Annotated in this window: 52 protein-coding genes, 1 tRNA gene and 2 pseudogenes (2 of these 55 cut by a window edge); 27 read left to right on the forward strand and 28 right to left on the reverse strand. The window is 68.2% G+C overall.

Going from position 1 to position 56,686, the window contains the following annotated elements:
* On the forward strand, positions 1–953 hold the 3' portion of the coding sequence (locus ACYQ5L_RS08335) for an acyl-CoA dehydrogenase (protein WP_459956819.1). It extends 244 nt beyond the left edge of the window; 953 of the gene's 1,197 nt are visible here — the last part of the coding sequence; the start codon falls outside the window, past its left edge; its stop codon occupies positions 951–953.
* A 43-nt stretch (positions 954–996) separates the two neighbouring features.
* Positions 997–2,466 (forward strand): carboxylesterase/lipase family protein, encoded by a 1,470-nt coding sequence (locus ACYQ5L_RS08340; RefSeq protein ID WP_459956820.1) that lies wholly within the window; start codon positions 997–999, stop codon positions 2,464–2,466.
* Positions 2,467–2,498: 32 nt separating this feature from the next.
* Here ACYQ5L_RS08340 and ACYQ5L_RS08345 read toward each other — a convergent pair whose 3' ends face one another.
* The gene (locus ACYQ5L_RS08345; protein WP_459956821.1) at positions 2,499–3,395 is read right to left on the reverse strand and encodes a LysR substrate-binding domain-containing protein; all 897 of its coding nucleotides are present in this window, start codon (positions 3,393–3,395) and stop codon (positions 2,499–2,501) included.
* Positions 3,396–3,476: 81 nt separating this feature from the next.
* Here ACYQ5L_RS08345 and ACYQ5L_RS08350 point away from each other — a divergent pair, with 81 nt between their 5' ends.
* On the forward strand, positions 3,477–4,427 hold the full coding sequence (locus ACYQ5L_RS08350; RefSeq protein WP_459956822.1) for a DMT family transporter: 951 nt from the start codon (positions 3,477–3,479) through the stop codon (positions 4,425–4,427).
* 16 nt (positions 4,428–4,443) lie between these two features.
* Here the strand turns inward: ACYQ5L_RS08350 and ACYQ5L_RS08355 are convergent, their stop codons facing one another.
* From ACYQ5L_RS08355 to ACYQ5L_RS08370, 4 genes are all read right to left on the reverse strand, one after another.
* Positions 4,444–5,658 carry an MFS transporter gene (locus ACYQ5L_RS08355; protein WP_459956823.1) on the reverse strand — a complete coding sequence of 405 codons (1,215 nt, stop codon included), beginning with the start codon at positions 5,656–5,658 and terminating at the stop codon, positions 4,444–4,446.
* Positions 5,659–5,668: 10 nt separating this feature from the next.
* Positions 5,669–6,523, reverse strand: coding sequence for an NAD(P)-dependent oxidoreductase (locus ACYQ5L_RS08360; RefSeq protein ID WP_459956824.1), 855 nt, complete (start codon positions 6,521–6,523; stop codon positions 5,669–5,671).
* Positions 6,524–6,623: 100 nt separating this feature from the next.
* Entirely contained in the window at positions 6,624–7,202 is a 579-nt protein-coding gene (locus ACYQ5L_RS08365) for a TetR/AcrR family transcriptional regulator (RefSeq protein WP_459956825.1), read from the reverse strand.
* 53 nt (positions 7,203–7,255) lie between these two features.
* Positions 7,256–8,089, reverse strand: a complete 834-nt coding sequence (locus ACYQ5L_RS08370; protein WP_459956826.1) for a carbonic anhydrase — start codon at positions 8,087–8,089, stop codon at positions 7,256–7,258.
* A gap of 210 nt (positions 8,090–8,299) precedes the next feature.
* On the opposite strand from ACYQ5L_RS08370, the gene ACYQ5L_RS08375 reads away from it, so the two are divergent.
* The 4 genes from ACYQ5L_RS08375 to ACYQ5L_RS08390 all read left to right on the forward strand — a co-directional run bounded on the left by ACYQ5L_RS08375 (position 8,300) and on the right by ACYQ5L_RS08390 (position 11,918).
* Complete coding sequence (locus ACYQ5L_RS08375; protein ID WP_459956827.1) at positions 8,300–9,061, forward strand: response regulator; 762 nt, start codon at positions 8,300–8,302, stop codon at positions 9,059–9,061.
* The gene (locus tag ACYQ5L_RS08380) at positions 9,058–10,125 is read left to right on the forward strand and encodes a sensor histidine kinase (protein WP_459956828.1); all 1,068 of its coding nucleotides are present in this window, start codon (positions 9,058–9,060) and stop codon (positions 10,123–10,125) included. The genes ACYQ5L_RS08375 and ACYQ5L_RS08380 overlap by 4 nt, the downstream gene beginning before the upstream one ends.
* A gap of 399 nt (positions 10,126–10,524) precedes the next feature.
* Positions 10,525–11,193, forward strand: a complete 669-nt coding sequence (locus ACYQ5L_RS08385) for an MspA family porin (protein ID WP_459956829.1) — start codon at positions 10,525–10,527, stop codon at positions 11,191–11,193.
* A gap of 59 nt (positions 11,194–11,252) precedes the next feature.
* A complete protein-coding gene (locus tag ACYQ5L_RS08390) occupies positions 11,253–11,918 on the forward strand; it encodes an MspA family porin (RefSeq protein ID WP_459956830.1) in 666 nt (221 codons plus the stop codon).
* Here the strand turns inward: ACYQ5L_RS08390 and ACYQ5L_RS08395 are convergent.
* A complete protein-coding gene (locus tag ACYQ5L_RS08395) occupies positions 11,905–12,471 on the reverse strand; it encodes a TetR/AcrR family transcriptional regulator (protein ID WP_459956831.1) in 567 nt (188 codons plus the stop codon). The two genes, ACYQ5L_RS08390 and ACYQ5L_RS08395, sit on opposite strands and share 14 nt — an antisense overlap.
* A gap of 53 nt (positions 12,472–12,524) precedes the next feature.
* Between ACYQ5L_RS08395 and ACYQ5L_RS08400 the strand changes: the two genes are divergently transcribed.
* Together ACYQ5L_RS08400 and ACYQ5L_RS08405 are read left to right on the forward strand one after the other, a co-directional pair.
* Positions 12,525–14,306: an ABC transporter ATP-binding protein gene (locus ACYQ5L_RS08400; protein ID WP_459956832.1), complete on the forward strand. Its 1,782-nt coding sequence runs from the start codon at positions 12,525–12,527 to the stop codon at positions 14,304–14,306.
* 190 nt (positions 14,307–14,496) lie between these two features.
* A pseudogene (locus ACYQ5L_RS08405) lies at positions 14,497–15,444 on the forward strand (RNA polymerase sigma factor); the annotation flags it as partial.
* Positions 15,445–15,465: 21 nt separating this feature from the next.
* Here ACYQ5L_RS08405 and ACYQ5L_RS08410 read toward each other — a convergent pair.
* Positions 15,466–16,671 carry a glycoside hydrolase family 76 protein gene (locus tag ACYQ5L_RS08410; protein ID WP_459963358.1) on the reverse strand — a complete coding sequence of 402 codons (1,206 nt, stop codon included), beginning with the start codon at positions 16,669–16,671 and terminating at the stop codon, positions 15,466–15,468.
* A 273-nt stretch (positions 16,672–16,944) separates the two neighbouring features.
* On the opposite strand from ACYQ5L_RS08410, the gene ACYQ5L_RS08415 reads away from it, so the two are divergent.
* The gene (locus ACYQ5L_RS08415) at positions 16,945–18,045 is read left to right on the forward strand and encodes an Lrp/AsnC family transcriptional regulator (protein WP_459956833.1); all 1,101 of its coding nucleotides are present in this window, start codon (positions 16,945–16,947) and stop codon (positions 18,043–18,045) included.
* On the opposite strand, the gene ACYQ5L_RS08420 is transcribed toward ACYQ5L_RS08415, so the two are convergent.
* From ACYQ5L_RS08420 to ACYQ5L_RS08430, 3 genes are all read right to left on the reverse strand, one after another.
* The gene (locus tag ACYQ5L_RS08420; RefSeq protein WP_459956834.1) at positions 18,042–19,304 is read right to left on the reverse strand and encodes an amidohydrolase; all 1,263 of its coding nucleotides are present in this window, start codon (positions 19,302–19,304) and stop codon (positions 18,042–18,044) included. The two genes, ACYQ5L_RS08415 and ACYQ5L_RS08420, sit on opposite strands and share 4 nt — an antisense overlap.
* Entirely contained in the window at positions 19,301–20,536 is a 1,236-nt protein-coding gene (locus ACYQ5L_RS08425; protein WP_459956835.1) for an MFS transporter, read from the reverse strand. Before ACYQ5L_RS08425 ends, ACYQ5L_RS08420 begins: the two co-directional genes overlap by 4 nt.
* A 480-nt stretch (positions 20,537–21,016) precedes the next feature.
* Positions 21,017–22,212 (reverse strand): IS3 family transposase gene (locus ACYQ5L_RS08430; protein WP_459963359.1). Its coding sequence is split into 2 segments (ribosomal slippage): positions 21,017–21,939 and positions 21,939–22,212, totalling 1,197 coding nucleotides; the frame shifts between segments, so codons are not numbered across the junction.
* Between the two features lie 81 nt (positions 22,213–22,293).
* Between ACYQ5L_RS08430 and ACYQ5L_RS08435 the strand changes: the two genes are divergently transcribed.
* Positions 22,294–23,082: a hypothetical protein gene (locus ACYQ5L_RS08435; protein WP_459956836.1), complete on the forward strand. Its 789-nt coding sequence runs from the start codon at positions 22,294–22,296 to the stop codon at positions 23,080–23,082.
* An 84-nt stretch (positions 23,083–23,166) separates the two neighbouring features.
* Positions 23,167–23,337: a hypothetical protein gene (locus ACYQ5L_RS08440; protein WP_459956837.1), complete on the forward strand. Its 171-nt coding sequence runs from the start codon at positions 23,167–23,169 to the stop codon at positions 23,335–23,337.
* A gap of 160 nt (positions 23,338–23,497) precedes the next feature.
* Here the strand turns inward: ACYQ5L_RS08440 and ACYQ5L_RS08445 are convergent, their stop codons facing one another.
* Positions 23,498–25,261: an acyl-CoA dehydrogenase family protein gene (locus tag ACYQ5L_RS08445; RefSeq protein WP_459956838.1), complete on the reverse strand. Its 1,764-nt coding sequence runs from the start codon at positions 25,259–25,261 to the stop codon at positions 23,498–23,500.
* Positions 25,262–25,745: 484 nt separating this feature from the next.
* Positions 25,746–26,999, reverse strand: coding sequence for a cytochrome P450 family protein (locus ACYQ5L_RS08450; RefSeq protein WP_459956839.1), 1,254 nt, complete (start codon positions 26,997–26,999; stop codon positions 25,746–25,748).
* A gap of 314 nt (positions 27,000–27,313) precedes the next feature.
* Here ACYQ5L_RS08450 and ACYQ5L_RS08455 point away from each other — a divergent pair.
* The 4 genes and pseudogenes from ACYQ5L_RS08455 to ACYQ5L_RS08470 form a co-directional block, all read left to right on the forward strand.
* Positions 27,314–28,273 (forward strand): annotated as a pseudogene (locus tag ACYQ5L_RS08455) (DUF4158 domain-containing protein); the annotation flags it as partial.
* 96 nt (positions 28,274–28,369) lie between these two features.
* A complete protein-coding gene (locus ACYQ5L_RS08460; RefSeq protein ID WP_459963360.1) occupies positions 28,370–28,669 on the forward strand; it encodes a recombinase family protein in 300 nt (99 codons plus the stop codon).
* A 255-nt stretch (positions 28,670–28,924) separates the two neighbouring features.
* Positions 28,925–29,140 carry a hypothetical protein gene (locus ACYQ5L_RS08465; protein ID WP_459956840.1) on the forward strand — a complete coding sequence of 72 codons (216 nt, stop codon included), beginning with the start codon at positions 28,925–28,927 and terminating at the stop codon, positions 29,138–29,140.
* 249 nt (positions 29,141–29,389) lie between these two features.
* On the forward strand, positions 29,390–29,875 hold the full coding sequence (locus tag ACYQ5L_RS08470; protein WP_459956841.1) for a TSUP family transporter: 486 nt from the start codon (positions 29,390–29,392) through the stop codon (positions 29,873–29,875).
* A 121-nt stretch (positions 29,876–29,996) separates the two neighbouring features.
* Here ACYQ5L_RS08470 and ACYQ5L_RS08475 read toward each other — a convergent pair whose 3' ends face one another.
* Entirely contained in the window at positions 29,997–30,572 is a 576-nt protein-coding gene (locus ACYQ5L_RS08475; RefSeq protein WP_459963361.1) for a DUF3558 family protein, read from the reverse strand.
* Here ACYQ5L_RS08475 and ACYQ5L_RS08480 point away from each other — a divergent pair, their 5' ends adjacent.
* A complete protein-coding gene (locus tag ACYQ5L_RS08480) occupies positions 30,573–30,821 on the forward strand; it encodes a hypothetical protein (RefSeq protein WP_459956842.1) in 249 nt (82 codons plus the stop codon).
* Between the two features lie 387 nt (positions 30,822–31,208).
* Here the strand turns inward: ACYQ5L_RS08480 and ACYQ5L_RS08485 are convergent, their stop codons facing one another.
* From ACYQ5L_RS08485 to ACYQ5L_RS08495, 3 genes are read right to left on the reverse strand one after another with little or no spacing between them, the layout of a single operon-like run.
* Positions 31,209–31,715, reverse strand: coding sequence for a hypothetical protein (locus tag ACYQ5L_RS08485; protein ID WP_459956843.1), 507 nt, complete (start codon positions 31,713–31,715; stop codon positions 31,209–31,211).
* Positions 31,716–31,726: 11 nt separating this feature from the next.
* A complete protein-coding gene (locus ACYQ5L_RS08490) occupies positions 31,727–32,953 on the reverse strand; it encodes a DUF6973 domain-containing protein (protein WP_459956844.1) in 1,227 nt (408 codons plus the stop codon).
* Positions 32,950–33,243 carry a hypothetical protein gene (locus ACYQ5L_RS08495; protein ID WP_459956845.1) on the reverse strand — a complete coding sequence of 98 codons (294 nt, stop codon included), beginning with the start codon at positions 33,241–33,243 and terminating at the stop codon, positions 32,950–32,952. Before ACYQ5L_RS08495 ends, ACYQ5L_RS08490 begins: the two co-directional genes overlap by 4 nt.
* Before the next feature lie 182 nt (positions 33,244–33,425).
* On the opposite strand from ACYQ5L_RS08495, the gene ACYQ5L_RS08500 reads away from it, so the two are divergent.
* Positions 33,426–33,773, forward strand: coding sequence for a YbaB/EbfC family nucleoid-associated protein (locus tag ACYQ5L_RS08500; protein ID WP_459956846.1), 348 nt, complete (start codon positions 33,426–33,428; stop codon positions 33,771–33,773).
* Positions 33,774–34,202: 429 nt separating this feature from the next.
* On the opposite strand, the gene ACYQ5L_RS08505 is transcribed toward ACYQ5L_RS08500, so the two are convergent.
* Entirely contained in the window at positions 34,203–34,412 is a 210-nt protein-coding gene (locus ACYQ5L_RS08505) for a DUF397 domain-containing protein (RefSeq protein ID WP_459956847.1), read from the reverse strand.
* On the reverse strand, positions 34,409–35,269 hold the full coding sequence (locus tag ACYQ5L_RS08510) for a helix-turn-helix domain-containing protein (RefSeq protein WP_459956848.1): 861 nt from the start codon (positions 35,267–35,269) through the stop codon (positions 34,409–34,411). The genes ACYQ5L_RS08505 and ACYQ5L_RS08510 overlap by 4 nt, the downstream gene beginning before the upstream one ends.
* A gap of 183 nt (positions 35,270–35,452) precedes the next feature.
* On the opposite strand from ACYQ5L_RS08510, the gene ACYQ5L_RS08515 reads away from it, so the two are divergent.
* Positions 35,453–35,752, forward strand: coding sequence for a hypothetical protein (locus tag ACYQ5L_RS08515; protein ID WP_459956849.1), 300 nt, complete (start codon positions 35,453–35,455; stop codon positions 35,750–35,752).
* 267 nt (positions 35,753–36,019) lie between these two features.
* On the opposite strand, the gene ACYQ5L_RS08520 is transcribed toward ACYQ5L_RS08515, so the two are convergent.
* Positions 36,020–36,101, reverse strand: a tRNA-Leu gene (locus ACYQ5L_RS08520).
* Positions 36,102–36,490: 389 nt separating this feature from the next.
* On the opposite strand from ACYQ5L_RS08520, the gene ACYQ5L_RS08525 reads away from it, so the two are divergent.
* The gene (locus ACYQ5L_RS08525; RefSeq protein ID WP_459956850.1) at positions 36,491–45,838 is read left to right on the forward strand and encodes a fatty acid synthase subunit beta domain-containing protein; all 9,348 of its coding nucleotides are present in this window, start codon (positions 36,491–36,493) and stop codon (positions 45,836–45,838) included.
* 133 nt (positions 45,839–45,971) lie between these two features.
* Positions 45,972–46,394, forward strand: coding sequence for a holo-ACP synthase AcpS (gene acpS, locus ACYQ5L_RS08530; RefSeq protein WP_459956851.1), 423 nt, complete (start codon positions 45,972–45,974; stop codon positions 46,392–46,394).
* Positions 46,395–46,412: 18 nt separating this feature from the next.
* Here acpS and ACYQ5L_RS08535 read toward each other — a convergent pair whose 3' ends face one another.
* On the reverse strand, positions 46,413–47,057 hold the full coding sequence (locus ACYQ5L_RS08535; RefSeq protein ID WP_379201550.1) for a TetR/AcrR family transcriptional regulator: 645 nt from the start codon (positions 47,055–47,057) through the stop codon (positions 46,413–46,415).
* Positions 47,058–47,364: 307 nt separating this feature from the next.
* Between ACYQ5L_RS08535 and ACYQ5L_RS08540 the strand changes: the two genes are divergently transcribed.
* Positions 47,365–48,648: a DUF7159 family protein gene (locus ACYQ5L_RS08540; RefSeq protein WP_459956852.1), complete on the forward strand. Its 1,284-nt coding sequence runs from the start codon at positions 47,365–47,367 to the stop codon at positions 48,646–48,648.
* Positions 48,649–48,780: 132 nt separating this feature from the next.
* Here ACYQ5L_RS08540 and bcp read toward each other — a convergent pair whose 3' ends face one another.
* Complete coding sequence (bcp, locus tag ACYQ5L_RS08545) at positions 48,781–49,254, reverse strand: thioredoxin-dependent thiol peroxidase (protein WP_459956853.1); 474 nt, start codon at positions 49,252–49,254, stop codon at positions 48,781–48,783.
* A 134-nt stretch (positions 49,255–49,388) separates the two neighbouring features.
* On the opposite strand from bcp, the gene ACYQ5L_RS08550 reads away from it, so the two are divergent.
* The gene (locus tag ACYQ5L_RS08550) at positions 49,389–49,613 is read left to right on the forward strand and encodes a DUF3618 domain-containing protein (protein WP_067539893.1); all 225 of its coding nucleotides are present in this window, start codon (positions 49,389–49,391) and stop codon (positions 49,611–49,613) included.
* 86 nt (positions 49,614–49,699) lie between these two features.
* On the opposite strand, the gene ACYQ5L_RS08555 is transcribed toward ACYQ5L_RS08550, so the two are convergent.
* Positions 49,700–50,002: an excalibur calcium-binding domain-containing protein gene (locus ACYQ5L_RS08555; protein ID WP_379201400.1), complete on the reverse strand. Its 303-nt coding sequence runs from the start codon at positions 50,000–50,002 to the stop codon at positions 49,700–49,702.
* Positions 50,003–50,298: 296 nt separating this feature from the next.
* On the opposite strand from ACYQ5L_RS08555, the gene ACYQ5L_RS08560 reads away from it, so the two are divergent.
* The gene (locus ACYQ5L_RS08560) at positions 50,299–50,763 is read left to right on the forward strand and encodes a MarR family winged helix-turn-helix transcriptional regulator (RefSeq protein ID WP_459956854.1); all 465 of its coding nucleotides are present in this window, start codon (positions 50,299–50,301) and stop codon (positions 50,761–50,763) included.
* Between the two features lie 18 nt (positions 50,764–50,781).
* Here the strand turns inward: ACYQ5L_RS08560 and ACYQ5L_RS08565 are convergent, their stop codons facing one another.
* Positions 50,782–51,423: a TetR/AcrR family transcriptional regulator gene (locus ACYQ5L_RS08565; protein WP_459956855.1), complete on the reverse strand. Its 642-nt coding sequence runs from the start codon at positions 51,421–51,423 to the stop codon at positions 50,782–50,784.
* Between the two features lie 130 nt (positions 51,424–51,553).
* On the opposite strand from ACYQ5L_RS08565, the gene ACYQ5L_RS08570 reads away from it, so the two are divergent.
* Positions 51,554–52,219: a hypothetical protein gene (locus tag ACYQ5L_RS08570; RefSeq protein WP_459956856.1), complete on the forward strand. Its 666-nt coding sequence runs from the start codon at positions 51,554–51,556 to the stop codon at positions 52,217–52,219.
* A 1-nt stretch (position 52,220) separates the two neighbouring features.
* Here the strand turns inward: ACYQ5L_RS08570 and ACYQ5L_RS08575 are convergent, their stop codons facing one another.
* From ACYQ5L_RS08575 to ACYQ5L_RS08585, 3 genes are all read right to left on the reverse strand, one after another.
* Positions 52,221–53,252: a crotonase/enoyl-CoA hydratase family protein gene (locus ACYQ5L_RS08575; protein WP_459956857.1), complete on the reverse strand. Its 1,032-nt coding sequence runs from the start codon at positions 53,250–53,252 to the stop codon at positions 52,221–52,223.
* A 60-nt stretch (positions 53,253–53,312) separates the two neighbouring features.
* Complete coding sequence (locus tag ACYQ5L_RS08580; RefSeq protein ID WP_459956858.1) at positions 53,313–53,627, reverse strand: hypothetical protein; 315 nt, start codon at positions 53,625–53,627, stop codon at positions 53,313–53,315.
* 89 nt (positions 53,628–53,716) lie between these two features.
* The gene (locus ACYQ5L_RS08585) at positions 53,717–54,277 is read right to left on the reverse strand and encodes a TetR/AcrR family transcriptional regulator (RefSeq protein ID WP_459956859.1); all 561 of its coding nucleotides are present in this window, start codon (positions 54,275–54,277) and stop codon (positions 53,717–53,719) included.
* A 66-nt stretch (positions 54,278–54,343) separates the two neighbouring features.
* Here ACYQ5L_RS08585 and ACYQ5L_RS08590 point away from each other — a divergent pair, with 66 nt between their 5' ends.
* The gene (locus ACYQ5L_RS08590) at positions 54,344–54,856 is read left to right on the forward strand and encodes a DUF3995 domain-containing protein (protein ID WP_459956860.1); all 513 of its coding nucleotides are present in this window, start codon (positions 54,344–54,346) and stop codon (positions 54,854–54,856) included.
* Between the two features lie 122 nt (positions 54,857–54,978).
* On the forward strand, positions 54,979–55,830 hold the full coding sequence (locus tag ACYQ5L_RS08595; RefSeq protein WP_459956861.1) for a GNAT family N-acetyltransferase: 852 nt from the start codon (positions 54,979–54,981) through the stop codon (positions 55,828–55,830).
* Between the two features lie 3 nt (positions 55,831–55,833).
* Here the strand turns inward: ACYQ5L_RS08595 and ACYQ5L_RS08600 are convergent, their stop codons facing one another.
* Together ACYQ5L_RS08600 and ACYQ5L_RS08605 are read right to left on the reverse strand one after the other, a co-directional pair.
* Complete coding sequence (locus ACYQ5L_RS08600; protein ID WP_459956862.1) at positions 55,834–56,430, reverse strand: APA family fibronectin-binding glycoprotein; 597 nt, start codon at positions 56,428–56,430, stop codon at positions 55,834–55,836.
* A gap of 136 nt (positions 56,431–56,566) precedes the next feature.
* Positions 56,567–56,686: the end of a MarR family winged helix-turn-helix transcriptional regulator gene (locus ACYQ5L_RS08605; RefSeq protein ID WP_459956863.1), read on the reverse strand. 327 nt of this gene lie beyond the right edge of the window; the window shows 120 of its 447 coding nt (coding positions 328–447); its start codon lies beyond the right edge, outside the window; it ends in the stop codon at positions 56,567–56,569.

A 56,686-nucleotide genomic window follows, 5' to 3' on the forward strand; every position in this document is an offset into this window, starting at 1 on the left:
CTGGCCTGGGCTGTGTCGCCTACGGCCTGATCGCGCGCGAGGTGGAGCGCGTCGACTCCGGGTACCGGTCCATGATGAGCGTGCAATCCTCGCTGGTCATGGTGCCGATCAATGAGTTCGGCACCGCGGATCAGAAGCGGAACTACCTGCCGCGCTTGGCATCCGGTGAGTCGATCGGCTGCTTCGGGCTGACCGAGCCCGATCACGGCAGCGATCCGGGCGCCCTGGCGACCCGCGCGCGATCGGTGCCCGGCGGGTACGCGCTGACCGGCACCAAGACCTGGATCACCAATGCGCCCATTGCCGATGTGTTCGTGGTCTGGGCCCGCGACGACGCGGGCGCCATCCGCGGGTTCATCCTGGATCGGGGCACAGCGGGGCTGTCCACACCGGAGATCACCGGCAAGGTCGGCCTGCGCGCCTCGGTGACCGGCCAGATCGTCATGGACGAGGTCTTCGTCCCGGAGGCGAACGCCTTCCCCGAGATCCGCGGGCTGCGTGGGCCTTTCACCTGTCTCGACAGCGCGCGCTACGGCATTGCCTGGGGTGCGCTGGGCGCGGCCGAGGACTGCTACCACCGGGCCCGTGACTACGTGCTCGCGCGCAGTCAGTTCGGCCGCCCGCTCGCGGCCAATCAACTGGTGCAGCGCAAATTGGCCGATATGCTCACCGAGATCACCCTCGGGCTGCAGGGCTGCCTGCGGCTGGGCCGCCTGCGCGACGAGCGCCAGGCGACGGTGGAGCTCACCTCGATCCTGAAACGCAACTCCTGCGGCAAGGCCCTCGACATCGCCCGTGTGGCGCGAGACATGCTGGGCGGCAATGGGATCAGCGACGAGTACGGCATCGCCCGGCATCTGGTGAATCTGGAGGTGGTCAACACCTACGAGGGCACCCACGACATTCACGCGCTGATCCTGGGACGCGCCATCACCGGTATCGCCGCCTTCTGAATCCCCTGCGCTGGACCACGATACAACGAAATGCGAGAACACCATGAGCGCACAACCCATCGCCGAGACGAAGTCCGGAATGCTGCGGGGCCGGAACGAGGACGGCGTCACCGCCTTTCTCGGCGTCCCCTACGCCGCACCGCCCACCGGCCCGAACCGCTGGCGGGCCGCCCGCCCGCATCCCGGATGGGCCGGGGTGCGCGACGCCACGGCCTACGGGCCGTCCGCCCCGCAACCGCGCCCGCCGCAGCCGCATCCGCTGATCGGCTTCCACGGTGAGCCTCCTTTCGACGAGGACTGCCTGACGCTGAACATCTGGACGCCCGCCGCGGACGATGCCCGCCGCCCGGTGGTGGTGTGGCTGCACGGCGGCGGATTCCTCACCGGCTCAGGCAATCTCGACCGCTACGCCACCGATACCTTCGCCCGCAACGGCGATATCGTCGCGGTCTCCATCAACTACCGCCTGGGTCCGCTGGGATTCCTGTCCGGGCTCGGCGACCCCAATGCCTGGCTCACCGACCAGATCGCCGCGGTACAGTGGATCGCCGAGAATATCGCCGCCTTCGGGGGCGATCCGGAGCGCATCACCCTCGCCGGCCAATCCGGTGGCGCGTTCGCCATTGCCGCACTCGCCCAGCATCCCTCGACGCGCGGACTGTTCCAGCGCGTCATCCTGCAGAGCATGCCGTTCGCGTGGGAGCTGATCGGCGCCGATATCGCGGTCGAACGCACCCGGGCCCTGGCGCGCCACCTCGGGCACGGCGAGCATATCGACGCGCTGCGCGAGGAGCCCTGGGAGCGGCTGATTCTCGGTACGCAGGCGGTCATGGCCGAATACGCCGCCTTCGGCGTGTGGTCGCTGGCCTACACGCCGGTTCTCGATCCGGAGACCATTCCCCGGCATCCGATGGAAACGCTGGCAAGCGCCGATGTCGACATGATTCTCGGCTGGACCCGCGACGAGGCGGCCTTCGCCTTCGGCGTCGATCCGCGCTACGGCACCGCCACCCGTGACCAGGTGATCGACTGGGCGGCAACACGATACAGCGATATCGACGCCGCGGCGGTGCTCGCCGGCGGACTGTCGCCCGGCGAGGCGGTGGTACGCATTGTCGGCGATGTGATGTTCCGTGCCCCCGGACTGCGAATGGCCCAGGAGCGTGCCGACGCCGCGCGACCGGCGTACGTCTACCAGTTCGACGTGAGCTCGCCCATGGGCCCGGCCGTCGGCGCCGCCCACTGTCTCGAATTGCCCTTCACCTTCGGCAATCTCGACCGTTGGTCCGCGGCCCCGTTCGCGCGGGGGTTCGAACCCGAGTCGGCCGAGCGGATCACCGACACACTGCATCGAGCCTGGATCGGGTTCATCCGCGACGGCGATCCCACCCATGCCGGACTGCCGTCGTGGCCCGCCTACCGTTCGGGGGCCCCGGCCGTCCTCACCGTCGGCGACGAGACGCGGATCGATCCCGCGCCCACTGTGCCGATCATCGGCGCGGATCGGTCCTGACGGATACGGCTCCCGTTGTCCGGCACCAGGAGTCAGCTGTCCGCTCGTCGCTCGGACCGCTGCGCGAGGGAGGTGAACAATCCGACCGTGCGGCGGACCGCCGGATTGCCCGCGATCGACGCGCGGACGGCCATGCTCACCTGGCGGACCGGCGTCGGTTCGGTCAGGGGGCGCGTCGTCACCCCGGCGGGTAGATCCACGGCGGCGAGGCGGGGGAGCGCGGTGATCCCGATACCCGTTGTCACCATGGGCAATGCGGTCCGGTAGTCCGGGGTCTGCACCTGGAATCGAGGTGTGATGCCGGCTCGGACGCAGGCGTCCAGCAGGATTCGGCGGCACGGCCCCTCGGTGGGTTCGTTGTCGATCCAGGACCGGTCCGCCAGCTCGGCCAGGCGCACGGCCGGCCGCGCGGCGAGCGGATCATCGGAGCGCATGGCCACCACATACGGATCGGTGATCAGCGGCCGCACCTGTACCCCCGGCGGCGGAGCCATGCTCGCGTCCTCGATGAAGATCTCGACATCGCAATGCCCGTCATTGGTCTCGCTCATGCGCAATTCCAGCCGCAGATCCGGGAATTCGGTGCGCAGCACCTCCACGATGGGCGGCAGCCAGGTCGCGCCGACGGAGGCCACGTACCCGATCGACAGGCTGCCCACCCGCCCGGCGCGCAGATCGCCGACCACGCCGTCGAGCCGGCTCAGCTCCTCGAACACCCGGTTCGCCTCGGCCGCCAGCACCCGTCCGGCCGCCGTGGGCGCGATACCGCGGCCCACCCGTTCGACCAGCCGCAAACCGGTCTGGCGCTGCAGCGCCGCCAATTGCTGACTGGCCGCCGACGCGGTGTAGCCCAGGGTCGACGCGCTCGCCCGCAGGGAACCGGTGGCGATGACGGTCCGGAGCAGTTGGAGCCGGGTGAGGTCGAGCATGTCTCGATAGTACAGCTGTGCTTAATGGACGTTCTTGATTGTTCGCTTGTCCTGTTCAATTGTCCGGGTCACGATGACCGGGTGACCCAGGAAACTCGTGTGCCCGACCGCGCCGATCAGCCGGTACCGGCGGCCTCCCGCCACTTCGGACCCGGCGCCGCCAGCGCGCTCGCGGCGCTAACGGCGGTCGTGCTGTGGGCCTCGGCCTTCGTCGCGATTCGCGATGCGGGCCCGCATCTCTCACCCGCCCCGATGGCCCTGCTGCGCCTGGCGGTCGCCGCGCTGGCGCTGAGCATCCCCATGCTGGCCCGTCGCGGCGCCCTGCGCCGCATTCCCCGCTCGCCCCGGGCGCTCCTGCTGGTGGCGACCTATGCGGTGCTCTGGCTCGCCGGCTACACCGTCGCCCTCAATACGGCCGAACTGCACGTGGACGCCGGAACCGCGGCGCTGCTGGTGAATCTGGCCCCGCTGCTGGTGGCCTTCGGCGCCGCCGCCCTGTTCCGCGAACACCTGACCCGGACGCTGCTCCTGGGCGCGGCCGTCTCGCTGGCCGGCGTCGGCATCATCGCGCTGTCCAGCGGCGGCGGGCACCGCGACGGTCTCGGCGTCCTGCTGTGCATCCTCGCCGCCGTGCTCTACGCCGCGGGCGTGCTGGTTCAGAAACCCGCACTGCGCTACGTGGATCCGCTCACCGCCATCTGGCTCGGCTGCCTCCTCGGCGCCGTCGTCCTGCTCCCGTGGGCGCCGCAGTTGCTCACCGAGCTCGCCACCGCCCCCGCCCGAGTCGTCGCCGATGGCATCTACCTCGGATTGTTCCCCACCGCACTGGGTTTCACGGCCTGGTCCTACGCCCTGCACCGCACCGACGCCGGCCGCCTGGCCGCCAGCACCTACGCCGTCCCCGCCATCTCCATCCTGCTCTCCTGGCTGCTGCTGGGCGAAGTCCCCACGGCCTGGGCCCTGCTCGGCGGCACGATCTGCCTGATCGGCGTCGCCATCTCCCGTCGCACCGCCGGCAGGGCGGGCCGGTGACCCGCTGCGCGCAGCCCTACTCCGCTGCGCCGCCGCGAGATCCGGGACGGAAGCCGTGTGCGGCGGCGGCCGCGGCGACCGCCAGGGCAATGAGCGCCGTCACCGCGGCCGCGGCGGGGAGCGATCGGCTTCCGATGGCGTTCAACAGGAATCCGCCGAGGAGACCGCCTCCGGCGACGGCCAGGTTGAAGACCGTCACCAGCATGGACTGGGCCACGTCGGCCTCGCTGCCGGCGGCGTCGGCGATGGCGGTCTGCAGGAGGGTGGGCGCTCCGCCGAAGGCCAGTCCCCAGGCGACGGTGCCGGCGACGACGAAGGCGGGTGATTCGCCGGCGGCGGCCAAGATCGTTGTCGCGGCGGCGAATACGGCGAGGGAGACCAGCGTGGTGGTGCGTAGCCGCCGGTCCACCAGGGTGCCGGTGATCCAGATGCCGGTGATGGCGGCCGCGCCGAATATCAGCAGTACGACATCGGTGCGCTGCTCCAGGCCGGAATGCGTGAGGAACGGGGCCACATAGGTGTAGAGGACATTGTGGGCCAGGATCCAGCACAGCACGACCGCGAGGACCGGGCGCACGCCGGGAATGGCGAACACCTGTCGCAGCGGCCGGCGGGCGTCCGCGGCCTGTCCCGGTAGATCCGGCACCAGGGCCCGGATCCACACCAGCAAGGCGGCGGCGAGGGCCGACATGATCCAGAACGCGGCGCGCCAGTCCAGCAGGGAGCCGAGCCACGTGCCCAGTGGCACACCGAGAGTCAGGGCGATGGGCTGGCCGACGCCGACGACGGCCAGGGCCCGGCCCTGAATGTGCTCGGGCACCAATCGGCGGGCGTATCCGGCGAGCAGGCCCCAGATGACGCCCGCCGACATGCCCGCCGCGAATCGCGCCGCCAGCGTGAAGGGATAGCTGGACGACAGCGCCGTCACGGTATTGAACACCAGCAGACCGGTCACGGCGGCCAGCAGCAGCGGGCGGCGGCGCAGGCCGCGGGTGGCGGTGATCACCGGAATGGCCGCGGCCACCGAGCCGAGCGCGTAGAGGGTGACCAGCTGCCCGGCCCGGGATTCGGATATATGCAGTCCCGCAGCGATTTTCGGCAGCAGCCCGGCGGGCATGGTCTCGGTGACGATGGCCAGGAATCCGGCCGTGGTGAAGGCCAGCAGCGTGCCGATGGGCGGCTTCGCCCGGGACGGTGCGCCGCCGCGGGCGGAGGTGTCGAGACTCGTCATCGGTGCGCTCCTAGCGGGCCAGGTAGGAGGCGGCCATATCGGCCGCGCCGTGCCCGGCCCGGGCCGCGCGCTGGAACCGGCCCAGTCCGGCCGCCGTGACATCGACGGTGATCCCGGCCCGCTCCGCTGCCTCGGTGATGAGCCGGGAGTCCTTGACCGCGTTGTCGATCGAGAAGGCCGCCGCGAGCTCGCCGGTCAAAGCCGCACGCGCTTTGGCCTGGAAGAAGCCGCTGTCCAGCGGGCCGCCGGTGACCGCCTCCACCACCAGATTCGGATCCACGCCCAAGGCCTCTGCCAGGGACAGGCTTTCGGCGATGCCGTGGGTGAGCGCGAAGACCAGGCTGTTCAGGGCCAGTTTGAGCCGGGTCGCCGCGCCGGGCTCCGCCGCGACCCACAGCGTGCGACTGCCGATCGCATCGAAAACGGCTGTCGCGGTGGCGCGTTCCCTTTCCGGCCCCGCGGCCAGCACCACCAGGCGGCCCAGTTCGGCGGGCTGCTTGGTGCCCTGGACGGGCGCGTCGTAGAACACCAGGCCGCGCTCGGCCGCGAAACCGGCCAGCTCGGCGGTGTCGGCATCGCCGACGGTGCTCAGTTGAATCCACACCGTGCCCGGCGCGGGCGCGGCCGATTCCATCACCTCCCGCACCGCCGCCGCATCGGTGAGCACCGTGACCACGACGTGCGCGCCCGCCACCGCCTCCGCCGCCGTCCGTGCGACCTCGATTCCCTCGGCCGCCAATGGCTCCGCCGCGGCCGGGGTGCGATTCCAGGCGCGCACGGTGAATGCCGTGCGCAGATTCCGCGCCACCGGCGCACCGATGATGCCGGTGCCGAGCACGGTCGCGATCGGGGACTGTTCGGTCATGAAGACAGCTCCTCATTGATTTTGACTGATCATTACAATATGAGGGCAGCGCATAGCCGCCCGGTCGAAAGGTCTTGTTGCAGAGTGGGGTTCGCTGCCGCTACAGCATTCGCATGGTGGTCTCGACAATGTCGGTCAAGGTGTCGCGGTCCGCCGTCCGGCCGAGCACCCGCAATCCGTACATGGCATTGAGAAGATAGGCCGCCAGCGCCGCCGGCTTGCGATCCGCGTCGATCTCGCCATCGCGGCGCGCCCGCTCGAGCGCCTCCTGAAAGGCATCCTGCATCCGGTTGAAGGTGTGCCGCACCAGCGCCGTCGCCTCGGCGTCACTGCCGCCGAGCTCGATGGCCGCATTCACCGCCAGGCAGCCGCGATTCGCGGGCACCGCCCCGGTTTCCTCGTCGACCACCGTCATCAGCACCGCGCGCACGCGATCCCGGACCGGACCGCCACCCCGGAGCACCTCGACCTGGGTTGTCGCCCATTCGCTTTCGTATCGTCGCAGGCATTCCAGGAACAACTGGTGCTTCCCGCTGAAGGCGTTGTAGAGGCTGCCCCGGCCCAGACCGGTGGTATCCACCAGATCCTGGGCGGAGGTCGCCGCATACCCCTTGTTCCAGAACGCCGTCATCGCGGCATCCACGACACGATCCGGATCGAAGGCTTTGGGGCGAGGCATGGCAGCACTCTAACACGTATTTTAACGAACGTTACAAAACCGGGAGGTCGCCGCTAGCCGCCCGCGATGATGACGGTGCGGCCGTTGAGCGGCTGGGTCGGGCGGTTGGAGTGCGGGAAGAGGGCGTGATAACGGTCGGCGACCTCGCGGGAGACCGGTACCGGATTGCGCAGCACCGTCCACGAAACGCCTTCGCTGCACGGCGGAGTTGTCAGCGAGCCCTCGTAGCGGAATTGGCCGAGGTCCGCGGGCAAGAGCGTGCGCAGATCGATCGGCCCGGTCAGCACCGACTCGCCCGGCCGCTGCGGCACGGTGGCGAGCAGCGGGTCGAATCCGGAGGCGCCCGCCGTCTCCTGCATGAGGATGCCGAGCACGGCCAGGCCGCCGCTGTCGTCGCGATGCACCAGGTGCAGCTCCATGGTGGAGTTCACCCCGTCCACGGTGTGCTCGCTGGGCATGTGGAAATGGAACTGCGTGAGCTGGAAGGTCCGGTCGCCCAGCAGGATCCGGCTCGAATCGGCCGCGGCCGGGCGCACCAGCAGCGTGTGCCCGTCGTGCAGGATGCCGAAAGCGGGCACGACGCCGTACTCGATGGTGATGTGATCGTCCGGATGCAGCTGAGTGTGGCTGGACAGGTCGACCGGCGACTGCGCGTGCCCGGTCCCGCACGTCAGATATCGGCTGTCCAGCTCGGCCCAGTGCTCGGGCCCCTCCGCCTCGTAATCCCAGTGCGGGGCAGCCTCCGCGGTGGCGGCCGTGGGTTTGCGGGAAGGGCCGGCGCAGCCGGTTATCGCCAGCAGGGCCAGGCCCGCCAGGATCTGCCGGCGTCCGAGCGGACGCCCCGCCCGCTCCGCCTCACCAGAATATGCCTCTTGATCAGATTGCACCGAATGTCCAATTAGTACAAGGGATTTCGTGGTATCGCCGATTCAGGCTATGCCTGTGCCGGACGGCGCACCAGGGTCCCGGAGTGCGAGGCGCGTCACACCGGGGCACCGATCCACGTGGTGAGCGCCGCGTGGATCGGCGACCGCCGTCCGGAGTGTCCGACTTCTGGCGGATGGCCCGGTGCTCGGTGGATTCTCTACGCTCGTCCGATGAACGACGAGAGTGCGGCGAAGGCCCCGGCGCTGCCGGATCCGCGGGCGCGGGGCGGCGCGGGGCAGTGCGGGATCCGGGTGGCCGTCGTGGATGACGAGGCGTTGGTGCGGACGGGGTTCGAGCTGATTCTGGATGCCGCGGACGGGATCGACGTGGTGGGGACGAGTTCGGGTGGCGCGGCCGTGGAGTTGATCGGGTCGGTGCGCCCGGATGTGGTGCTGCTGGATATCCGGATGCCCGATGTCGATGGGCTCACCGTGCTGCGGCGGCTGCGGGAGCTGCCGGAACCGCCCGTGGTGGCGATGCTGACGACCTTCGACACCGATGAGTACATCGTCACGGCATTGCGCAGTGGCGCGGCCGGATTCCTGTTGAAGGACACCGAGCCCGAGCAGCTGGCGCAATCGGTGCGCACCCTGCACGCCGGGGGAGTGGTGATGTCGCCGAAGGCGGCGGTGACGCTGTTGCACGGGGATACCGAGCTCGGGCGGATGGCGGCCAGTGATGTCGAGGTGGCGCGGATCGACGCCCTGACCGAGCGCGAGCGGGATGTGCTGGTGCTCTTGGCCGAAGGGCTGTCCAATGCCGAGATCGGGCAGCGGATCTTCGTCAGCGTGGGCACGGTCAAGGATCATGTCAGCGCGATACTGACCAAGCTGCGCGTCAACAGCCGCGTACAGGCCGCGCTGGTGGCGCAGCGAGCCGGGCTGCTCTGGAAGGACCACGGATCATTCGAGAACAGTTGCGGTGGCCGGTGATCGATGCGGCGGTGGTGCTGCTCGCGCTGGGCGATGCCTGGTACGGCAGCCTGTGGCTCGAATCCGACGGTATCGCGGCGGCGCTGATCGCCTGTGCCGCACTGGTGTTCCGGCGCCGCTGGCCATTGCCGGCCTTCCTGGCCACGCTGCCGGCCACCTATCTGACCGGCATCGTGGTCGCGCCGGCGGTCGCCTTGTACACCCTGGCCGTGCACACCCGCCGCCGGTGGCCGCTCGTCGCGTGCGTGATGGCGGAGGTAGTGCTGGCGACCGCCTCGGACCCGCCGATCGTGGAGAACGGCGGACGCGCCGACGCACTGATCGGCCTGGTGTACCTGACGGCCTTGGCGGCCGCGCCGGTGCTGTTCGGCCGGCTGGTGCGCACCCGTGACGAACTGGCCCGGCGGCTGGTCGAGATCGAGGAGGTGCGCGATCACGAACGGCATCTGCACGCCCAGGCGGTGCTGGCGCGCGAACGCGCCCAGATCGGCCGGGAGATGCACGATGTGGTGTCCCATCAGGTCAGCCTGATCGCGGTGCGCGCCGGAGCCCTCATGGTCGCGGCGCCCGATACCGGTATTCGCGAGGCCGCCAATACGATTCGCAAACTGAGCGTCGATACCCTCGACGAGCTGCGCCACCTGGTGACGCTGCTGCGCGCGGCCGGCGGTCGCGGCACCGAGCTGACCCCGCAGCCGACCCTGGCGGATCTGCGCACCCTGATCGACGGCAGCGCGATCACGGTCGAGCTCGAGGGCGCGCTGCCCGCGGAGATCACCGGCGCCGCGCAGCGGGCCGTGTACCGCACGGTCCAGGAAGCGCTGACCAATGTGCGCAAGCACGCTCCGGGCGCCACCGCCAGCGTCCGATTGTGGTCCGGCGCCGACCATTTCGGTGTGACGATCACCAATACCGCACCCACCCGGGTCGCGATTCCCCTGCCCGGCGCGGGATACGGCCTGCTCGGCCTGTCCGAACGCGCGGAACTGCTGCACGGGCAGCTGAGCGCGGGCCCCACCGCGGACGGCGGCTTCCGCGTCGAATTGCGGCTCGATCACAGCTGATTCCCTCTCATGGCGTGCCGAATCCCCCAGGGGACCGGGAACATTCAGCCACTCGGCGGGTTCCCGCGGGCATCTCGGTTCGGAAAACTGGTGCCTGCGCTTGACCACCGGGCGCGATAGGCGGCGAAAGCCCGCGGATTTGTTCCCCTCTCCGCGGGCATTCGCCGCCCTTGTGCGTTCTACCGGGTTCTTGTGCGCGCCGCGGGGAAATCCCCCCGCCCGGCTGTGAATATTCCAGCCGAAAGGGGGGTGTGCTCCTGACTTTCGGCGGGTATCGATCGCGCGCGGCGGATACCTACGCTTCGTCCGGTTGCCGGATTTCCACCGTTGTATCGGGCGGAACCGCAACACATTTCGCGGCGCCCGACGCCGCAACGCAGCAACATGATGAGGGTAAAAATGAACAACTTTCGCGACACCGGTCGCGCGGCGCGGGTTGCCGGACTCGGCGCGGCGGCCGCGGTGGCCATGGGCCTGTTCTCCACCGGCGCGGCGAACGCGGATACTTTCGTGCCCCTGCCGGACGGACAGCGGGTCGGCCCGGGTGTGACGATCACCCGCACGCAGGAGAGCGCGAAGATCTCTCCGTCGCTGGCCGCCAATGGCGCCGGGCGCGTGGCCTGGCTTTCGGGCATCGTGACCGCCGATGTCACCCAGACGCCGGAGGGCAAGCCGGGGCCCTGGAACGGTGCGGCGAACGCTCCCGGCACCAATAACTCCTCCACTCACGGGTCCTCGCGCATGACCACCGGCTACCTCGTCGGCTGTCAGATCAGCATCGGCGACGAGGCGATCGCCGCGGGTGTGGGCGGCGGAATCACCACCACCGGCTTCAGTGCCAGCGGCTCCATCGGCCTGTCACTCGGACCGGGCGAAGTCGCCTTCGTGGGCGTCGAGGGCAAGGACATCCTGAAGGCGGGGGTCTACTCGGTCGAGTACCAGGACGTCGAACTCGAGATCCAGGGCTGCGCCGGCTATGCCCAGGCGCGCTCGTACACCGTGGTCGAGATCATCGGCGACCACTACTCCAAGACCTCCCTCTACGGGATGCCGTTCAGCATCGGCTGACCCGGTCCATTGCCATATCAACCCTTGCTCAAGCTTTTTCGATCCCAGAGGGAAGCTCGATGATCAACCGTGAGAACGCGGCGCGCCTGGCCTGCGCCGCCGCTGCCACCGTGGCCCTGGGCCTGTGCTCCGCCGGGGCGGCCAATGCCGATACCTTCGTGCCGCTGCCGGGCGGCGAGATCACCCGCACCCTGACCGACGGCACCGTGGTGACCGTCCGCCTGGTCGGCGAGTCCGCGAATATCAATCCGTCCATGGGCGCGACCCCGGTGCACCGCAACGCGTGGGTGTCGGGCAGCGCGCAGGTCGAGGTGTCCGGCCCGAATGCCAAGGGCGGCAAGATCTATCCCGGCTACGTGGTGGCCTGTCAGGTCAATATCGGCGGCGGCGGCGTCACCGGCGGCGTCAGCGGCGAGAGCGACTGGGAGGGCAAGAAGCCCTCGGTCGGCGGCAAGGGCGGCGCCACCCTCTCGCTGGGCCCGGGTCAGGCCGAGGCCATGTACCTGCTCGATCTGGAGGAGGCCGACGACTTCGGCGAGGAAACGCATTCCACCCGCAACAAGTTCAAGGGCGCCAACGGCAGCGTCACCTGGGCCGACTCCACCGTCGGCGTCACCGGCTGCGCCGGCTACGCCCAGGCCCGCGCCTTCGTCAAGGTGAAGGTCGAGACCACCAATGTCAATTCCGTTGTGACGCTGTGGGGTCAGCCGTTCAGCATCGGCTGACGGCTTTGCGGAAGGTCAGCAGGCACAGGCTCAGCGCCTCGTGCCTGGCTGTTCCCTCCTTGATGTGCTCCCACGCGGCGAACAGCAGGGCCCACAGCACCTGCTGAACCCAGGCCGGGCCGAGCCGTGCGTCGATGACGCCCTCGGCCCGGCCGCGTTCGATCAACTCCAGGAATTCGCGTTCCTCCGGGGTGTGCTGTTCCCATTCGGGACCGGACAGCAGTTGCGGCTCGGCGTAGGACAGCATGAACAGGTCGCCGAATTCGAAGTACTCCTGGCACAGCCGATCCAGTGCATCCAGGACCGGACCGTCCTGCAGCCGGGCGCGCGCCACCGCCGCATTGACCTTCTCGATGGCATCGGCGCCGAGGGCCGCGATGAGGTCGGACCGCTCGGGGAAGTAGCGGTGCATGGTGGTGCGGCCGACGCCGGCCCGGCTCGCGATCGCCGCCATGGACGCGCCGGGTTCGCGGGAGAGCACGGCGACCGCGGCGTCCAGGATGGCTCGCCGGGTGCGCGCCCGGGTGCCGGACTCCGCGATGGTCTCACTCATAGGTCATACGATAATCCTTTGACCAAACTGGAACAGGATGTTCCAATTCAGGAATGAGTGTTCCGAAAACCAATCGTTTGCCTCGGCTGCGCGTGCTGTGGTCCTTCGCCCGCCCGCACCTGCGCACGATCGGCCTCGGGATGGTGCTGGCGCTGGCCGTCTCGGCCATGGGGCTGGCGACGCCGATGGTCACCAAATGGGTGCTCGACTCCCTGGGGACCTCCACCTCGCTGCTCTACCCGATCCTCGTCCTGCTGGGACTGTTCCTGGTCGGCGTAGTGGTCCAGGCGTGGGAGTGGATCCTGCTCGGCTCGCTGGGCGAGCGGGTGGTGCTGGAAGCCCGGGAATCCATGGTGCGCAGGTTCTTCCGCGCCACCCTGCCGGCCGTGACCAGCCGCCCGGTCGGCGAGCTGGTCACCCGGGTCACCTCCGATACGGTGTTGCTGCGCGAGGCGGTCTCCTCCAGTGTGATCGGCCTGATCAACGGCGCGATCATGCTGATCGGCACGCTGATCCTGATGGCCGTGCTGGATCCGGTCCTGCTCGGCGTCACGGTCGCCGCGGTGCTGGTGTGCGTCGTGCTGTTCGCGACGCTCATGCCGGGCATCGCCAAGGCGCAGGAGCAGGCCCAGGAGCATGTGGGCCGACTCGGCGGCATGCTCGAGGGCGCGCTCGGGGCCATCCGGACGGTCAAGGCGAGCCGCGCCGAGAACAGCCAGACCGAGCGGATCCTGCACGACGCCCGCGAATCGGCCGGCCACGGCATTCGCGCGGTCCGCCGCGAGGCGATCGCGTGGAGCGTCGGCATGAGCGGCGTCCAGCTGGCGATCCTGCTGATCCTGGGCATCGGCGCCTGGCGCGTGAGCGAGGGCCTGCTGCAGGTCTCCACGCTCATCGCATTCCTGCTCTATGCCATCGGCCTGCTGGATCCGATCACCATGCTGAGCCAGCACCTGACGACCCTGCAGGCCGGTGTCGCCGCCGCCGGGCGCATTCGCGATATGGACGCGCTGGAGCTGGAAGCCGACGCCGTCGCTGAGGGCTCAACTGCCGCCCGCCCGGGCACCGACCATCCGGTGCTCGAATTGCGCGGCGTGACAGCGGCATTCGGCCCGAATGCCGAACCCGCCCTGCACAATGTCGACCTGTCCGTCGCGCGCCGCGGTCATACGGCGATCGTCGGACCGTCGGGCGCGGGCAAGACCACGACGCTCTCACTGATCCTGCGGTTCCTCGAAACCCGAACGGGTGAACTACTTCTCGACGGCCGCCCGTACCGCGAGCTCACCCATGACGAAGTGCGGTCCCGCCTGGCCTACGTGGAACAGGACACCCCCTTGGTGCCCGGCACGATTCGCGAGAACCTCCTGCTCTCGCGCCCCGACGCCACCGAGGAGGACCTGCGCCGCGTGCTCGCGGAGGTGCGACTGACCGATAAGGTCGACGCCCTGGAGAACGGCCTGGACACCCCGCTGAGCTCGACCGCGATCTCCGGCGGCCAGCGGCAGCGAATCGCCCTGGCCCGCGCCATCCTCCGCACCCCCGACGTGCTGCTCCTCGACGAGGCGACCGCCCAGCTCGACGGCCTCACCGAGGCCGCCATCCACGACTGCATCCGCCGCCGCGCCGCCCACGCGGCCGTGGTCACCGTCGCCCACCGGCTGTCCACGGTGATCGACGCGGACACCATTGTCGTCATGGAAGCGGGCCGCATCCGCGCCACCGGCACCCACGAGGAACTGCTCGCCACCGACGAGCTGTACCGGCAATTGGTTCGGGCCCTGCGGATCTCGTCCGCGGAGGAAACCGATCACGCCGTGCCCTCCCGCATGTGAACGCGCTGGCCGACGCGGCGGGACGGCCGCCCGTTGTCGCAGGCCAGGTACACTGGCCAGTGGCTTCGGTGACAGCCGAAGACCATCGGGCCTCTCGGGTCGTGTTCTCGTCGCGATGCCGCCCAAAGCTCCGGAGAGGGCGAATGTGGCAATTACCGCAAGCGATACGACCGGTCATCGGTCATCGGATCAGCAGCGGAAGGCCGCCGAGCTGGCCGCCGGCGGGGATTCGACGCGGGCCTATCTGAAACAGATCGGCCGCGTTCCGCTGCTGTCCGCGGCGCAAGAGGTGGATCTGGCGATCCGGATCGAGGTCGGGCTCTACGCGGCGGAGAAGCTGCGCGAGGAAGTCGCGGCGACGGCCGGCATTTCCGCCGGGCGCCGGCGCGACCTGGCCTGGCTCGCCCGGGACGGCGTCAAGGCCAGGGATCATCTGCTGGAGGCGAATCTGCGCCTGGTGGTGTCGATCGCCAAGCGCTACACCGGGCGCGGCATGCCCTTTCTCGACCTGATCCAGGAAGGCAATCTGGGTCTCGTCCGCGCGGTCGAGAAATTCGACTACAGCAAGGGATTCAAGTTCTCGACCTATGCCACGTGGTGGATCCGGCAGGCGATCACCCGCGCCATGGCCGATCAGGCCCGCACCATCCGGATCCCGGTGCACATGGTGGAGATCATCAACAAGCTCGGGCGCGTGCAGCGGGACCTGCTGCAGGAACTGGGCCGCGAGCCCACCCCCGAGGAACTGGCCGAGGAACTGGACATCACGCCCGCGAAGGTGCTGGAGATCCGGCAGCTCGCGCGTGAGCCGATCTCGCTGGATCGCACGATCGGCGACGCGAGCGAGAGCCAATTCGGCGATCTCATCGAGGATTCCGAGGCGGTCGTCGCGGTCGACGCGGTGGCCTTCGTCCTGCTGCAGGACCAGCTGGACCGGGTGCTCGATTCGCTCACCGAGCGCGAGGCCGGCATCGTGCGCATGCGTTTCGGCCTGAGCGACGGCCAGTGCCGCACCCTGGACGACATCGGCAAGGTCTACGGCGTCACCCGGGAGCGGATCCGCCAGATCGAGTCCAAAACCATGTCGAAGCTGCGCCATCCGTCCCGCTCGCAGGCGCTGCAGGGCTACCTCGACTGACCCGCCCCGCTCCCGGCGGGCTCAGTGTCCCGCGGCGGTGACCCGGTGGTCGGCTTCGAGGAGCATCCACCCGCTCACCTGGACGGACAGGTCACGGCTCAGGTTCGCCGACCAGGCGGTGGACGAATCCGGCAGCCGGAGCAGGGTTCCCGGGCGGTCCGGCACTTCGACCCGGCGGCGCCAGTCCGCGCCGAACAGCGGCAGGCCGTCCACCTCGGCGCGGTTCCGCCAGGCCGCGCGCGCGGAGGCGTGCACTATGCCCGCGGCGGTGGAATCGCCCAGGGCCACAGCGGCTTCGGCGAGATATCGGGCGAGAATGCCCATGAACAGCCCGGAGTCGTCCCCGCCCGCCGCGGCGATCACCCCCGCGTCCGTGAGTCGCTCGCCGGTCGCGGCCACCAGCGCCGCGGCCCGGTCGCGATAGCTGGATTGCCCTGTGCGCATTGCCAGTTCGGTATCCAGCCCGATGGCCACGCCCTGGCAGTAGGTGAGAACGGTCCGATCCACCCGCCCGCCGGGCTCGTGTACCCCGTCGAGAATCAAGCCAGTGTCGTTGTCGCGCAACCGATTGTGCAGGAAATCGGCAAGTTGTCCGGCTCGCGAGAGTTCGCCCAGCCGCGCCAGCGCGATTCCGGTCGGGCCGATGGCCGGGGTGTTGTAGTACTGGTCCCCGGCCCGCCAGGGTACCGCGCCGACAGCCGGATTCCAGCCGTCCAGCAGGGCTTCCCGCAGATCCCCGACGGCACCGCCGAACCGCACGCCGAGCAGCCGATCGGCCCGTTCCAGCGTGATCGCCAGCCACCCCATATCGTCGTAGTACCGGTTCGTCCACCCGGTGAGGTTCCGCGCCCGGATCCCGCGCGCCAGCGCCACCACCCGATCGATCCGCTCGGGCGTGCGCGCCCGCTGCGCGGCATCCACCGCACAGTCCAAGAGATGGGCCTGCCACCAGTAGCACCACCGCACGAACGACTGCTGCATCAAGGTCGCCGGCCACACCAACGTTCCCAGCCGCAGCCCCGGATGACCCCACAGCGCCCGCACATGCCGCTGCACCACCGCCCGCTCCGCCAACTCCGCCCGCACCCGGGAATCCTCCGGACCGGCGGCCCACTGCCGTGCGATCGTCCCCGCCCGCGTCGGCTGCGCCAGCGCGGTCAGCGCGACCGCGGCCCCGGCCGCCCGCAGCACACTCCGCCGGCTGATCTCCCTGTCCCGGCGATCCATCCCCTCGGACTCCTCGACCTGATCAGCGATCACCGCAGCGGGAACCCCCCGCCCCCAGGATCGCGTGCCGCGATGGCCGAACACTGAACTGCTCCCGTTCGCCACAAGAACATCTGGCGGAGCCGCCGATCTCGACGGTGTCAGGTCATTGCATCAGCTCGTCGACCGGGAGGAAAGAGCCGCGCGGGCCCCACCGGGTGAACCGCGAGGTGCGCGGCGGGCGGCTGAGCGGTCGCTTACGATTCGCGGGGGCGTGCTGGAAGGGATGCGTTGGTGGAGTCGACTGGATTGGATGAGCTGGACTTCCGATTGGTCACCGCCCTGCAGGTCGCGCCGCGGGCGCAATGGCAGCAGCTCGGCCGGGTGCTCGGCATCGACGGATCGACGGCGTCGCGGCGGTGGTCGCGGCTGGTCGAGCAGGGGCTGGCCTGGCTCACGTGCTATCCGCTCGCCATCGACGGGGTCCCGCCGCTGGTCGCGCACATCGAGGTGGACTGTGCGCCGGGCCGGGTGCACGAGGTCTCGGGCGAACTGGCGCTGGATTCGAATGTGCTCACCCTCGAACACGCCACCGGTGCGCGGGACCTGCTGGTGACGGCGGTGTTCTTCAGTCAGGAGTCGGCGGCGCGGTACATCGGCTTCCGGCTGGGCGGACTGGACGGGGTGGTGGCGACCCGGTCGCAGCTGGCGACCAATCAGTTCGTCGAGGCCAGCCGCTGGCGGCTGGATCGAGCGAGCCGGTCCTACGCCGACCAGCTGGGCGTACCGCGCCGCACACCGGGTTTCGGCTCCATTCGCGCCGAGGATCTGAGCCTGGTGACGGCGCTCGCCGAGGATTGCCGGCAATCGGTGACCGCGCTGGCCGAACGTCTCGGCACGAGTCCGGCCACGGTGCATCGGCGGCTCGCCCGGCTGGAGGCCGATCACGCCATCGCCTACCGCTGCGAGGTGGCGCGCTTCGCCTCGGGCTGGCCGTTGACGGTGACCTTCTGGGGTGCGGCGCCGTTGCCGCGAATCCCCGAGATCGGTTCCCGCATAGCCGGATTGCGGGAGACCCGGATGTGCTGCTCGCTCACCGGGCCGCGCAATCTGGTCTTCACCGTATGGCTGCGGGCCATGGCCGAGGTGAGCGAGTTCGAGATGCGGTTGCAGGACCTCGTGCCCGAGCTGGAGATCGCCGATCGGGCCATCACGCTGTGGGTCATGAAGATCGGCGGGCATCTGCTCGACCCGGCCGGCCGCCATCTCGGCGGGGTGCCGCTCGGTGAATGGCACGGCGAGACCGCGGCGGCCGATGAGACCGCACTCGTCGACCGGCTGCGCGCCGCGGTCGCGACCGGTGCGGGTCACCGGCCGCGACCGATCCGAACCTAGTGGCCCACACCGAGTTCCGCGCGGGCGGCCGTCACCAGGGCGGTGGCGGCGGGCGGCAGCGCCCGGTCCGGGTCGGGTGCGAAGCGCGGGGAGTGGTTGGCCGGGAAGCGCGGCGGGAGGGTGTGCTCGGTCAGCATGAGCTCGATGTCCTCCGGCGTGAACCGCGCCGGATCCACGCCGCCGATGTGCCAGAACACCGAGGGGCAACCCGCCGCCGTGCCGAACAGGCCGAAATCCTCACTGCCATTGAACGGATTGGCCAGCGGCATGGTCGGCACCCCGCCCGCGTTCAGCTCCGCCATGACCCGCTCGGTGTCCCCGGCGGTATTGACGGTGACCGGGAAGCTGTCGTACACATCGATTTTCGGATCCACCGGCGCTCCCGCCGCAGCGGCCTCGGCGACGGTGATCCGCTCGATGGCATCCAGCATGCGCCGCCGTGTTCCGGACGAGAACGTGCGCAGCGTCAGCAGCAGCTCCGCGGTTTCGGCGATGATGTTCGGGCGCGTGCCGGCGTGCAGCGAACCGGGTGTGAGGATCGGATTGGCCGCAACCGAAGACTCCTGTGCGGCAAGGGTTTGCAACCGCAGCACCAGTGAAGCCGCCATGACGAGCGGATTGACCGCGGCATGGGGCATGGAGCCGTGCCCGCCGGAACCGGTGAGCAGCACGCGAATCGAGTCCGAGGCCGCCATGAGCGGACCGGCCTTGGTGACCGCCATACCCGCGGGCATGGGCCCCACATGCTGGCCGAGCACGATGCGCGGTGTGGGAAACCGTTCCAGCAGACCGTCGTCGAGCATGCCGCGCGCACCCGCGCCGGTCTCCTCGGCGGGCTGGAAGACCGCCACCACCGTGCCGGGGAGGGCGGTGTCCGCGGCCAGCCGGGCACAGGCGGCGAGCAGAGCGGTGACGTGGACGTCGTGACCGCAGGCGTGCATGACTCCGGAATTGCGTGAGGCGTACTCCAGATCGGTCTGCTCGTCCACCGGCAGCCCGTCCATATCGGCGCGCAACCAGATCACCGGCCCCGGGCCCGCGTGCAGCACGCCGACCACGCCGGTGCCGCCCACGCCCTCGGTCACCTCCCAGCCCGGCATGGCGCGCAGTTCCTCGGCCACCAGGCGGGCGGTGTCGAATTCCCGGCCGGACAGTTCGGGGTGCGCGTGCAACTGCCGGTACACCGACAGCCAGTGCGGATCGAGCGGGAGCGCCGCGGGGGTGGGCGCCGCCGCGTTCGAGGCGGGATCGGGATTCATACCGTTGGCTCCTTCGTGACGATCGGGGACTTGTGTGCGGACACCGCGATCCGGAAGGCTTCGGCGGACTGCGGTACGAGCGCCGCGGCGAGGATGGCCAGTACGGGGCCGACGGCCATCACCTCGAACGCGGTCGTATAGGAGACGTGATCGGTGATCACGCCGAAGAGCAGCGGACTGAGCACCCCGGCCAGCTGGCTGCCGAGAACGATCACGCCCGCCGCGACGCCCATGAACGCACTGGGCAAGGCGCGCAAGGGAATCGCGAACGCGGGCATATAACACAGCGATGCCACGAAGCCCAGCACCGCGGACAGCGTCATGAACACTGCGAACGAATCCACCCGGGGCAGCAGGAACAACGCCCCCGCGACCACGGTCATGGCGGGCACCACGATCAGGCGCGGCCGTCCGCCCAGCCGGTCCGACAGCCGCGCTCCGGTGACCACGCCGACCGCCGCCGCCACCGTGCCCGGCATGGAAGCCACTGCGATCGAACTCATCTCGATGCCGCGTACCTCGTGCAGATAGGTCGGCGTCCACGCGGTCACGCCCCACACCAGCACCCCGTACCCGAAGAACATCAGCGCGTGGCCCAGCAGTGCGGGCGAGCGCAGCACCGCCCGGCGCGCCGCCGCATCCACCGTATCGCCCGACGGAATATCCTGCTGCGCAATCGGTTCGGGCATCCACCGCCGCCACGCCAGGATCACCGCGAGGCCGAGCACCGAGATCACCGCGAACATCACCCGCCAGCCCACCGCCGGCAGCAGCGCCCCGGCGATCGCCGAAGCCAGCAGAATGCCCACCGCATTCGAGGAATTGACCCAGCCGCCGGCCGTGGTGCGCTGTTCGGGCCGACTGCGCTCGGCCAGCGCCTTGAGCGCCGCCGCCGGAAACACGCCCTGCACCAGGCCGAACAGGAACCGCAATGCCAGCAGCGCCGTGAACGACCACGCCAGCGCCGTCAGCCCCGTGAACACCGACCAGGCCGCCATCCCGGCGACCGCGATGGTCAACGCCCCGAATCGATCCGCGAGCAGCCCACCCGGCACCTGCATCCCCGCATAGGCGAGAAAGAACGCCGACACCAGCATCCCCTGCTGCGTATGGTCGAGCCCCAGATCGTCGCCGATATAAGGCAATGCGAAATTGATGACCGCACGGTCGATGTAATCGACGACCCACGCCGCGAACAGCAGCACGACAGTCGTCCGGGTGGTGCGCAGCATCGACTGTCGAACCCTTTCCTCAGCGAACCTCGATGACCGCCACCCTGACCGCGATACCCGCAAGGCCGGTCAACTTGCCGAAGATTCCTCATGCTGCCGCCGGAAACGCAGAAATCCTGCACAGGAGCGCCGCAGACGCCGATTGTCATCGCAGCGGCACGGCAACCCGCCCCGGGCATCGAGACCGCCATTCGCGGGCCTGATCGTGGCGGCCGCGCCGATTGCGCACGCCCGGTGCGCGAATGCACTGTGGCGTTTGCTGGATAGTTACGACGATGTGATTCCGGCGGACGGTCGCCAGGGGAACCGGACGAATCCGGTGCTCGGCGGCATTGGCCGCCGAGATGTGAAACGTCGTGCGCGAGGGGGGACTTGAACCCCTGACCACGGCATCTGTGCTGCAACGGAGTGTTCGAGTAGATCGAATTCGCTCGACCAAATCGAATACTAGTGGTTCCCGTCCGCCATCGGAAGGCGCAGCTATGGATGGGACTGCCCCGAGTTCGGTTGACTCGCGGGGTGTGGTGGTTCAGGCCGCGAGTGTGCGGGCTGATTGATTGTCTCAAATTCGATCGGTGTCAGGCGGCCGAGGCGGCGTTGCCGTCGACGGCGGTGGTAGGTCCGTTCGATCCAGATGACGATGGCCAGGCGCAGCTCCTCGCGGGTCGACCAGTGCCGGCGGTCGAGGACGTTACGTTGCAACAGCGCGAAGAACGACTCCATCGCGGCGTTGTCACCACACGCTCCGACTCGCCCCATCGATCCTCGTAATCCGTTGGCCGACAACGCATGCACGAATCGGCGAGATCGAAATTGACTGCCTCTGTCGGAGTGGACCACGGTGCCGACCGGTGAACGAATCGCGACTGCGTTGCGCAGCGCCGCGACCGCCAGGGCGGCGGTCATGCGCTCGTCGATCGAATAGCCGACGATCCGGTTGGAAAAGCAGTCCTTGATCGCGCAAAGATAGAGCTTCCCTTCTCCGGTTCGGTGTTCAGTGATGTCCGTGAGCCACAACCGATTTGGGGTTGCTGCGGTGAACTCGCGAGCGACGAGATCGTCATGGACGGGTGGACCCGCGCGTCTGCTGAGGCCGCGTTTGCGGGCGAACACCGACCAGATCCGTTGCTGCGAGCACAGGCGCTGCACCCGATTCTCACCCGCATGGATGCCGCGGTCGCCGAGCTCGTCGGCGATGAAGCGGTAGCCGAACGCGGGGTCGTCGGCATGGATGTCGAGAGCTGCGTCGATCAGGTGGGCATCGTCCCAATCGCGCTGCGAGACAGGGGTTTTCTTCCACTTGTAGAACGCCTGTGGAGTGAATCCGAGCACCCGGCGGATCACCGCGACAGGAAATCCGTCGGCGGCCAGTTCGAGGACCAGCGGGAACCTCATTTTGGGGGCAGTTCGCGGGCGAAGAACGCTGCGGCCCGGCGCAGGATCTCGTTCTCCTGTTCCAGCTGCTTGGTGCGTTTACGCAGCTCACGCAGCTCCGCGGACTCTTCCCGTGTCAGGCCGGGCTTGTTCCCGTCCTCGACGTCGGCTTGTTTGAGCCAGTTGTGCAGGCACGCTTCGGAGATCCCGAAATCCTTGGCGACCTGCTTGATCGGTGCGTTGCCCTTGCGGGCGACCGCGACGACATCGCGGCGGAACTCCTCCGGATACGGCTTCGGCATGGTGGACATCGCTCTCAGCGAGGAGCAAGTCCGCACAGATCAGGAATCAACCGAACCGGGGGCAGTCCCGTCATTGACGGAGTGCACAGGGTACGGGCTGCACAATCCAGTGGTGCAACTGTCATTGATGCGGTCTACTTCGACGGCGACGAATCTCAAGCCTTCCTGCTGTCAGTGCGATTGAACAGCGCTCACGGGCTACCACTGTCGCTGTCCGACAAGAAGGCTGCTGCACTGCGGATACTCTCTGACTACCCGGAGTGGTCGGACCGCAGACTGGCTGAGGTCGTGAATCTTTCCGATAAGACGATCGCGGCGATTCGACGAAGGGCAGGTGCGGAACTTCCGCACCATCCCGACCAACGAATCGGTCGGGATGGTGTGGCATACCCGGCAGCGCGAAAGGGTGAGGGCCGACAATGGGCACTGGAGCTCGTTCAAGCCAATCCTGCAGCATCGGCCCGCGAGGTCGCTTCGATTGCGGGAGTTTCACTCACAACGGCCAAGAACGTTCTTCGAGGCGTACGGGACGCAGGTTCCGGACCCACGTGCAAAGAGCGAGATATGGTGCCGGCCGAGAAGACCCGTGTGATCAGAATCGAGGGAACACTGCCGGCAGTGGCACCCGATACCCTGATCCAGCGACTGCGCTCGGATCCGTCGTTACGACTAACCGAGCTTGGTCGGGTTCTGCTCCGAACTATGGACGGGGCGCCGGCAGATCCCGTGACCTGGAAGGCCGTGGCTGAGAGCCTTCCGGCGCATTGCTTGCCCATCGTCGCCGAGCTCGCCAACCACTTCGCCCACAACTGGGGGAATTTCGCCGTGTCGATCAAAGGGCGCCTTGAAGGTCTTGAGCACTCCTCGTGACACCGCCGAGCCGCTGTTCAAGGGCGACACCGAGTCCGGCTCGGTGGAGGGAGTGCGATTGCGCCGCCACGGCGGTGGCTGGTGGTGACCAATTGTTCGGGCGCGCTCATGCGCACCGGCACCGACGGCCCGCTGTTGCTCATCGCGCAGATTCACGTTCTCGGGTATTCCGACGAGCCGGATCCGGTGGCGGCCTCCGACACCGGGCATCCGGGTCTCGACGATCCGGCATACCCTCGTCATCCCGTGAAGTGACGCACTAGCCACGACGCTCGCTCGCATACAGCTTCGTGAGAGCGGTGCCTGCCGCGACAAATACGGCGTGCCGCCCGGCAAACTGCGACAACGGGGGTACGTACAGCTGAGACGCCACCGGACAGGGCACAGGGGCCGGGTTGTCCGGTGGCGGTGGGATTCAGCCTCGTTGCGGATCGTGGCAGCGGGCGTCCCAGGCGGCGGGCAGATCCTCGGAAAGCACGGGCGCGGCGAGTGTTTCATCGTCGAAGCCGAAGGCGTCGAGCAGGGCGGGTAGGTGCTGGGCGAGGGTGTCGATGGCGCGGTGCAGGTGCTGCTTGGTGGCGTTCACCGCGGCGAGGTCGAGCAGGCCGTGGGTGAGGTACCACGTCATGTGCTGGTCGAGGTAGGCCAATGCGAATACCTCACGCACGGCGGCTATCTCGGGGTGATCGGTGTACCGGTTCAGGACCTGCAGGGCTGCTTCGGCGGAGTAGGCCTCGGCGAGGGCGAGCGCTTCGGGGATGACTGCCAGGCGGCCGGGGAGTCCGGGTGTCGTCAGGTATTGCTGGGTTTCGTCGACGATCGTCAGGGTGCGTGCGGTGAACAGGTTCAGCTGGTCGTCCAGGTCGGCGGGGTCGTGGTCCCGGCCTTCGGGTGGCTGTTTGCCGGCGAGGTGTTTGGCCAAGACGCGTCCGGCGTAGGAGCCCAGGACGTGGCAGTCGCCTTCGCCGGTGATCCCGCCGTGGCAGACTCCGAGGTAGTCGGCGACGCGGTTGGCGCTGAACATTCCTTGCGCGCCCATCCGAATGCGGCAGTGGGTCACCGTGTCCAGGGCGTGCAGCTGGATGTAGTGCTTGGCCAGCATCACCGCTACGACGGTGTCGTGGCTGGTGAGGTCGCTGCCCGCGAGCAGTGTTTTCACCGAGTTGCCGTAGAGGGTGCGGGCGATGGTGCCGGCCAGGTCGGTGAGCAGGGTGTCGCGCACGTGGGGCAGCTCAGTCATGAACGGAGTGTCCGAGCGGGTCAGTGGCACCACTCGTTTGGCGGCGTAGCGCAGTGCGATGTAGAGCGAGGCGCGGGCGGTGGAGTTGAGGGCGGAGGCGAGCGCGAGCCGCCCGACCGTGAGCTGGCTGGTCGCCGAGGCGAACCCCCTTCGTCGGCTGTCCTCGTCGCGCCAGGTCAATACGCCGTGGTCGTCGATGGTGGCGAGGTCGTTGCTCAACCAGGCGCTGCGGTCGAGTTCGAGGTTGTCGAAGCTGATGACGGAGTTGTCCATGATGACCAGCGGTTGATGGTCGAGTTGTGTGATCGTCACGCCGGGCGCGGGTGCACCGTCGGGGCCGCGTAGCCGGGCCGCGAACAGGTGCACCCCCTGATCGATGCCCGCGGCGTCGATCAGGCGGGCGCCGACCACGCAGACCCGTGCCACGGGGATTCCGAGGCTGGGCATGAATTTGCGGGCCCGCGGGTTCGGGGTGTCGATGGTGAATCCGTCGCCGTTCCAGGTCGCGCGGGTCTGCATGTACTGGATGTTGGAGCCGCATCCGTATTCGGTCAGCAGCATGACCCCGATGCTGGAGCCGTCGTCGAGGTCGTCCAGATACGGTGCGGCCGACTCGGAATCGGTGAGGGTGGACAGGCTGCCGGAGGCCAGGTTGTAGTGCCCGGAAATCAGCGGCACCAGGTCTGTGGCAAGCACCGCCGACCAGTCGAACACTGCGAACAGCCGGGGCAGGTCGGTGGCGATGTCGCGGGTGCTGCCGACTTCGGCGAGCAGGTTGCCCAGCTGGTCGTAGGCGTTCTGGCGGCGTTGTTGCTGGCTGTGGGTCTCGGTGACGGCGTAGGCCGGGTTGATCAGGATCTTCTGTAAATGCTGGTCGAACTCGAGGCTGCCGTGGCGGAGAACACCGGCCAATGAGCTGTGGTCCTGGTGCTGTTGCATGATCCATCTCCTACTCATGTGATCGGCCCTACCGGCAAAGAGGTCCGCCGTGGGCATAGGAGGCCATCGCCGTGCCTGGACGCGTCGAGGTCCGACGGGTGCCACGTGGTTACGCGGACACCGCGACGGGACCGGAACAAAGAGCCGGGCGATTACCTATCAGAAGTTCGACGCACCACTCACCTTCACTCGACATCCGGCCACGAGAGCCGGGACGCCGCGCGCGACCGAATCGCGGTGGTGGGCAGGGTGATCGGGTCGCATGAGCAGGCCCGAAACGAGAGGCCGCTGTGCGATCACGGTCGCATTTACGCCCGTGATGCGCTGCCGCCTTGTCGAGTTCGGTCCGCAAGTCACGAATTGTAGTGTTACACAATTTGTGTGGGTGTGCGTGAGGATCCTGCACAGTGTATGCCGAGGGTGTGCCAGGGCTATATTGTCCGACCGGGCCTTATTCTCGGGGCGGTGCTGGTATGGGGCGAGGTTACGGCGTGGGAAAGCGGTGGCGCGGAGGCGGAAAGGTCACGGGCAACGCGGTCAGCGCGCGGTGGAATCCGCCGGGCCGCCACACCAGGTCCTGTTGCGGGACCGCGAGGGTGAGGTCGGGCAGGTAGTCGAACAGCTGGTCGATTACCTCCTGCGCGAGCACCCGCACGTAGGGGCGGACGTGCGCGGGGCAGGCGTGTTCGCCTGAGCTAAAGGCGAGGTTCCATCCGTTGTCGACGCTGATGCCCACGCCGCTGGTCAGTGCGGGGTCGGTGTTGCAGGCGGTCATGCTGATGATGACAGGCTCGTGCGGGGGCAGCCATTCGCCGTCGACCACCACCGGTCGCGGGGGGTAGGTGATGCAGAAGTTGGCCATGGGCGGGTCTGTCGCCAGCCGCTCGTCGATGGCGGTGCCGGTCGAGAGGGGCAGTTCGTCGGTGGCGCTGAGGAAGCGGCTGTCGGTCAGAAGCAGCAGCAGGGTGTTGGCGATGAGGTTCACCGAAGGTTCGATGCCGCCGGCGAAGAGCAACACCAGTTGATGGATCATCTCCTCGTCGGTCAGCGCGGCACTGTGCTGGACCAGTCGTGTGGTGACGTCCTCGCCCGGGTGGGCGCGTTTGAGCGCAGTCAGATCGAGCAGGGCCGCACCCATTTGGGCGTTGACCGTCGCGGTGTCCACCCCGTCGAACATGGCGGCTTGAGCGGCCGCGACCCGCTCGCCGATATCGGGTGGGCAGCCCAAGGTTTCGCAGAAGACCGTGAAGACCATCGGCAGGGCGTATTGGCTGAGGATGTCGGCGTGGCCTTTGGGGGCGAATTCGTTGATGATGGGGGCCGCGCAGCGTTCGATGGTGGACCGCACCGTGTACAGGTCGACGCCGAGCAGAGCATCCGACACAACTTGGCGGTACCGCGCGTGCTCGTGTCCGCTGGTGCGCAGGGCGTTGGGCCGGTACTCGAGCATGGGCATGATGGGGATGTCGGCGGGCACGGTCTTTTGCCACTGTCGCGGGTCTGCCGGGAAATGGCTGGGGTCGTTGAGGATTCGCACCGCGGTCGCGTAGTTGATGACCAGCGTCGCGGGTACTCCCGGCCACATCTCGACGGGTACCAGCGATCTGTACTCGCTGCGCATCCGCTGGTAGTGGCCGTGCGGGTCAGCGGCGAATTCGGGACTGTAGATCGGAACTCGCGCGTTTTGGGGCGGCCTCGCGCCGAGGGGTGCACCCTGATGCGCGTGCTGCAGATCCACGTGACTCTCCTCGTGTATGCCGTGAAAGTGGTTGCGGCAAAATATAACCCAGACCTCCGATGTTGTAGGTCGGGAAGAGATCGGCGTGCACATCGGAGGCCGTGGGGCTCAGGACCCGAGGTACACCGGCAGACTGTCGTGGCCGTTGGAGATGAACGAGCTGGTGGGGGTTTCCGGTAGTAACCGTGCGAAAAACAACGTCAATGGCTTGACCGGCGTCGATGTCGGGCTTGCGGTTCGTGCTGCGGTGCATGGCGATTGGTGCTTGGCCTGGCTGCGGATGAGGTTGGTCGGTGTGCTGGAGGTCGGGTTTCGTGGCGATTCAGGTGTTCGCGGACGAGGAGTTGGCGCGTCTGCGAGGGTTTCCGGATATCAGCCGCGAGGTGTTGTTTCGGTACTTCACGCTTACCCCGGCCGATATCGCGTTCCTCACTCCGGGCCGCGGCCGTGGCCCGGCCGAGCAGCTGGGCATGTCGGTGGCGCTGTGTGTGCTGCCGTGGTTGGGGTTCGTTCCGGACAAGGTGGCCGCCGCGCCGCCGGTGGCGGTAGCTCGTCTGGCCGAACAGCTGAATGTCGATGCGTCGCTGATCCGTTCGTACGGGAAGCGGGCGCAGACGCGTACCGAGCATCTGCGGTTGGTGGCGCAGTATCTGGGCTGGTGGTCGGCGAGCGCGATGGAGCTGAAGTAGCTGGACGAGTTCCTGTTGGCGCGGGCGATGGAGCATGATTCGCCGACGCTGTTGTTCCGGCCGGGATGTGAATACTTGCTCTCGGTGCGGGTGATCCGGCCCAGCCCCGACACTGTCGTTCGTCGCGTGGTGCATGCCCGTGAACAGGCACAACGCGAGACATATGACCGGCTCGCCCACGAGTTGACTCCTGCGCGGTGTGCGGAGTTGGACGGGCTGCTGGTCACCGATGCGTCGGTCCGGCTGTCGAGGTTGCGGTGGTTGTCGACCAGCCCGGTGGAGGCGTCGGCGGCTGCGGTGCGCAACGAGGTCGAGAGGCTGGGGTTTGTGCGTGGCCTGGGGGCGGACACTCTGGATCTGTCGGTGCTTCCGGCCGAGCGCCGCCGGTTTCTGGCGACGCTCGGTCGCTGTCTGACCGGTCAGGCGCTGGAGCGGCGGGATCCGGAGCGCCGGTATCCGATCTTGTTGACGATGCTGGCGCAATCGGCCGCCGATGTGCTCGATGAGGTGGTGGCATTGTTCGACCAGTCGCTGTCGGCGAAGCTCAGCGCCGCTGAGAACCGGATGCTCGCCCAACTGGTCGAAATCCAGACCGAGTAACTGCTGGCCCTCGGAGTCCCACGCCAGCCGATCTTCATCGACAAAGGGTTCTCCGGCACCACGCGCAAGAATCGCACCGGCCTGGACAACGCGCTCACCGCGGCCACCTCCGCAGCTGCCGCGGTCACGAACCGCCAAGTCGTGCTGGCCACAACGAAGTTCGACCGGTTCGCCCGCAACATGGCCGAGGTCGGCGAAATCCTCACCGGCCTGCGCGAGCGCGACGTGCTGTTTGGGCTCGGCAGCCAGGTCTACGACTGGGCCGACCCGTTCGGCAAGCTGATCCTGCAAACCCTCGCGATGGTCGCCGAATTCGAGGCCAACCTAGGCCATCTGCGCGCCCGTGAAGGCATGGCCAAGGCCCGCGCGAAGGCCGACTGAAGGGCAAACAGCCGAAACTTCCACTGGCAGAACGGAAAACGATCCACCGCCGCTACCGCGACCCGGACGACGATGCGAGCCTTGCCGACTTCGCCGAGGAATACAGCGTCGGCCGCTCCACCATTCACCGCATCATCAGTGGACCCGCACCGCGGACGTAGCCCTCCATCAATCCGGAACCGGCAACGCGCCATCACTGCTGGTCAAGCGATTGACGTTGTTCTCTTCACGATTACTACCGGTACCCCCCGTCTGGTGTGGCCGGTGTCGATGGTGGAGAAGATCGAGGCAGAGGTGCTCGCCCCAGCCGCCGCCGTGGTGCTGCGCGCGTTCAGCAACTGGGACTACGTAAGGGATATCGGGCAGACCCGCTGGTGGATCGACGCGCAATTCGAGTGGCCGCTCACCCCCGAAGGTCGTGCCGCCGTCGAGGATCGCGTGCCACGACGGTCCACGCAGTCCCGAAGCTAGTCGCACCCTGGACGCTGCCGGAACTGCCCGAGCTCCCAGCTCGAGCGGTCTACGACGACGCCACTTGACTAACGAATCGGTCCCCGGTCCTCTGCGCTGGGGAATGGGGCCGATCGGTGATTGCGCATTTCCAGTTCTTGTTGGCGCTCGTCGCGTCTGTGGATGTGGGTTCGGCTGGCGAGCCCATTTGCGGTTCTGCGGATGAAGAGAGATCCGAGGTCAGCAATTCCATCGCGGAAACAACTGGCCTTGAACAAGACTGGGCTTGCAGGTGTCCAGGTTGCGCACTCGTTCGTTGTTGGCACTGAGAGTTTCCCGGAGTTCTTTAGTCGCAGCGTCGTCGACGGTCGACATCTCGTAACTGACGACGGCCCGCAGCTGATTCCGACGATCGTGCTGTTGTTCGCGGTGGACATCAAAATCGCTGGCAGCCCGTCGCTTCTGGTGTCGCTGCCGACCATGCTGGTCGCGTTCGCCCGCTACAGCCGCGACCAAAGCTCCCAGGTCGTGCGCGCCAACACGCGCTTCGTGTTCACGATGGCGGCGGGTTCGATCGTCGGCACTGTGCTCGGCGGGCTGCTGCTCGGAATCGTGCCCGGTTTCGCGCTGATCCCGGCTCTCGCCGTCCTGCTCCTGATCTCCGCGGTCAAGGTCTGGCGTCATCAGTTGGCGGTGACCGACGCCCGCATTCGCGAACAACTGGACGCCCGCCCCGTGCCGGTGGGCAGATGTTGATCGCGCCGATTTGGGCGGAGGCATCATGCCGAAATTCACGCCGATCGACGACGCCGACATGCCCACCGCGCCGAGATTCGCGCCGAAACCGCGCTGCGCGCTCAGAGCCAGAGACTCGCACCTATCGGCCGGGTAAATGCGGGACGAGCGGGCTTGCCAGCCGGGTGAGCTCGGCGCAGAGCGCATGTCGGCGGCCGATCTCGTTCGTCGTCGCCTCGAGCAGGATCACACCGACTGTGCGACCGTTGCCGTTGACGGCTTGTGGGGCGTCGAGGGCGAGGTCGCAGAAGTGCTCGCTGCCGCTGGCCCAGTGCAGCAGCACGGCGCGGCGGCCGTTCACGGTGACCGGCTCGGGGTTCGTGTACTGCTCAGGGTCGTAGAAGGCGCTGTCGAACGCAGCGGCCCTGGACACGATCGAGACCGAGTACCAGTCGCCGCGCCAGGAACAGCTGCGTTCGTGATCTGCGGTGGCGTAACGGTTCTCGGTTGCCGGATCCAGTCCGGCATCGGCGATGGCGGATTCAGGGAGGACACACGGATCCCAGACCGACACAGTCGGAGCGGTTGTGGGCGCGCCGGTGGTGGGCGATGTGAACCGCGTGAATTCGTCGAATGTGTTCTGCGGCAGCGTTGCTGGAAGATCTCGGGCGAGAACGGCGGTGATCGATTCGACGCCCGACCTAAGGTCCTCGCGCAGGTGATCGCGTCGTCGCCGACTCCGGTCAGCGGCGCCGGCGCGCTGTCACCGCTGGTCGGGGTGAACCGGTCGGCCAAGGATGTGGTGGTCGCGCCGGTTCCGGCGATCGGTGCGTTGATCGTGAGAGAGATCAGCGCCACGCGGGACATGGGCCCGGTGGCAGGCATGGCGGGGCCTGCTGGCACCGGGTCGTCGAAGGTGATGATGCACGTCAGTCCGGCCGTGACCTCGCTGCCGGAGGCATACTAGGTATGCAGCCGCGCATCCGAGGTGGGCAGGGTACCTGCGAATCGGCGCAGCACGTCCCTGGTCGACGGCTCCAGTTCGGCGCACGAGGAAGGCAACGCCGAGAACGCGACATCGGGTTCGGGTCCGATGTATTCGGACCCACGAGCGCAGCCCGCCCCGAAGACGGCCAGGCACACGAGCAACAAGGACAGTGACACCCGACCGAACACGATCAACAACTACCACACTGGGTCCGGAACTCTCTGATCGCAGAGCCTGCCCGCGACCCGGCCAACGGCACGTCCGGCTGTAATTTATGGGGCGGCAGAAGCAATCGGCGGCCTCGGTCGAAATCCCGTGATGGACAACCGATGGACCGAGGTGATTTCGATGTCTGGTGTCCGCGCCTCAGTACGTTCTGAGTCCTCCGCCTTTAGGGTTCAGCATCGACTCGTGGGTCAGTCGTTCAACGGAACCGAATTCCAGGACTCTGTGCCCGGTATACCACACCACGGACTGCACCACCTGCCGGTCTTTGAGGAAGACGTAGTATCCGTAAGGCGCCGGATCGGAATTGTTCTGGGGTGGTAATCCCCTCCAACAGGTACCCGGTGGAGTCTGGGCGCTCTTGTTCATCCGGTCATCCTCCCTGGCCGTAGAAGCGTCGATCACCGTGTCCCAGTCATCGGACCATCCGGCCGCGCGTGTGACCTCGCCGAGGCTGATGGCTTGCTCCCCGTTCCCAGCCGTTTTGAGCGCCGCCGTCAGCGCCTCGCTCGAGCCGAGCGGCTGCGGTTCCCTGTCGAGGCGGATTTCGGATTGACACGTTTTCGCGGCGGTTTTTTCCGGTTTGGCAGCACATCCCGCCAACAGCGGAACCATCAGGATGCCGACGACGATCGTGGCTGATCTCATTTACCTCGTACTCACTTTCCCGGGAGTGGGATATCGACGGCCGGAGGACTTGTGATCTGGTCCCAGGCAACGGTATTGCTGAAGGCGATCTGGGCTGGCGCGTCGGGTCCGTTGGGGCTGTGGATGACGATGGCATCGCCCCTGTCGATCGCAGCGATGACTGCTGATTGCAGGTCCTCCGGCGATGCGTTCATGTTCGCCAGACCGATCTGACGGCCGACTTCATTGTTCTTGAGGTCCATCGCCTCACGTTGCGGACCGTTTCCACCGACCGTTTCATGGGCACTGGCGTACCGCTCCGCCCACTCGGGACCAAACTCCTGTGTCATACGCGCATTCCAAAAGGCGTGCCGAGCCGCGTCCGCGTGACCGTCATTCTTCGAGTCTTCATATACCGCGGTGTACTTGTTGTCCTTCCCGAACGCCTCCGCTTCCTCCTTGATGTTGTTGAACTTCTGGTAGTTGAGTGGATTGCCGCCGTGGAGTGGGTTGCAGAGATCGTCCATCGCAGCCTTTTCCTCGACTGTCATCTCCACCGGCTGCATGTCGGGAAACTTCAACCTGAGCAGTTCCAGCAGGGCCGAGTCGGGCCAGACCACGATCTCGGACTTCGTCGTATCCACCTGGTAGTTCAGGAGAATATCCTTGAGCGCGGCGTTGTCCGGTATGCCGGCCAGCACCAGCTTGACATTCTCGGGCACGTGCTCGAGTTGCGTGGCCAGGTTGCGCGCGCCGACCTTGTCGGTTTCCTGCACATCCCAGAACGCCTGCTTGAGATCCGCACTCAATCGGAGACAGTCGGCGGTCTTCCACCCAACGGAAGCCGGGTTTCCCCAGTTCTTTTTGATCGTCTCCCAGTTCGAATCGTATGACTGCACGTCACCGGTCTCGTCATCGTAGAAGAGGTTCCACTCCGATTCCTTGATCTCGTCGACAACCGACTGCAAACTCTTGATATCGGATTGCAATTCGGTGGCCGTGGCGTCGATCTGCCGATGAATGGCGTCGAGGACGTCACCAGACGCAACCGCCTCGTTCTTCAACTTGATCGACATGGTGCGGGCCGCAGCACCGGCGGCCTCACCGAAGTAGGATTCGGACCCCTGAATAGCCTTGTCGGCATTAATGGATTCAGCCTCAAGGGTAATGCCGGCATTCATCGCCTGCGCACCCGCGAAGCGCGCCGAATCGAGCTTCCACCCGAGCACCGTGGAGATCGTGATCTTCTCACCACTCACTTTATCCCCTGGAATCCGGCCACGTTTGTCTCTTCCATCGTATCGACAGCGCCTGCCGCAGCATCTGTCTGATCCGCGAACTGGGTAAGCCGGCCTTGATGGAGGGTTACCACGCGGTCCATTGCCTCGAGTACCGTTCTGATGTTGGTGGCGAAGGCTGAGAATGGCATCGCGGGACCAGCCGCGTTGCGGTCGTTTTCACCGATCGGGGCCAGCTTGCCGATCGCACTGCAGCGGGTGCGCGTATCGGTCGCGAGCGCGCGCATCTTTTCCGGATCAAAGGCAACCATGTCTACACCCCACCAACAGCTTTCGCTTCACGAGTCCCCCATCACCGGTCACAACGCTGCCGAATAGTAGCGGTCGCCATGAACGGCGGACAAGCCGATGCACGTTGCCGGGGTACAGTGCTGAGCAGTCGGGGGGAAGACGTCCCGGCATGGACGATCCGGGATGAAGGGGTGCGAAGCACGTGGACCAGCGTCGCGCACGGGCCGAACAGATCGACAAGGCCATCGGGGAAGTGCGAGCCCAGGCTCGCGCCACGGACCGCACCATGGCGATCGAGGTGGACGCCTACGGGCAGATCACCCAGATCAGGCTGTCGCCGCACGCCGTTGCAGAGGGAACAGAACGGCTCGAGCGGACCATCATCGAGCAGTACAAGGCGGCGCGAGCCGACGCAGAAGCGCAGGCACACAAAGTATATGAACAGATCCTCCAGGACGAGAAGAAGGACGCCGCACTGGCGACGCCGCACTCCGAATGGGCCGATCAGGACGACGTTCAGCCGGTCAGGCTCTGGGCCAACACACGCTGATGAACCGAGCGTTGGAACGCTTCTCAGCTGTACGGATCGATCCGATCCTGCTTACTCCACTCGTTGCGGCCAGATTGTTCGTGCGTGGCGGGTTTTTCGTGCTGAGGACCCTCGCTGGTGCGCGGCCGGTAAGCCATCTGCTGTGCTTCGTCGCAATTACGACCGCGACCCACTTGGGTTCGACGATGCAACCGTCTCGCTGATCTTCTCGGGCCCGGGGCGGTGCCGTCGAAAGCGATCACCCGCTTACCTGCGATCACGCTGGTGCGCAACCACATCCACGCTCCGATGAGTGCGTAAGAGCCATCGCCGCCAGCCAGGTTGTCGACCAGGAGTGGGAGCAGCCACGCATCGTTGGACGGTGCTCCGGCGGAGATCGCTTGAGAGCTCAGCGTCCGATCCAGGCCGGGCTGGGCCAGCTCCTCACCGTCATCGCGCGCATCTGTCAGACATCTCGGCGACACTGGCGGTGAAGACATCCCACTCGCCTGGCGCGAAGATCAAGGCTGGTCCCCTCGGGTTCTTCGAGTCGCGGACGCCGACGTTTCCGTTTGCGAGGAAGGCGATTTCGACGCAGGCTTCCTTGCTGCCGCTGTAGCTGCTCTTGAACCAGCGGACGCCCGATGGGTGGAACGTCATCGGGACAACTCCTTTGCTCTTCGCTGGAGGAGAATGCGAGATTCGCTCTCATCCAATGCCATTCGCTCGATGGCTGTGTACGCCCCACGGTACCGCTCGATGTCGGAATCCTTCTCTAGGTACAGATCTCCAGCGAACCCTTCGACGTAGACGACCGGTGGCACGGTGAGCCGTGCCACCGGGTGAAGAGGGAACTCGAGCAGCACGAATGAACCGGCCACCGGCCCGAGATAGGTTCCGGCCGACCATGGGATCACTCGGATGGTGACATTGGGGAGTGCGGCGACATCGACGAGATGGCGCAATTGATCGCCCATAACTCGGGGGCCGCCGACGGGCCGGTGCAGGACTGCTTCGTCGAGTAGCACCGAGAGCGTGACAGCGCTCTTGCCCGAGGTCAGTCGGGCCTGGCGCTTGACGGAAAGTTCCACGCGCCGTTCCACTTCCGAGGGTGCGAGGTGGGGCGATTCCGTCCAGATCAGCTCCCGGCGGTACTCGGCGGTCTGGATGAGTCCCGTCAGCATGGAGTTCTGATAGGTCGACAACCGGTCGGCGGCTTCCTCCAGGCCGACATACATCCCGAACCCTTCGGGCATGGCATCACCGAATGCCAGCCACCAACCCTTGTTCCGTGCTTCCTCGCACAACACCCGTGCAACTCGCGTGTCTTCTTCGGAGGCGCGGTAGAGCTCGCATAGAACACGGATCGTGTGTGGTGCCAGCTTCGTCGGCTGGCCGGTTTCCATCCGCCACAGCGTGTGCTTGCTGACCGAGATCGCCCGGAATGCTTCCTCAGCGCTGACGCCGGCGTCTTCACGCAGGCGGCGCAGCAGTTTGGCGAGCAGTCGCCGCGGCACTGTGGAACCTTGTGGCTGACAGTCATTCATCTGCCAGGGCCTTTCGAGGCAAGTCGCAGAACGTCGGCACCCACCGGTCATTCTGCACCCCGCCGGACAGCGAAACTGCAACTTTGCAAAACTACTTTGGAAATCTCTCTGTGCAACGTTGCAGTGCGTGACCAGCCGCGGTGTGCTTCTTCCATGTCCACGACGGATCCCGCGCGCGATCTCGAAATCCGCGTTCTCACCGACGTAATCGAGGCTGCCGAGTCCCTGCTGAGGCGGCTCGAGGCCACCGGGAGCACGATTGCCGTCCGCCGCCCAGAGGCGGTTGCGACTCTCATCCAGGCCGTCATGGCCAGCGCCCGGGCAACCGGGCACTACGATCCCGGAAGTCTGGTCTACGCACCACTATTGGATGCGATCCTCACAGGCGCCGACGCAACCTCGTGGGACACGGCGATTTTCACTGTCCTTGTCGACGGCTTCGAGCTCGACTGACCCGGGGTGAATCGTGAGCATCGGACTCTGGTTCCTGAGCATCCTCCCGATCGCCGCCGCGGGTTTCCGAGCCGGCTGTTGGTGGCGGTACGCGACGACTTACGGCCGCCACGCCGGGTGAGCGCAGCGCACTGCGCACGCCCGGTGCGCGAATGCACTGTGGCGTTTGCTGGATAGTTACGACGATGTGATTCCGGCGGACGGTCGCCAGGGGAACCGGACAAATCCGGTGCTCGGCGGCATTGGCCGCCGGGATGTGAAACGTTGTGCGCGAGGGGGGACTTGAACCCCCACGTCCGTGGACACCAGAACCTAAATCTGGCGCGTCTGCCAATTTCGCCACTCGCGCTGATGGTACGACCGTCCAAACTTTACCGGGCCGAACGGGGATCACGAAGCACCGGGGAGGTGTGGCGTACTGGTCGGTAACCCTACCTGGGGTTATAACGATTTGGTAACGGGCAACGTGAGGGGGCCTCACATTTCCTTCATGGGTGTAACCGGCCTCACCAGCGGCTTCAAACATGAGGGAGGGTCATGTTTCTGATTCTTCTGGTACGAGCGTCTCGGAATACCCGGTAGTAGCGGTGCTAGGCGACGCCAAACATGAGGAGATCCTCATGATTTTGTGGAATCCTCGCCATCTACCAGGGCCAGTTGGCCGGAGGAACACCTGCGCACCGTGAGCGCGGCCCAGTCCTGTGGGGATGGGGACGCCAGGAGAAGGAAGTCGAAGTCTTGACGATCAACGAGAGCACCGGGACCGGAGCCAAGGCCGAGACGGCTGGAAAGAACCGGGAACAAGGAGTCAGGTCGTCGCTGCTGGATCGGTTGCTGGGAGGCGCGCCGTACGCGTTGGCGTTCGGGGGGCAGGGGGCCCGGTGGCTGTCCGAGCTCGAGGAGATCGGGCGGGATTCCGCGCTCGAACCCGAGCTGACGGCACTCGTCAACGAAGCCGCGCAACTGCTGGAACCCATTGCGGCACAGCTACTCGTGGTGCGACCGGTCGGCTTCGACCCCATCGCCTGGATGCTGGAGGAAGAACTGGCCGATCCCGAGCAGGGGGAGGTGTCGGCGGCGCCCACAGCGCAGGTGTTGCGTTCCGCCGCGGTCTCCATGCCGGGTGTGTTCCTGACCCAGGTCGCCGCACTGCGTGCCCTGCGTTTGCAGGGCCTCGACATCGTGGCGCAGCCTCCGGTCGCCGTCATCGGTCACTCGCAGGGCCGCATCGCCGCCACCGCCGCGCAGGCGCACGGGCAGCGCGATGCCGAACTGCTGGCCATCGCCCAGCTCGTGGGCGCCGCGGCCGGTCTGGTCGCGCGCCGGCGCGGGCTCATGCCGGTGGGGGAGCGCTCGCCCATGGTGGCGGTCTCCCATGTCGATCCCGAGCAGTTGCGGGCGGTTGTCGAGCAGCTGTCCGCCGATGTGGCCCCGGACAAGGCCGCGGTGCTCTCCATTCGCAACGGCCGTCGCCGCGCGGTGCTCTCGGGCCCGGTGGCGCAACTGGACCGGGTGCGGCGGCGCTGCGCCGAGATCCACGACGAGCAGGCGCGCGAGCGCGAGGCCAAGAAGCGCGGCGGCTCGATCTTCGCGCCGGTGTTCGAGGACATCCCGGTCGAGGTGGCCTTCCACCACCCGGCGCTGGCCGACACCGTCGAGCTGGTGCGCGGCTGGGCCGGGCAGTGCGGCATCGACGCCGAGCTGGCCGGATCGCTGGCCCAGGAAGTCCTCGTCGACCCCATCGACTGGGTGGCCACCGTCGACGACACCGTTGCCGAAGGCGCGCAGTGGATTCTGGACCTCGGTCCCGGAGATCTGCTGTCCCGCCTCACCTCCGGCTCGCTGAAGGGCACCGGCGTCGGCGTCCTGGCCGCCTCCACCCGCGCGGGCCAGCGCAGCCTGTTCACCCCCGGCGCCGCGCCCGAGATCGCCCCCGCCTGGGCCTCTTTCGCGCCCAAGCCGGTGCGCCTGCCCAATGGCCGCATCGTGGTCGAGACCGCCTTCACCCGCCTCACCGGCCGCTCGCCCATCCTGCTGGCGGGCATGACCCCCACCACCGTCGACGCGAAAATCGTTGCGGCCGCGGCCAATGCCGGGCACTGGGCCGAGCTGGCCGGCGGCGGTCAGGTCACCGAGCAGATCTTCGCCGACCGGGTGGAGGAGCTCAAGCAGCTGCTGCAGCCGGGTCGCGCCGTGCAGTTCAACTCGCTGTTCCTCGACCCCTACCTGTGGAAGCTGCAGCTGGGCGGCAAGCGCCTGGTGCAGAAGTCCCGCACCGCCGGCGCCCCGTTCGACGGCGTCATCGTCACCGCCGGCATCCCGGAACTCGAGGAGGCCGTCGCCCTCATCGAGGAACTGACCGAGATCGGCATCACCCACGTCGCCTTCAAGCCCGGCACCGTGGCGCAGATCCGCGCCGTGCTGCGCATTGCCGACGCGGCACCGGACTACCCGGTCATCATGCACGTCGAGGGCGGTAAGGCCGGTGGCCACCACTCCTGGGAGGACCTCGACGACCTGCTGCTCGAGACCTACGCCGAACTGCGCGGCCGCGACAATGTGATCGTCTGCGTCGGCGGCGGCATCGGCACCCCCGAGCGCGCCACCGAATACCTCACCGGCGCTTGGTCGCAGCGGCACGGCTACCCGGCCATGCCGCTCGACGGCGTGCTGGTCGGCACCGCCGCCATGGCCACCCTGGAGGCCACCACCGCGCCCGAGGTCAAGCAGCTGCTGGTGGACACCCCCGGCACCCCCGACTGGGTCGCCGCGGGCACCGCCACCGGCGGAATGGCTTCCGGCCGCAGCCAATTGGGCGCCGACATCCACGAGATCGACAATGCCGCCTCGCGGACCGGCCGGCTGCTCGACGAGGTCGCCGGCGACGCCGAGGCCGTGGCCGCGCGCCGCGCGGAGATCATCGAGGCGCTCGACCGCACCGCCAAGCCGTACTTCGGCGACGTCGCCGCCATGACCTACACCGAATGGCTGGAGCGCTACGTCGAACTCGCCGTCGGCCTGGACCGCCGCAAGGACTTCGACTGCGGCGCCGACTTCGGCGACGCCATCGCCGAGGCCACCCGCTCGGTGTGGCTGGACATCACCTGGCGCGACCGGTTCGCGGAGATGATGCGCCGCACCGAATCCCGCCTCAATCCGGCCGACCGCGGCGAGATCGCGACCCTGTTCGCGGACGACGCCGAGTTCGAGGAGCCGGTGCGCGCGCTGTGCACGCTGAAGGAGGCCTACCCGGCCGCCGACCACACCGTGCTGCACCCGGCCGACGTCCCGTTCTTCGTCGCGCTGTGCAAGACCCCCGGCAAACCGGTCAACTTCGTGCCCGTCGTGGACGGCGACGTGCGCCGTTGGTGGCGCTCGGATTCGCTGTGGCAGGCCCATGATCCGCGCTACTCGGCCGATCAGGTCTGCGTCATTCCGGGCACGGTGGCCGTCGCGGGCATCACCCGGGTGGACGAGCCGGTCGGCGAACTCCTCGACCGCTTCGAACAGGACACCGCCTACTCGCTGGTGCGCGCGGGCGTCGTCCCGGCCGCCGTCGACGGCCGCCGTCGCGCCGAGGTCACCTCCGGCGCCATCGACACCGTGCTCGCCGCCCCCGATGTGCAGTGGGCCGGCCGCACCACGGTCAACCCGATCCACCGCCTGGGCGACCTCGCCGAGTGGACCGTGAACGGCAAGGGCGCGATCCACCCGCCCACGGGCGCCACCCTGAGCGCCACGGAGGGGCCCGAAACCGACCACGCCTATGTGGCATTGACGGTGCCGCTGCTCGGCAAGGATGCGGTGCGCATCCGCATCACCGTTCCGGTCAGCGTCTACAACGGCGGCGCCCCGGTCATCACCGAGGACGATGCCGAGGCCGCCATGTCGGCCCTGCTGGCCGTCGCCGCCGGGCAGTCGCTGCCGGAGGTCAAGACCGTCGACGGCGCCAAGGTCGCCCACATCAACCTGGCCTGGACCCCGGACCTCATCGCCGATCACGCCGGCGTCACCGGCTCCGGACTCCCGGAGACCCTCAGCACCATCGGCCGCACCGTCCCCGACGTGCTGGTCGGCGCCTGCTGGCCCGCCGTGTTCGCGGTGCTCGGCGCGACCCGCACCGACTCCGGCGCGAGCGTCATCGAGGGCATGCTGGACCTGGTCCACCTGGACCACCAGATCGCGCTCGTCGGCCAACTCCCCGACGGCGCAAGCGTTCTCGCCGTCCGCGCCGAGGCCGGGGAGACCCTCGACACCGATCTGGGCCGCGTCGTCGAGGTGCGGGTGAAGATCACCGGCATGCTGGACAAGCCGGAGACCGGCATGTCCATGCCGACCATCGCCACCCTCACCGAGCGCTTCGCCATCCGCGGCCGCACCGGCTCCGGCGAGCTCACCGATCCGCCGCGCGCCGCGGGCAGCCTGTCGGACAAGGCTTCCGACACCCCGCGCCGCCGGCGCCGCGATGTCACCATCACCGCGCCGCGCGCCATGGCCGCCTTCGCGCAGGTCTCCGGCGACCACAACCCCATCCACACCTCCGATTCCGCCGCCAAGCTGGCCGGCCTGGGCAGCCCGATCGTGCACGGCATGTGGCTGTCGGCCGCCGCCCAGCACGCGGTCTCGGCGATCGATCTGGCCGACAAGGTGCCGCCGCGCACCCTGACCGCGTGGACCAGCCGCTTCCTCGGCATGGTCCGCCTCGGCGCGCAGATCGATGTGCGCGTCGAGCGGGTGGCCGTGGACCAGGGCAGCGAGATCGTCGAGGTCTCCTGCCGCATCGACGGCGATCTGGTCATGACGGCCACCGGCCGCATCGCGCCGCCCAAGACCGTCTACGCCTTCCCCGGCCAGGGCATTCAGACCAAGGGGATGGGCCTGGACGCCCGCACCCGCTCCAAGGCCGCCAAGGAGGTCTGGGACCGCGCCGACAAGCACACCCGCGAGGCGCTCGGCTTCTCGATTCTGGCTGTGGTGCGCGACAACCCGACCTACCTCAAGGCCCGCGGCGTCGAATACCGGCACCCGCAGGGCGTGCTGCACCTGACCCAGTTCACCCAGGTCGCCATGGCCACCCTCGGCGTCGCGCAGGTCGCGGAGCTGCGGGAGGCGGGCGCGTTCATCGAGGGCGCCATGCTGGCCGGGCATTCGGTCGGCGAGTACAACGCGCTCTCCGCCGTGGCCGGCGTGCTGCCCATGGCCGCCGCGCTCGAGGTGGTGTTCCAGCGCGGTTCCGCCATGCACGAGCTGGTGCCCCGGGATGCCCAGGGCCGCAGCAACTATCGAATGGCCGCCATCCGGCCCTCGCAGATCGGCGTGGCCGATGACGACGTGATCGACTTCGTCACCGGCGTCGGCGAGCGCGTCGGCGAGTTCCTGGAGGTGGTGAACCTCAACCTGCGCGGCGCGCAGTACGCCATCGCGGGCACCGTGAAGGGCCTGGAGGCGCTCGAGGAGGAAATCGAGCGGCGCCGTGCCGAATTCGGCGGCAAGCGCGCCTTCGTGCTCATCCCGGGCATCGACGTGCCGTTCCACTCCACGGTGCTGCGGGCCGGCGTGCCGGAGTTCCGCGCCAAACTGCAGGAACTGCTGCCGTCCGACCTGCATCCGGAAATCCTTGCCGGACGCTACATTCCGAACCTGGTGCCGCGGCCGTTCTCGCTCGAGCGCGACTTCATCACCGAGATCGCGGAACTGGTGCCGTCCGAACCGCTCGCGGAGGTGCTCGCCAACTTCGACGAGTGGTCCGCCAAGCCCACCGAGCTGTGCCGCGTGGTCCTGGTGGAGCTGCTGGCCTGGCAGTTCGCCAGCCCGGTGCGCTGGATCGAGACCCAGGACCTGCTGTTCACCGATGTGGAGCACGGTGGCGTCGGCGTCGAGCGGTTCGTCGAAATCGGTTTGGCCGCAACGCCGACCGTGGCCAACCTGGCATCCAACACGCTGAAGCTGCCGCAATTCGCCGATGCCACGGTGGAGGTGCTCAATATCGAGCGCGAAGCCGGCATCGTGTACTCGACCGACACCGATCCGGCTCCGGTCGAGGACGTGGAGGAAGCCCCGGCCACTGAGACATCGAAGGACGCAGCTGCCGCCGCCGCTCCGGCCGCTGCCGCCGCGCCCGCCGCCGCTCCGGCCGCGCCCGCCGGCGGCCCGCGTCCGGACGACATCGCGTTCTCCGCCGCCGACGCCACCCGCGTGCTCATCGCGCTGTGGACCAAGCTGCGCCTGGACCAGATCGGCCCGGTGGACACCATCGAGGGCCTGTGCGACGGCGTCTCCTCGCGGCGCAACCAGTTGCTGGTCGACCTCGGCGCGGAACTGTCCCTGGGCGCCATCGACGGTGCGGCCGACGCCGATATGGGCGCGCTCTCCGCCACCGTGGAACGCCTGGCCCGCACCTACAAGCCGTTCGGCTCGGTGCTCTCCGACGCCATCGGCGACCACCTGCGCAAGGTGTTCGGCCCGTCCGGCAAGCGGCCCGTCGCCATTGCCGACCGGGTCAAGAAGACCTGGGGCCTGGGCGACGGCTGGGCCAGCCACGTCACCGCCGAGGTCTCGCTCGGCACCCGCGAGGGCGCCAGCGTGCGCGGCGGCGAGCTGGGCGGCCTGGTCTCCGGCGGCCTGAACGACGGCGCCGCCGTGGACGCCGCCATCGACGCGGCCGTGCAGGCCGTGGCCGCGCGCCGCGGAGTCGCGGTCTCCATGCCGTCCGCCGGTGGCGGCGGCGGAGCCACCGTCGACGCCGCCGCGCTGGGCGAGTTCACCGAGCAGATCACCGGTGAGAGCGGCGTGCTCGCCACCACCGCCCGCGTCATTCTCGAGCAGCTCGGCCTGACCGAGCAGGCGTCCGCCCCGGAGGCCACCGACGACACCCTCGTCGATCTGGTGTCCGCGGAACTGGGCACCGACTGGCCGCGGCTGGTCGCGCCCGCCTTCGACGCCAAGAAGGCCGTGCTCATCGACGACCGGTGGGCCAGCGCCCGTGAGGATCTGGCGCGACTGTGGCTGGGCGATGACGCCGAGCTGGCGGAGTTCCCGGTCGACGGATACATCGGCGCCGGCGAAGCCGTTGCCGCGCAGGCCAACTGGTGGCGCGAGCGCGCCAAGAGCGAGGCCCGCTCGGTGCTGGCCGGCGTGTACGGCCGGATCGCCGAGGCCGCGCTGGGCGCCGCGGAGCCCGGCGCCTGGTCCTCCGATATCGCCGTGATCACCGGTGCGAGCAAGGGTTCCATCGCGGCCGCTGCGACCGGACGCCTGCTGGCGGGCGGCGCCACGGTCATCGTCACCACCTCCAAGCTGGACGACAGCCGACTCGGCTTCTACAAGAAGCTGTACCGCGACAACGCCCGCCACGGCGCCGCGCTGTGGGTGGTGCCCGCGAATATGGCCTCCTACAGCGATATCGACGCCCTCATCGACTGGGTCGGCAATGAGCAGGTCGACAATGCCGGTGGCGCAAAGGTTCTCGTCAAGGAGGCGATGACCCCGACGCTGCTCATGCCGTTCGCCGCCCCGCGCGTGGCCGGCGATCTGGCCGATGCCGGCGCCCGCGCCGAAATGGAGATGCGGGTCCTGCTGTGGTCGGTCGAGCGGCTGATCGGCGGCCTGTCCAAGCTGGGCGCCGATCACGATGTGGACGCCAAACTGCATGTGGTGCTGCCGGGTTCGCCCAACCGCGGCCTGTTCGGCGGTGACGGCGCCTACGGCGAGTCCAAGGCCGCCCTCGACGCCGTGGTCGCCAAGTGGCGGGCCGAGAAGTCCTGGGCCGAGCGGGTCACCCTGGTGCACGCGCTCATCGGCTGGGTGCGCGGCACCGGGCTCATGGGCCACAACGATCCGCTGGTCGAGGCCGTGGAGAAGGCCGGCGTGCACACCTGGTCCACCCAGGAAATGGCCGACGAGCTGCTCAAGTGGTGCACCATGCGGGCCCGCATCGTCACCGCCACCGGACCGCAGCAGATCGATCTCACCGGCGGCCTGGCCCGCGCCAAGCTGGACCTGTCCGCGCTCGCCAAGGACGCGCACGCCGCGGCCGAGGGCGCCGACGCCGAGGGCGACCAGGGCATCGACGGCGCCACCATCGCCGCCCTGCCCGCTCCGCCGACCCTGACCTCCGCCCTGCCGGTTCCCGAATGGGGTTCGGTGACAGCCGATCTCGACGATATGGTCGTCATCGTCGGCGCGGGCGAACTCGGCCCCTACGGCTCCGCGCGCACCCGCTTCGAGATGGAGGTCTCCGACCGGCTCTCCGCCGCGGGCGTACTGGAGCTGGCGTGGACCACCGGCCTGGTCACCTGGGAGAACGATCCCAAGCCGGGCTGGTACGACGCCGAAACCGGGGACTACGTCGACGAATCCGAGCTCGCCGACCGCTACCACGACACCGTGGTGGAACGCTGCGGCGTGCGCCGCTACGGCGACGACGGCGCCATGCTCGACAACACCGCGCCGCTGCTCACCTCGGTGTTCCTCGACAAGGACCTGTCCTTCGTGGTCAACAGCGAGGCCGAGGCGCGCGCCTTCTTCGCCGCCAATCCGGAGCAGACGGTCATCACGCCGGTCGCCGATTCCGGCGACTGGCAGGTGACGCGCAAGGCAGGCACCGAGATTCGGGTGCCGCGCAAGGCCAAGCTGTCGCGCACCGTCGGCGGTCAGATCCCCACCGGCTGGGATCCCACCAAGTGGGGCATCTCCGCCGATATGGCGAATTCCATCGACCGCGTGGCGCTGTGGAACATCGTCTGCACCGTGGACGCGTTCCTCGGCTCCGGCTTCAGCCCCGCCGAGCTCATGCAGTGGGTGCACCCGGCGCTGGTCGCCAACACCCAGGGCACCGGCATGGGCGGCATGTCCTCCATGCGCTCGCTCTACATCGACAACCTGCTCGGTGAGCCGCGCGCCAACGACATCCTGCAGGAGGCGCTGCCGAACGTCGCTCTGGCGCATGTGGTGCAGAGCTACGTCGGCTCCTACGGCGGCATGATCCACCCGGTGGCGGCCTGCGCCACCGCGGCGGTCTCCGTCGAGGAGGGCGTGGACAAGATCCGGCTCGGCAAGGCCGATCTGGTGGTGGCCGGCGGCTACGACGATCTCGGCATCGAGGGCATCGTGGGCTTCGGCGACATGTCCGCCACCGCCGACTCGGCCGCCATGTCCGCCAAGGGCATCAGCGACCGCTACTTCTCCCGGGCCAACGATCGCCGCCGCGGCGGCTTCGTCGAATCCCAGGGCGGCGGCACGATTCTGCTCGCCCGCGGCAGCGTGGCCCTGGAGATGGGCCTGCCGGTGCTCGGCGTGGTCGCCTTCGCCCAGTCCTTCGCCGACGGCGTGCACACCTCCATCCCGGCCCCCGGCCTGGGTGCGCTGGGCGCCGGTCGCGGCGGCCCGGAGTCGCAGCTGGCCAAGGAGCTTCGCAAGCTGGGCGTGAGCCCCGACGAGGTGTCGGTCGTCTCCAAGCACGACACCTCCACCGCGGCAAACGATCCCAATGAGTCCGAGCTGCACGAGCGCCTCGCCACCGCCATCGGACGCTCGGAAGGCGCTCCGCTGTTCGTCATCTCGCAGAAGACCCTCACCGGTCACGCCAAGGGCGGCGCGGCGGCCTTCCAGCTCATCGGCCTGTGCCAGGTGCTCGAGCAGGGCGTCATCCCGCCCAACCGCAGCCTCGACTGCGTGGACGACAAGATGCGGGCCTACCCGCACCTGGTGTGGGTGCGCGAAGCCCTGGAACTGGGAGATCGCTTCCCGCTCAAGGCCGGTCTGGTCACCTCGCTCGGCTTCGGCCATGTGTCGGGCCTGCTCGCGGTGGTCCACCCGCAGGCCTTCATCGCGGCCATCGAGCCGGGCAAGCGCGAGGAGTACCAGCGCCGCGCCGAGGAGCGTCAGCTCCATGGCCGCCAGCGCCTCGCCGAGGCCATGTGCGGCGGCGCCCCGATGTACGAGCGCCCCGCCGACCGCCGCCTCGGCGGCGACGGCACCCCGGCCAAGCAGGTGCGTCAGCTCGAAGCCGACACCCTGCTCTCGCCGCAGGCCCGCCTGAACGACGGCGTGTACGTCGCCGTCCCGAAGGGACCGGCCTGCCAGTAGAGCCGGCTGGCACAACCGAACCCGGTACCAGCGGAGCCTACGGAACCGTAGGCTCCGCTGGTACCTTCGTGCCCAGCTCCCAAGAGTCCCGAGAGAGCGCCCGAGAGTCCCGAGAGTTGGAGGAACCCGCACAGTGACGATCCTTGGTATCGGCTTGGATCTGGTGTCCATCTCCGAATTCGCCGAACAACTGGAACGCACCGGCACCACCATGATCCGGGAGAGCTTCACCGCCGGAGAGCGGCGCTACTGCCAGAGCAAGGGCACCGATCCGGCGCGCAGCTACGCCGCCCGCTGGGCCGCCAAGGAAGCGGTCATCAAGGCGTGGGCTTCCTCGCGCTTCGCGCGCAGCCCGCAGGTGGGCGACAATCCGTACCCGCTGATCGAGGTCGTCAACGACGCCTGGGGCCGGCCCAGCATCAAATTGCACGGGCTGGCAGCGGAATTCCTGCCCCGGGTGCGAGTTCACCTGTCGCTCACCCACGATGGCGATACCGCGGCCGCCATGGTGGTGCTGGAGGATCCCGGTGAACTAGCCGACCTGATCCAGGGCTGAGCTCGGTGCGCGCCGGGCTCAGTTCGCGTCGGGTTCGAAGGTCGTGCGCTGACCGCCGGAGCGGGATTCCTTCTCGGCGATCAGCAGATACGCGACCATCAGCCGCTTGAGCTCCGCCACCGCGTCCTCGTGGCTGAGGCCGTCCTGCACGGAGAAATTCAGCATGGAATAGACGACGTGCACCAGCACCTGCGCCATCATCGAGCGCCGGCCGCGGGGCGTGCGCGGCATGAGCGGGCGCAGCATCTGCGAAACCGCTTCGGCGAACTCCTTTTCGTGGATGGCGCCGGTGGCCCGGGTGGACGGCGTGGACTGCATGGCCAGCCACACCTCGCGCCGGGACGGGTCGGTCATCCACAGATCGGCCAGATGGTCGACGAGCGCGTTCATGTGCCGCAGCCAGTCCATGGACGGTATCTCGCCGTGGAACTCGGAGAGCTCCTGGGAAACCGCAACCAGGTCTTGGCGATTCAGCTCGCAGACGATGACGTACTTGTTGGCGAAGAACTGGTACAGCGTGCCGATCGGGACTTCCGCACGGGAGGCGACCTCTTCACAGGTGAAGGATTCGAAACCGACCTCCACCAGCAGTTCTCGGGACGCGTGCAACAGGGCGTCGAACTTCCTCTTGCTCCGTTCCTGCGTCGGGCGGCGACGGGGCATGAGTTCTTGCGGATCGTCCTGCAGCTCCAACGCAGGGTCCGGTCGTCTGGTCGACCTGGCTCCCGTGCGCGCTTCCACGTTCAACAGCCTAGAGGTAGCGACACGCGGATGACACGCTGCGGTACTTCGTGTGTCCGTCTATCTGGGTGTTTTCGTACCCATCCGCGCCGGTCGCGGTGACGAACTTCCATCGCAGCTGCTTCCTGGCCGCACGTCCCAGGGGGCTTTATCTCATCGAGCGCGACGACTGTACGCGACGACGTTGGAAGGCTGATCTGTGGTTGCTTCTGCTGTTGTTCGATCCGCGGTGACCATCGGTGTCGCCACCGAGCGTGGCACCGTGCGCGCCGTGGCCCTGGCCGACGAGGGCGACAAGCTGCCCGAGCGCGTGGTGCTGGAACGCGTCGAGAAGGTCACCGGTGACACCAAGGCCGATCTGGCGGCGGCGGTCGAGGCCGCGCTGGAGGGCATCGCCGACAAGATGGGTCCCGAACGCGAGATCGTCGGCGCGGCCGTCGCGTATCGCGATGCCGCCGAGCGCCGGGCCATTGTCACGCGGCTGGCGGCCGGGCCGTGGCACGATGCCTCGCTGGTGTCCGCCAAGTCCGCGCACCTGTCGGTGGCGCGGGCCATGACGTGGGTGGACGAGTTCGAGGATCTGGCCATCTGCGAGGTGGTGCCCGGCTTCCAGGCGTTCTCGCTCATCGATCCCGACCGGGCGCGGGTGCTGGCCGCGGTTACGCTCACCGGCGGCGCCACCACCGATGAGGCCATGCGCGCCGCCGTCACCGCCGCCTGGGATCAGTTCGACGCCGCCGGGGTGAGGCCGGACGCGGTGGTGCTGATCGGTTCGGCCGCAAGCGAACCCGCCGTGGTCGCGGCCCTCGAGGCCGGCTTCGGCGCGCCCGTCATCCCGTGCTCGGTCGCCGCCAGCGCACCGGCCATCGGCGCGGCGCTCACCGCCCTGCCCGAAACCGAGTTCGCCGGCGAGGCCGCCGAGCGAATTCGCCGGGCCCGCGGCACCGCCGCCCTGTTCGCCGCCGCGAGCGTGCTGGCGGGCGGGCTGGTGACCGGCGGCGTGTACGCGGCGAGCAACAACTCCAAGACGGTGCCGGAGCCGGTGCTCGCCGACTCCCGGGTCTCCGCCAATGCGACCACCGCCCCCGAGCAGCCCATCGGTGATCCGGTGGCGCCGGACACCGGTTCCGCCGGTGACATCATCGTCGAGGGTCTGCCGGGCGTGGAACCCGCGCCCACCGATGCGGAGACGCCGGTGGAGGAGCCGTTGCCGGCGGCCGAGCCGGAGATCGTGACCATCGATCCGGCGACGCTCAATTGGGGCCCGGATCCGAGTGCGGAAGTGGCGCCGTCCAAGCCGCTGCTGCGGTCGCAGCCCGAAGGCGAGACGGCGCACCACCCGGAGTCGATCATTCCCGCCCCCACCCACCCGGTGGGGTCGCCCACCGAGTCCGGGCTGTTCCCGGGCGAGACCGCGCCCCCGCCGTTAGGCACCCCCGAATTCGCGAAGTGGTGGGACAACCACTGGCGCATGATGCTGCAGTGGGCCGCCGAGATGCTGCCGCGCGTTTAGCGGGTACGGAGTGCTCCCCGCCCGTGCGGGGAGAAGTCGGAGTCTCGGCCGTTCAGGGCACAGCCGAGATTCGAGTCCCGGCCCCGCACGGGGCCGGGACTCAGCCGTAGCAGCGGTGAAGTCGTGCCGCTGTCAGACCGACAGTTCGCGGCGCAGCTTGGCGACGTGGCCGGTGGCGCGCACGTTGTACTGCGCGACCTCGATCTTGCCGCTCTCGTCGATGAGGAATGTGGAGCGGATGACGCCGGTGACGGTCTTGCCGTACATGGTCTTCTCGCCGAACGCGCCGTAGGCGAGCAGCACTTCCTTATCCGGATCCGACAGCAGTTCGAAGGTGAGCTGCTCGTTGTCCCGGAACTTGGCCAGCTTGGCGGGCTTGTCGGGGGAGATGCCGATGACGTCGATCCCGGCCCCGTTCAGTTCGGCCAGGCTGTCGCGGAAATCGCAGGCCTGCTTGGTGCAGCCCGGTGTGCTCGCCGCGGGGTAGAAGTAGACGATCACCTTGCGGCCGCGGTAATCCGACAGCGACACCTCTTTGCCGTCGGCATCGGGGAGAGTGAAGGCGGGCGCGGTATCGCCGGGACTGAGTCGGTGGTTCTCGGTCATGCCGACACCGTAGTGGACGGGCCGGACAGGGTGTGGGCGATACACTCCAGTGCAGGTCGGCCCGTGGATGACGGCGAGCGACCTCGAGACGACAATGCCGCCCGTGCGAGGCGGCTTCCAGACAGGAGTGTGACGTGGCGAGAGATACCGAGGCGATCGAACGGGAGATCGAGGCCGCGCGTAACCGGCTCGCGAGCACCCTCGACGAGCTGGCGGTGCGCGCCGACCCGCAGCGGCTGGCCGACAACACCAAGCACGCACTGGTCGCGAAGGTGAACGAGCCCAAGATCAAGTACAGCCTGATCGGCGCGGGCGCCCTGATCGTCCTGCTGACGCTGGTGAAGATCTTCCGCCGCTGAGTGCGGCGAAAAAGAAGCACCCGATGTCCTCGGACATCGGGTGCTTTTGTTCGGGGGTGAAGCCCCTGAGAGTCCCGAGAGTTGGATCAGACGGTCGGGCAGGCGAATCCGTCGCCATCGGGGTCCAGGTGCGGGCCGTAGCCCGGCTCACCGCGGAAGAGCGGGGCGCGCCCCGCGGCCCGGGCCTCGTCGCAGTTCTTGAACGACCCACCGGCCGAACCGGTCTGAGCCAGGTTCGCCGACCCGGTGGCGCCGGAACCGGTGTCGATGGTGGACGAGCCGGTGCCGGACGAACCGGTGGGAACATCGGCGAAGGCAATGGCGGAAGGGGCTGCGAGGGTCGTCAGTCCCGCGACGCTGGCGGTGACGAGAAGCCGGCGAACGTTCATGTATTCCTCAATGTCGGCGCAATAGGTTGGTAGCGGCCCGGTTCGGCGCGGATGCCACCGCTGCGCGGAGGTTCGGCACGGTGGCCGGTCCGGGTCCGGCGTCTACTGTTCTGGCGGACCGTTGCATTGTCAACCGGATGGGCTATTTATCCTGGTAAATGACCTAATGTTGATTTGGAATATGTTCTGCCGGAATATGTCCCATACGTCCGGCTCGAATATTCATATCGCCGGAGCGGCCGTCCCGTTTCGGCCATTGGTGTCCATATCAACCAACCGTAGTTAAGATGTATTTCATGACGCGCTGGCTGACCGATGAGGAACAGACGACCTGGCAGGCGTACATCCGGCTCCGGCAGCGCCTCGACGCCGCCATTGCCGCCGGATTGGCCGAGGACGGACTCTCACCCTCCGACTACGAAGTGCTGGTGGCGCTCTCGGCGGCCGGCGGCACCATGCGCGCCAAGGAGTTGGGCGCGGAGATCTGCTGGGACAAGAGCCGCCTGTCCAAGCATCTGACCCGCATGGCCACGCGCGGACTGGTCGACCGCTGCCAGGCCGCCGACGACGCCCGCGGCCGGGAGGTGCACCTCACCGATGCCGGCCGCCTCGCCCTGGAAACCGCAGCGCCGAATCATGTCCTGCTGGTGCGGCGATTGTTCATCGACGATATGACCGAGCGCGAGGCGATGGCGCTGCGCTCGCTGGGGGAGAAGGTCGTGGCGGAGGTCGAGCGGACGGACCTGCCCGGCGGGGCCTGACACCCGCCCGGGTCGAGGTCAGCGCGACGGCTGATCACCGCCGGTCAAGCTCGCGAGATGCAGCCGCAGCACGGCCCGCATGGCGTCCGGGTCGCGGCGATCCGGATCGACCACCGCCGCCAGGGCGAGTCCGTCCAAAAGTGCTGCCAGCCGGTCGGTTTCGCGTTCGAGGTCGCCGGTCGCACCGCGCAGCACCCCCGCGCCGGCCATGGCCGACAGGACCCGGTGCACCAGCGACCGCACGCCGGTCAGCGGCCGGACGGCCAGTTCGGCGAGCTCCGGTCGCGAGCGCGCGGCGGTGGTGAACGCCAGCCACACCGCCGATTCCTCGAATCGAGGCTCGTCGAGGGGGAGTAGTTCGAGCAGGATGCGTTCGGCATGGCTGCCCGGGACCCGCGGCGCCGCGGCCTCGCTGTCCGGGAAGAACTCGGCGAGATGGCGCAGCACCCGATCGGTCACCCGGGAATCGAGTTCCGCGAGTGCGAAACTCAGCAATTCGGCGTGGCTGCCGAAGTAGTGGCGGACCGAGCCGATGGCCAGCCCGGCCTCCTCCGCGACGCGGCGCAGCGAGGCGCTCTCGACGCCTTCGTGGGCCACGACCCGGAATACCGCGTCGGCGACGGCCTTCCGGCGTTCGGTGGGATCCACGATCTTGGGCATGGGCAGCGATCCTACGTTCTCACTCGGGCCGGGGCGCCGGTCGGCACCCGGTGCGATTGTTTTTATAGCACGTGCAAGCTATTTTAAATGGCATGTCCGTGCTATTTCACGCATCGCCGGGGGTCGCCCGATGAGTACGCCGCTGATCATCGCCATCGGGACCGCTCTGCTGATCTACGTGATCGTCAAGCGGTTCGCCGGTGAGCCGCTCAATGCCCGGGACACCGCCGTCCCGCCGATCGTCTTGCTGGCCATCGGAATTCACGGTCTGGTACAGCAGCAGCCGACCGGCGCGGACCTCGCGTGGATCGTCGCGGGATCGCTGATCGGATTCGGATTCGGCGCGCTGCGCGGCACCACCATCCGGCTGCTCACCCGTGACGGCGTGCTGTGGCAGCGATACACGGTGTGGACGCTGGCCGTCTGGATGGTGTCGCTCGCGGTGAACGCCGGGGTGAGCATCCTGGGCGCGCACTTCGGCGCACACGAGGACGTGCGGCCGATGCAGCTGGCCATCGGTGTGAGCCTGCTCGGTGAGGCGCTCACGCTCGGCTTGCGCGGGCTGGCCACCGGTTATCCGTTCGCGCCGGAGCGCATCGTGCGGACGGGATCGCCATTGGAACCCATTCCGGCTGCGCGGCAACGACTTCGCGGGTCCGTGGATCAGCGGCGGGTGCGGTCCGCGCTGGACGAGTGGAATCGCACCGGCAATGCCCGTTCGGCGCTCGAGGGCTGGCAGCGCCCGGATCCGGAACGTCCGTCGACGCGGCCGCCGACCGGATGGCCGGGCGCCTGACTCACTCCGCCGGTTTGCCGAACCGGGCGCGCTTCCAGTCGCCGAAGGGTTCGTCGCGTTCGCGCACCGCCTCGCGGAAACCGGCTGTGGCGGCGCGCATCTGGAAGGCATAGCCCTCGCGGGTGTGGCGGGAGATGCCGTCGAAGACGGTGCTGATCATGCCGGAGGTCGCCACACCCTGATTGAGCAGCGCGCTGTTCAGCGCCAGTTTCGCCATGACGAGCTGGTTGATCGGCACCTGCGAAATGCGGTGCAGCAGATCCTCGGTGCGCGCGTCGAGTTCATCGGCGGGCGGGGCGTCGATGGCCAGGCCCCATTCGGCGGCCTGCTTGCCGCTGAGGCTGTCGCCGGTGAAGAGCAGGCGTTTGGCGCGCTGATCGCCGACGCGGTGCGCCCACATGCCGGCTGCGGGAATACCCCAGGTCCGGGTGGGCGGATAGCCGAAGCGGGCGTCCTCGGCGCAGATGATCTGATCGGCGAACAGGGCGATATCGGTGCCGCCCGCGATGGCGAAGCCGTGCACCTTGGCCACCGTCGGCTTATTGGCGTGCAGCAGGCTCGAGAAGCCGCGGTTGAAGCGCGACATCATGGCATAGTCGACCATGGGATCCCAAGTGCCCCAAGGATTGTGATTGCGGCCCTGGACCACGGGATCGAGCACGGTGCCCTCGGCCGATTGTGCGCCCGCGGTGGGCTCGAAGCCGTTCTCGGCGAAGATCGACAGGTCGTAGCCGCCGCAGAAGCCCTTGCCGCGCCCGCTGACCACGATCACGTGCACCCGCGGGTCCAGATCGGCCCGTTCGACCGCGGCCGCCAGCTCCACCGGCGTATCCGAGGTGATGGCATTGCCCTGCTCGGGGCGGTTGAAGGTGATTCGCGCGATCCGGCCCGTCACCTCGTACGTCAGTGTGCGGCCGGTGAATTCGCTCTCCGGCTCGGGGCGGCCGGCGAACAGCGAGTCGTCCCCGCCGGTCAGGTCATCGCGCCAGGCGGCCGGCCGGGTCCCGGCGTGGTTCTCGTAATCGGGTGACACTCAAGCAGTGAACCCCGGTTCATTTCTTGCTGTCAAGAGCCGGGCGCCCCGCGATTCGCCCTACTCCCAGGGCTTGACCGGCGGCTTCACCCACAGGATCTTCTCGTCGGGATGTTCGCGCCGCGCCGCCGGATGGTCCGGGTGCCGCGCGGCCCAGGCGTCCTTCTCGGCCAGCAGCCGCGCCACCGCCTGCCAGGTCTCGTCGGTGCTCGGCGGATTGGCGTCGGCCGCGCGCGCCAGCTTGCGCCGCTGCGGCATGGGCAGCTCCAGCAGCTCCGGGCCGGTGATCCCGCGCGCCCAGATGTAGGCCGCCAGTCGTCGGGCCTTCTCCTCACGGCTGCGGCTCGCGTGATCGGAGTGTGCGTAGTCGGCCATATCGCAACCCCGCAGGTCAAAGTGGTTCGTTCTGGTGCCCGACCCTACCGCAGCGGGCCGACAGCTCCGGCCGGGGTCAGTGGTCGGGCCTAGCGGCCGGGCCGGGTCAGCAGGTCGATGACCGTGCGCTGATAGCCGGTCAGATCACGGCGGGAGGGCGGGGCGTCCGACTGCGCGCGGGTGAGCTCGAACCAGCCGAGGTAGGCGCCGTAGGCCAGGCGGGCGCGATGGCGGGATTGGGTGGGAGTGAGCTTCATATCGCGAAAACAGCGCTCCAGGAAGGTGAGTCGCTTCTTCTGCACGCGATCGAGGTAGGGGCGCACCACGGGATCGCTGCCCGCGGAGACCAGCGCCAGGTCCACCGGGCGCACCGGATCCTCATCGTCCATGGCGACGACGAGCAGCTTGCGCAGTCGTTCCACCGGATCCTCGAGGGTGCCGAGCTGCTCGATGAGCGCATCGGTCATCTCGCGTTCCCAATGCTCGAGGGTGGCGGTGAGCAGGGCCTCGCGATTGGAGAAATGCCAATAGAAGCTGCCCTTCGTGGTCCCGAGCCGGGTGGCCAGCGGCTCGACCGCCACCCCTTTGGTCCCGTTCTCGGCAATGGCCAGCAGGGCGGCCTGGATCCAGTTCTCTCTCGACAGCGCCACGAACCATACGCTACCGTATGGGCAGCGACCATACGGTAGCGTATGGTGAGACAGCCGGAGATACCAATGACGACAATCCGCAAGAAGACGCTGTGGTCCGATCTCGCGCTGCGCCGCCGCGCATGGCGGCCCGACCCCCGCACCGCCCGCCTCGCCGGCTGGACCAGCGCCGCCGCGCTGGCCGGTATCGCGGGCATTCACGTCGCCTGGGCCCTGGGCTGGCGCTGGCCCGGCCACGACGACGCCACCCTCGCCCAGCGCGTCGTCGGTCCCAATTCCGAACTCCCTTCGGCCGGACTGACTTACGTGGTCGCCGGGCTGCTCGTCGCCGCCGCGGGCGCGGTGGGCGCGGCCACCGTCGACGACCGCCGGCTGCCGCGGCTGGCCGCATGGGGTGTGGCCGGAGTTCTCGGCGCTCGCGGGGTGGCCGGTGCCGGCTCGGCCGCGGCGGCCGGGTTCGATGAGATCTACTGGACATTGGAGGCGGCCGTCTACGCGCCGCTGTGCCTGGCCCTGGCGGCCGGCGCCGGGCTGGCCGCCCAATCGTCGTTCGCGCGCAGCGAGTCGATCGCCGGGTGAGCCCGGGGGAGGGGAGGTGCTGCCGCGTGGCCCGACGCGGCAGCACCGTCCCGGGCGGTGCGCGGTCGGCGACTTGGCGCGAGTAGCGGCGATTGCGGCCCGGTTGCGACTACCGTGAACGTATGCCGGACACCGGAATCGGACCCGCGGACCTCGTCATCGCCCGGGCCACGCCCGCGGAATGGGCGACCGTGAAGGAATGGGCTGCCGCGGAGGGCTGGAATCCGGGGGAGCGGGATGCCACCGCGTTCTTCGCCCAGGATCCGGAGGGATTCTTCCTCGGCTATGTGGACGGCGCGCCCGTCTCCGCCATCTCGGTGGTCAACTACGGGAGCGACTACGCCTTCCTGGGGTTCTATCTCGTGCGGCCCGATCTGCGCGGGCTGGGGCTCGGCATGGTGACCTGGCAGGCCGGTCTCGAACATGCCGGACACCGGGTCGTCGGGCTCGACGGGGTGCCCGATCAGCAGGACAACTACCGGCGGAGCGGATTCGAACTCGCCTACCGCAGTGCGCGATTCGCGGGCATACCGGATCTGCCGCCACCGGATTCGACCGTCCGCGCGTTGGAGCCCGGCGATATTCCGACCCTGCACCGCTACGACTCCGCGTGCCTGCCGGCCGATCGCCCGGAATTCCTCTCGGCCTGGCTCGCCGAATCCGGTCATCGCACGGTCGTGCGGATCGTGGACGGCGAGCTGACCGGCTTCGCGACCTCCCGCCCGGCGCGCGATGGGGTGCGGGTGGGTCCGCTGTTCGCCGATTCCGATACCGATGCGCGCCTCCTGCTTTCGGCGCTGGCCGGCGGCGTCACACTGGCGGTGGATGTGCCGCTGTCCAATGATCGGGCCGTCTGGCTCATGCGGGAAGCGGGCCTGACCCCGAGCTTCGAAACCGCTCGGATGTACACCGGTCCGACTCGAAAACACCGTCAGGAAAAGGTTTTCGGGGTCACCACCCTCGAGCTCGGTTGAGTTCTACAGCGGCCGTATGGATTCGGCGAGCCGCAAGGCCGCCGCTCGATCCACGGGCGCTGTGGCATTCCCGAGCCAGGTGATCCACCATCGCTGGTCGCCATCCTGCACCACGGCCGCGTACACCTCCGCCTGTGCGTCGGCCGAACTCTCGAACCCGACGCGGTAGAAGCACGACCTCCCGCTCACCGCACGGCCGTGCACGTCCCCGGTCTCGTTGTTCACCCGGCGGCCGGTATCGGGGAAGAAGAACTCACCCATCCCGGATGCGAGAAAGCAGGCCGCCCGGCCATTATCGGATTCCGCGGCGGCGAACAGCGATTCGTCGAGCTTCCCCAGCAGGATCATCCCGTCCGCATCCGCACCCGTCGGCTGCAGTGCGGCCTGCCCGAAGACGAGATTGTCATCCCCGTCCTGCGGCACCGCCTCCCACCCGGCCGGTGGCACGAAGCTCATTCCGGCCGCGACGCTGGAGATTCGCCCATGTTCCCCATGTCCCCGTCGCAACTCGGTGAACCCGAGATATCCGATCCCCGCCAGCGACCCGATCAAGGCGAGGACGCAGAGCGCTGTCACCCACCGCGCGGTTCGCGGTGACACGGTCTGCTCCGGCGGCCGAACCTGATTCGGATCCACCCCGCGACGCTAACAAAATCGCTGGTCACCGCCCCGCGCTCGGTGCAGCGGCGCGCCGCACGGCTTGATCACGATCGGGCAGCGCTCATCCGGCCCCCGCTCACCAGGCCGCCGGCCGCACCCGCCCCGGCGTCACCACGTGCGTCAGCATATTGCGCAAGTCGGCCACCGCGTCCGGTCCGAGCGTCCGCGCCCACCGGTCGGTGAACTGCGCGATAGC

This window comes from Nocardia sp. IFM 10818 (assembly GCF_054655275.1).

Excerpts from the sequence above, each read along its gene's own strand:
- ACYQ5L_RS08340 (WP_459956820.1), top strand. The coding sequence starts at position 997 with ATGAGCGCACAACCCATCGCCGAGACGAAGTCCGGAATGCTGCGGGGC.
- ACYQ5L_RS08345 (WP_459956821.1), bottom strand. The coding sequence starts at position 3,395 with ATGCTCGACCTCACCCGGCTCCAACTGCTCCGGACCGTCATCGCCACC.
- ACYQ5L_RS08355 (WP_459956823.1), bottom strand. The coding sequence starts at position 5,658 with ATGACGAGTCTCGACACCTCCGCCCGCGGCGGCGCACCGTCCCGGGCG.
- ACYQ5L_RS08360 (WP_459956824.1), bottom strand. The coding sequence starts at position 6,523 with ATGACCGAACAGTCCCCGATCGCGACCGTGCTCGGCACCGGCATCATC.
- ACYQ5L_RS08365 (WP_459956825.1), bottom strand. The coding sequence starts at position 7,202 with ATGCCTCGCCCCAAAGCCTTCGATCCGGATCGTGTCGTGGATGCCGCG.
- ACYQ5L_RS08375 (WP_459956827.1), top strand. The coding sequence starts at position 8,300 with ATGAACGACGAGAGTGCGGCGAAGGCCCCGGCGCTGCCGGATCCGCGG.
- ACYQ5L_RS08385 (WP_459956829.1), top strand. The coding sequence starts at position 10,525 with ATGAACAACTTTCGCGACACCGGTCGCGCGGCGCGGGTTGCCGGACTC.
- ACYQ5L_RS08390 (WP_459956830.1), top strand. The coding sequence starts at position 11,253 with ATGATCAACCGTGAGAACGCGGCGCGCCTGGCCTGCGCCGCCGCTGCC.
- ACYQ5L_RS08395 (WP_459956831.1), bottom strand. The coding sequence starts at position 12,471 with ATGAGTGAGACCATCGCGGAGTCCGGCACCCGGGCGCGCACCCGGCGA.
- ACYQ5L_RS08400 (WP_459956832.1), top strand. The coding sequence starts at position 12,525 with ATGAGTGTTCCGAAAACCAATCGTTTGCCTCGGCTGCGCGTGCTGTGG.
- ACYQ5L_RS08410 (WP_459963358.1), bottom strand. The coding sequence starts at position 16,671 with ATGGATCGCCGGGACAGGGAGATCAGCCGGCGGAGTGTGCTGCGGGCG.
- ACYQ5L_RS08420 (WP_459956834.1), bottom strand. The coding sequence starts at position 19,304 with ATGAATCCCGATCCCGCCTCGAACGCGGCGGCGCCCACCCCCGCGGCG.
- ACYQ5L_RS08425 (WP_459956835.1), bottom strand. The coding sequence starts at position 20,536 with ATGCTGCGCACCACCCGGACGACTGTCGTGCTGCTGTTCGCGGCGTGG.
- ACYQ5L_RS08445 (WP_459956838.1), bottom strand. The coding sequence starts at position 25,261 with ATGCAACAGCACCAGGACCACAGCTCATTGGCCGGTGTTCTCCGCCAC.
- ACYQ5L_RS08485 (WP_459956843.1), bottom strand. The coding sequence starts at position 31,715 with ATGAGATCAGCCACGATCGTCGTCGGCATCCTGATGGTTCCGCTGTTG.
- ACYQ5L_RS08495 (WP_459956845.1), bottom strand. The coding sequence starts at position 33,243 with ATGGTTGCCTTTGATCCGGAAAAGATGCGCGCGCTCGCGACCGATACG.
- ACYQ5L_RS08505 (WP_459956847.1), bottom strand. The coding sequence starts at position 34,412 with ATGACGTTCCACCCATCGGGCGTCCGCTGGTTCAAGAGCAGCTACAGC.
- ACYQ5L_RS08515 (WP_459956849.1), top strand. The coding sequence starts at position 35,453 with ATGTCCACGACGGATCCCGCGCGCGATCTCGAAATCCGCGTTCTCACC.
- ACYQ5L_RS08535 (WP_379201550.1), bottom strand. The coding sequence starts at position 47,057 with ATGCCCCGTCGCCGCCCGACGCAGGAACGGAGCAAGAGGAAGTTCGAC.
- bcp (WP_459956853.1), bottom strand. The coding sequence starts at position 49,254 with ATGACCGAGAACCACCGACTCAGTCCCGGCGATACCGCGCCCGCCTTC.
- ACYQ5L_RS08555 (WP_379201400.1), bottom strand. The coding sequence starts at position 50,002 with ATGAACGTTCGCCGGCTTCTCGTCACCGCCAGCGTCGCGGGACTGACG.
- ACYQ5L_RS08560 (WP_459956854.1), top strand. The coding sequence starts at position 50,299 with ATGACGCGCTGGCTGACCGATGAGGAACAGACGACCTGGCAGGCGTAC.
- ACYQ5L_RS08565 (WP_459956855.1), bottom strand. The coding sequence starts at position 51,423 with ATGCCCAAGATCGTGGATCCCACCGAACGCCGGAAGGCCGTCGCCGAC.
- ACYQ5L_RS08570 (WP_459956856.1), top strand. The coding sequence starts at position 51,554 with ATGAGTACGCCGCTGATCATCGCCATCGGGACCGCTCTGCTGATCTAC.
- ACYQ5L_RS08580 (WP_459956858.1), bottom strand. The coding sequence starts at position 53,627 with ATGGCCGACTACGCACACTCCGATCACGCGAGCCGCAGCCGTGAGGAG.
- ACYQ5L_RS08590 (WP_459956860.1), top strand. The coding sequence starts at position 54,344 with ATGACGACAATCCGCAAGAAGACGCTGTGGTCCGATCTCGCGCTGCGC.
- ACYQ5L_RS08595 (WP_459956861.1), top strand. The coding sequence starts at position 54,979 with ATGCCGGACACCGGAATCGGACCCGCGGACCTCGTCATCGCCCGGGCC.